The organism is Bacillus sp. FSL H8-0516, assembly GCF_038635285.1.
GTDB classification, from domain to species: Bacteria; Bacillota; Bacilli; order Bacillales; family Bacillaceae; genus Bacillus; species Bacillus safensis.
Genome location: NZ_CP152051.1, coordinates 1,377,982 through 1,435,652 on the forward strand (window position 1 = coordinate 1,377,982; position 57,671 = coordinate 1,435,652).

General features: G+C 41.1%; 60 protein-coding genes (2 of these 60 only partly in view). 41 read left to right on the plus strand and 19 right to left on the minus strand.

The window, feature by feature from the left end:
- Nucleotides 1-487, plus strand: the 3' portion of a protein-coding gene (gene rok / locus MHB67_RS06800) for a transcriptional regulator Rok (protein WP_024426871.1). Its footprint begins 86 nt before the window's first position; only the last 487 of its 573 coding nucleotides appear in the window; the start codon falls outside the window, past its left edge; its stop codon occupies nucleotides 485-487.
- Between the two features lie 48 nt (nucleotides 488-535).
- On the opposite strand, the gene MHB67_RS06805 is transcribed toward rok, so the two are convergent.
- Nucleotides 536-1,453 (minus strand): hypothetical protein, encoded by a 918-nt coding sequence (locus MHB67_RS06805; RefSeq protein WP_034623329.1) that lies wholly within the window; start codon nucleotides 1,451-1,453, stop codon nucleotides 536-538.
- 85 nt (nucleotides 1,454-1,538) lie between these two features.
- On the opposite strand from MHB67_RS06805, the gene MHB67_RS06810 reads away from it, so the two are divergent.
- The 6 genes from MHB67_RS06810 to moaD are packed head-to-tail and all read left to right on the plus strand — an operon-like array spanning nucleotide 1,539 to nucleotide 5,674.
- On the plus strand, nucleotides 1,539-2,120 hold the full coding sequence (locus MHB67_RS06810; RefSeq protein WP_185854370.1) for a molybdenum cofactor guanylyltransferase: 582 nt from the start codon (nucleotides 1,539-1,541) through the stop codon (nucleotides 2,118-2,120).
- A 30-nt stretch (nucleotides 2,121-2,150) separates the two neighbouring features.
- Entirely contained in the window at nucleotides 2,151-3,167 is a 1,017-nt protein-coding gene (locus MHB67_RS06815; RefSeq protein WP_185854371.1) for a thiazole biosynthesis adenylyltransferase ThiF, read from the plus strand.
- Between the two features lie 9 nt (nucleotides 3,168-3,176).
- Complete coding sequence (gene glp, locus MHB67_RS06820; RefSeq protein WP_185854372.1) at nucleotides 3,177-4,454, plus strand: gephyrin-like molybdotransferase Glp; 1,278 nt, start codon at nucleotides 3,177-3,179, stop codon at nucleotides 4,452-4,454.
- Complete coding sequence (gene mobB, locus MHB67_RS06825; protein ID WP_073208298.1) at nucleotides 4,436-4,960, plus strand: molybdopterin-guanine dinucleotide biosynthesis protein B; 525 nt, start codon at nucleotides 4,436-4,438, stop codon at nucleotides 4,958-4,960. The genes glp and mobB overlap by 19 nt, the downstream gene beginning before the upstream one ends.
- Nucleotides 4,957-5,448, plus strand: coding sequence for a molybdenum cofactor biosynthesis protein MoaE (locus tag MHB67_RS06830; protein ID WP_073205015.1), 492 nt, complete (start codon nucleotides 4,957-4,959; stop codon nucleotides 5,446-5,448). Before mobB ends, MHB67_RS06830 begins: the two co-directional genes overlap by 4 nt.
- The gene (gene moaD / locus MHB67_RS06835) at nucleotides 5,441-5,674 is read left to right on the plus strand and encodes a molybdopterin converting factor subunit 1 (RefSeq protein ID WP_024424733.1); all 234 of its coding nucleotides are present in this window, start codon (nucleotides 5,441-5,443) and stop codon (nucleotides 5,672-5,674) included. Before MHB67_RS06830 ends, moaD begins: the two co-directional genes overlap by 8 nt.
- 47 nt (nucleotides 5,675-5,721) lie before the next feature.
- Here the strand turns inward: moaD and MHB67_RS06840 are convergent, their stop codons facing one another.
- Nucleotides 5,722-6,099 (minus strand): hypothetical protein, encoded by a 378-nt coding sequence (locus MHB67_RS06840; protein ID WP_024424734.1) that lies wholly within the window; start codon nucleotides 6,097-6,099, stop codon nucleotides 5,722-5,724.
- A gap of 516 nt (nucleotides 6,100-6,615) precedes the next feature.
- On the opposite strand from MHB67_RS06840, the gene MHB67_RS06845 reads away from it, so the two are divergent.
- From MHB67_RS06845 to lepB, 8 genes are all read left to right on the plus strand, one after another.
- Nucleotides 6,616-7,254 (plus strand): YIP1 family protein, encoded by a 639-nt coding sequence (locus tag MHB67_RS06845; RefSeq protein ID WP_342492868.1) that lies wholly within the window; start codon nucleotides 6,616-6,618, stop codon nucleotides 7,252-7,254.
- Entirely contained in the window at nucleotides 7,251-8,357 is a 1,107-nt protein-coding gene (locus MHB67_RS06850; RefSeq protein WP_073205021.1) for an efflux RND transporter periplasmic adaptor subunit, read from the plus strand. The genes MHB67_RS06845 and MHB67_RS06850 overlap by 4 nt, the downstream gene beginning before the upstream one ends.
- Entirely contained in the window at nucleotides 8,354-9,055 is a 702-nt protein-coding gene (locus MHB67_RS06855) for an ABC transporter ATP-binding protein (RefSeq protein ID WP_024424737.1), read from the plus strand. The genes MHB67_RS06850 and MHB67_RS06855 overlap by 4 nt, the downstream gene beginning before the upstream one ends.
- Nucleotides 9,042-10,235 carry an ABC transporter permease gene (locus MHB67_RS06860; RefSeq protein WP_133743866.1) on the plus strand — a complete coding sequence of 398 codons (1,194 nt, stop codon included), beginning with the start codon at nucleotides 9,042-9,044 and terminating at the stop codon, nucleotides 10,233-10,235. The genes MHB67_RS06855 and MHB67_RS06860 overlap by 14 nt, the downstream gene beginning before the upstream one ends.
- Nucleotides 10,236-10,552: 317 nt before the next feature.
- Entirely contained in the window at nucleotides 10,553-11,308 is a 756-nt protein-coding gene (locus MHB67_RS06865; RefSeq protein WP_024424739.1) for a DeoR/GlpR family DNA-binding transcription regulator, read from the plus strand.
- Entirely contained in the window at nucleotides 11,305-12,216 is a 912-nt protein-coding gene (gene pfkB / locus MHB67_RS06870; RefSeq protein ID WP_025092362.1) for a 1-phosphofructokinase, read from the plus strand. Before MHB67_RS06865 ends, pfkB begins: the two co-directional genes overlap by 4 nt.
- A 13-nt stretch (nucleotides 12,217-12,229) precedes the next feature.
- Nucleotides 12,230-14,122, plus strand: a complete 1,893-nt coding sequence (locus MHB67_RS06875) for a PTS fructose transporter subunit IIABC (RefSeq protein ID WP_024424741.1) — start codon at nucleotides 12,230-12,232, stop codon at nucleotides 14,120-14,122.
- Nucleotides 14,123-14,333: 211 nt separating this feature from the next.
- Complete coding sequence (gene lepB / locus MHB67_RS06880) at nucleotides 14,334-14,906, plus strand: signal peptidase I (RefSeq protein ID WP_029706712.1); 573 nt, start codon at nucleotides 14,334-14,336, stop codon at nucleotides 14,904-14,906.
- Between the two features lie 63 nt (nucleotides 14,907-14,969).
- On the opposite strand, the gene MHB67_RS06885 is transcribed toward lepB, so the two are convergent.
- The gene (locus tag MHB67_RS06885; RefSeq protein ID WP_024424743.1) at nucleotides 14,970-15,245 is read right to left on the minus strand and encodes a hypothetical protein; all 276 of its coding nucleotides are present in this window, start codon (nucleotides 15,243-15,245) and stop codon (nucleotides 14,970-14,972) included.
- 143 nt (nucleotides 15,246-15,388) lie between these two features.
- Between MHB67_RS06885 and MHB67_RS06890 the strand changes: the two genes are divergently transcribed.
- Nucleotides 15,389-17,008 (plus strand): ATP-binding cassette domain-containing protein, encoded by a 1,620-nt coding sequence (locus MHB67_RS06890; protein WP_024426884.1) that lies wholly within the window; start codon nucleotides 15,389-15,391, stop codon nucleotides 17,006-17,008.
- Nucleotides 17,009-17,042: 34 nt separating this feature from the next.
- Here MHB67_RS06890 and MHB67_RS06895 read toward each other — a convergent pair whose 3' ends face one another.
- The 3 genes from MHB67_RS06895 to mreBH all read right to left on the minus strand — a co-directional run bounded on the left by MHB67_RS06895 (nucleotide 17,043) and on the right by mreBH (nucleotide 19,596).
- A complete protein-coding gene (locus MHB67_RS06895; RefSeq protein ID WP_024424744.1) occupies nucleotides 17,043-18,275 on the minus strand; it encodes an aminopeptidase in 1,233 nt (410 codons plus the stop codon).
- Between the two features lie 107 nt (nucleotides 18,276-18,382).
- The gene (locus tag MHB67_RS06900) at nucleotides 18,383-18,514 is read right to left on the minus strand and encodes a protein YkpC (protein WP_003210922.1); all 132 of its coding nucleotides are present in this window, start codon (nucleotides 18,512-18,514) and stop codon (nucleotides 18,383-18,385) included.
- A gap of 74 nt (nucleotides 18,515-18,588) precedes the next feature.
- Nucleotides 18,589-19,596, minus strand: a complete 1,008-nt coding sequence (gene mreBH / locus MHB67_RS06905) for a rod-share determining protein MreBH (RefSeq protein WP_024424745.1) — start codon at nucleotides 19,594-19,596, stop codon at nucleotides 18,589-18,591.
- A 276-nt stretch (nucleotides 19,597-19,872) separates the two neighbouring features.
- On the opposite strand from mreBH, the gene MHB67_RS06910 reads away from it, so the two are divergent.
- From MHB67_RS06910 to ade, 5 genes are all read left to right on the plus strand, one after another.
- A complete protein-coding gene (locus MHB67_RS06910) occupies nucleotides 19,873-20,151 on the plus strand; it encodes an AbrB/MazE/SpoVT family DNA-binding domain-containing protein (protein ID WP_024424746.1) in 279 nt (92 codons plus the stop codon).
- 145 nt (nucleotides 20,152-20,296) lie between these two features.
- Nucleotides 20,297-21,607, plus strand: coding sequence for an ATP-binding protein (locus MHB67_RS06915; RefSeq protein WP_197172816.1), 1,311 nt, complete (start codon nucleotides 20,297-20,299; stop codon nucleotides 21,605-21,607).
- A 4-nt stretch (nucleotides 21,608-21,611) separates the two neighbouring features.
- Nucleotides 21,612-22,448 carry a gamma-glutamylcyclotransferase family protein gene (locus MHB67_RS06920; protein WP_122631281.1) on the plus strand — a complete coding sequence of 279 codons (837 nt, stop codon included), beginning with the start codon at nucleotides 21,612-21,614 and terminating at the stop codon, nucleotides 22,446-22,448.
- Between the two features lie 37 nt (nucleotides 22,449-22,485).
- On the plus strand, nucleotides 22,486-23,154 hold the full coding sequence (locus tag MHB67_RS06925; protein WP_008345123.1) for a TrkA family potassium uptake protein: 669 nt from the start codon (nucleotides 22,486-22,488) through the stop codon (nucleotides 23,152-23,154).
- Between the two features lie 261 nt (nucleotides 23,155-23,415).
- The gene (ade, locus tag MHB67_RS06930) at nucleotides 23,416-25,143 is read left to right on the plus strand and encodes an adenine deaminase (RefSeq protein WP_342492869.1); all 1,728 of its coding nucleotides are present in this window, start codon (nucleotides 23,416-23,418) and stop codon (nucleotides 25,141-25,143) included.
- Nucleotides 25,144-25,241: 98 nt separating this feature from the next.
- Here ade and rnjA read toward each other — a convergent pair whose 3' ends face one another.
- Together rnjA and MHB67_RS06940 are read right to left on the minus strand one after the other, a co-directional pair.
- Complete coding sequence (gene rnjA, locus MHB67_RS06935) at nucleotides 25,242-26,909, minus strand: ribonuclease J1 (RefSeq protein ID WP_012009818.1); 1,668 nt, start codon at nucleotides 26,907-26,909, stop codon at nucleotides 25,242-25,244.
- Nucleotides 26,910-26,914: 5 nt separating this feature from the next.
- Nucleotides 26,915-27,124, minus strand: coding sequence for a DNA-directed RNA polymerase subunit epsilon (locus MHB67_RS06940; RefSeq protein WP_008345114.1), 210 nt, complete (start codon nucleotides 27,122-27,124; stop codon nucleotides 26,915-26,917).
- Between the two features lie 397 nt (nucleotides 27,125-27,521).
- On the opposite strand from MHB67_RS06940, the gene MHB67_RS06945 reads away from it, so the two are divergent.
- Complete coding sequence (locus MHB67_RS06945) at nucleotides 27,522-28,301, plus strand: Cof-type HAD-IIB family hydrolase (RefSeq protein WP_342492870.1); 780 nt, start codon at nucleotides 27,522-27,524, stop codon at nucleotides 28,299-28,301.
- Between the two features lie 39 nt (nucleotides 28,302-28,340).
- On the opposite strand, the gene def is transcribed toward MHB67_RS06945, so the two are convergent.
- Together def and MHB67_RS06955 are read right to left on the minus strand one after the other, a co-directional pair.
- Nucleotides 28,341-28,898, minus strand: coding sequence for a peptide deformylase (gene def / locus MHB67_RS06950; protein ID WP_024424751.1), 558 nt, complete (start codon nucleotides 28,896-28,898; stop codon nucleotides 28,341-28,343).
- A 111-nt stretch (nucleotides 28,899-29,009) separates the two neighbouring features.
- On the minus strand, nucleotides 29,010-29,201 hold the full coding sequence (locus tag MHB67_RS06955) for a YjcZ family sporulation protein (protein WP_029706718.1): 192 nt from the start codon (nucleotides 29,199-29,201) through the stop codon (nucleotides 29,010-29,012).
- A 234-nt stretch (nucleotides 29,202-29,435) separates the two neighbouring features.
- On the opposite strand from MHB67_RS06955, the gene MHB67_RS06960 reads away from it, so the two are divergent.
- The 5 genes from MHB67_RS06960 (at nucleotide 29,436) to lpdA (ending at nucleotide 35,475) form a co-directional block, all read left to right on the plus strand.
- Nucleotides 29,436-30,104 (plus strand): YkyA family protein, encoded by a 669-nt coding sequence (locus MHB67_RS06960; protein ID WP_044334002.1) that lies wholly within the window; start codon nucleotides 29,436-29,438, stop codon nucleotides 30,102-30,104.
- Nucleotides 30,105-30,513: 409 nt separating this feature from the next.
- Entirely contained in the window at nucleotides 30,514-31,629 is a 1,116-nt protein-coding gene (pdhA, locus tag MHB67_RS06965) for a pyruvate dehydrogenase (acetyl-transferring) E1 component subunit alpha (RefSeq protein WP_024424754.1), read from the plus strand.
- A 3-nt stretch (nucleotides 31,630-31,632) separates the two neighbouring features.
- Entirely contained in the window at nucleotides 31,633-32,610 is a 978-nt protein-coding gene (pdhB, locus tag MHB67_RS06970; RefSeq protein ID WP_012009824.1) for a pyruvate dehydrogenase complex E1 component subunit beta, read from the plus strand.
- 107 nt (nucleotides 32,611-32,717) lie between these two features.
- Entirely contained in the window at nucleotides 32,718-34,058 is a 1,341-nt protein-coding gene (locus MHB67_RS06975; RefSeq protein ID WP_024426891.1) for a dihydrolipoamide acetyltransferase family protein, read from the plus strand.
- Nucleotides 34,059-34,062: 4 nt separating this feature from the next.
- On the plus strand, nucleotides 34,063-35,475 hold the full coding sequence (gene lpdA, locus MHB67_RS06980; protein WP_024426892.1) for a dihydrolipoyl dehydrogenase: 1,413 nt from the start codon (nucleotides 34,063-34,065) through the stop codon (nucleotides 35,473-35,475).
- 126 nt (nucleotides 35,476-35,601) lie between these two features.
- Here lpdA and MHB67_RS06985 read toward each other — a convergent pair whose 3' ends face one another.
- Nucleotides 35,602-35,982 (minus strand): hypothetical protein, encoded by a 381-nt coding sequence (locus tag MHB67_RS06985; protein ID WP_223250976.1) that lies wholly within the window; start codon nucleotides 35,980-35,982, stop codon nucleotides 35,602-35,604.
- A 316-nt stretch (nucleotides 35,983-36,298) separates the two neighbouring features.
- On the opposite strand from MHB67_RS06985, the gene MHB67_RS06990 reads away from it, so the two are divergent.
- A complete protein-coding gene (locus MHB67_RS06990; protein WP_003212464.1) occupies nucleotides 36,299-36,418 on the plus strand; it encodes a GapA-binding peptide SR1P in 120 nt (39 codons plus the stop codon).
- 43 nt (nucleotides 36,419-36,461) lie between these two features.
- Here the strand turns inward: MHB67_RS06990 and MHB67_RS06995 are convergent, their stop codons facing one another.
- A complete protein-coding gene (locus tag MHB67_RS06995) occupies nucleotides 36,462-37,934 on the minus strand; it encodes an aminotransferase class I/II-fold pyridoxal phosphate-dependent enzyme (RefSeq protein WP_103132241.1) in 1,473 nt (490 codons plus the stop codon).
- Nucleotides 37,935-38,124: 190 nt separating this feature from the next.
- Here MHB67_RS06995 and MHB67_RS07000 point away from each other — a divergent pair, with 190 nt between their 5' ends.
- Nucleotides 38,125-38,394 (plus strand): UPF0223 family protein, encoded by a 270-nt coding sequence (locus tag MHB67_RS07000; protein ID WP_034281639.1) that lies wholly within the window; start codon nucleotides 38,125-38,127, stop codon nucleotides 38,392-38,394.
- Between the two features lie 227 nt (nucleotides 38,395-38,621).
- Here the strand turns inward: MHB67_RS07000 and MHB67_RS07005 are convergent, their stop codons facing one another.
- Nucleotides 38,622-39,257, minus strand: coding sequence for a DUF1054 domain-containing protein (locus tag MHB67_RS07005; RefSeq protein WP_024426894.1), 636 nt, complete (start codon nucleotides 39,255-39,257; stop codon nucleotides 38,622-38,624).
- 278 nt (nucleotides 39,258-39,535) lie between these two features.
- On the opposite strand from MHB67_RS07005, the gene MHB67_RS07010 reads away from it, so the two are divergent.
- Both MHB67_RS07010 and MHB67_RS07015 read left to right on the plus strand, forming a co-directional pair.
- Nucleotides 39,536-39,724, plus strand: coding sequence for a hypothetical protein (locus MHB67_RS07010; protein ID WP_024424761.1), 189 nt, complete (start codon nucleotides 39,536-39,538; stop codon nucleotides 39,722-39,724).
- A 134-nt stretch (nucleotides 39,725-39,858) separates the two neighbouring features.
- Nucleotides 39,859-40,665 carry an inositol monophosphatase family protein gene (locus MHB67_RS07015; RefSeq protein WP_044334009.1) on the plus strand — a complete coding sequence of 269 codons (807 nt, stop codon included), beginning with the start codon at nucleotides 39,859-39,861 and terminating at the stop codon, nucleotides 40,663-40,665.
- A gap of 134 nt (nucleotides 40,666-40,799) precedes the next feature.
- On the opposite strand, the gene MHB67_RS07020 is transcribed toward MHB67_RS07015, so the two are convergent.
- Both MHB67_RS07020 and MHB67_RS07025 read right to left on the minus strand, forming a co-directional pair.
- A complete protein-coding gene (locus MHB67_RS07020) occupies nucleotides 40,800-41,435 on the minus strand; it encodes a hypothetical protein (RefSeq protein WP_024424766.1) in 636 nt (211 codons plus the stop codon).
- A 275-nt stretch (nucleotides 41,436-41,710) separates the two neighbouring features.
- Nucleotides 41,711-41,890, minus strand: coding sequence for a DUF5325 family protein (locus MHB67_RS07025; protein ID WP_024424767.1), 180 nt, complete (start codon nucleotides 41,888-41,890; stop codon nucleotides 41,711-41,713).
- A 113-nt stretch (nucleotides 41,891-42,003) separates the two neighbouring features.
- On the opposite strand from MHB67_RS07025, the gene typA reads away from it, so the two are divergent.
- Together typA and MHB67_RS07035 are read left to right on the plus strand one after the other, a co-directional pair.
- Nucleotides 42,004-43,842, plus strand: coding sequence for a translational GTPase TypA (typA, locus tag MHB67_RS07030; RefSeq protein WP_024424768.1), 1,839 nt, complete (start codon nucleotides 42,004-42,006; stop codon nucleotides 43,840-43,842).
- 54 nt (nucleotides 43,843-43,896) lie between these two features.
- Entirely contained in the window at nucleotides 43,897-44,220 is a 324-nt protein-coding gene (locus tag MHB67_RS07035; protein WP_003210819.1) for a YlaH-like family protein, read from the plus strand.
- Between the two features lie 30 nt (nucleotides 44,221-44,250).
- Here the strand turns inward: MHB67_RS07035 and MHB67_RS07040 are convergent, their stop codons facing one another.
- A complete protein-coding gene (locus MHB67_RS07040; RefSeq protein ID WP_223250959.1) occupies nucleotides 44,251-44,484 on the minus strand; it encodes a YlaI family protein in 234 nt (77 codons plus the stop codon).
- Nucleotides 44,485-44,583: 99 nt separating this feature from the next.
- Nucleotides 44,584-45,201: a YhcN/YlaJ family sporulation lipoprotein gene (locus tag MHB67_RS07045; RefSeq protein WP_133743858.1), complete on the minus strand. Its 618-nt coding sequence runs from the start codon at nucleotides 45,199-45,201 to the stop codon at nucleotides 44,584-44,586.
- A 140-nt stretch (nucleotides 45,202-45,341) separates the two neighbouring features.
- On the opposite strand from MHB67_RS07045, the gene MHB67_RS07050 reads away from it, so the two are divergent.
- Nucleotides 45,342-46,664, plus strand: a complete 1,323-nt coding sequence (locus MHB67_RS07050) for a PhoH family protein (RefSeq protein WP_048238849.1) — start codon at nucleotides 45,342-45,344, stop codon at nucleotides 46,662-46,664.
- 15 nt (nucleotides 46,665-46,679) lie between these two features.
- On the opposite strand, the gene MHB67_RS07055 is transcribed toward MHB67_RS07050, so the two are convergent.
- Entirely contained in the window at nucleotides 46,680-47,162 is a 483-nt protein-coding gene (locus tag MHB67_RS07055) for a hypothetical protein (protein ID WP_048238850.1), read from the minus strand.
- A gap of 120 nt (nucleotides 47,163-47,282) precedes the next feature.
- On the opposite strand from MHB67_RS07055, the gene glsA reads away from it, so the two are divergent.
- The 5 genes from glsA to MHB67_RS07080 all read left to right on the plus strand — a co-directional run bounded on the left by glsA (nucleotide 47,283) and on the right by MHB67_RS07080 (nucleotide 55,101).
- A complete protein-coding gene (gene glsA, locus MHB67_RS07060; protein WP_034281651.1) occupies nucleotides 47,283-48,212 on the plus strand; it encodes a glutaminase A in 930 nt (309 codons plus the stop codon).
- A gap of 122 nt (nucleotides 48,213-48,334) precedes the next feature.
- Nucleotides 48,335-48,616, plus strand: a complete 282-nt coding sequence (locus tag MHB67_RS07065; RefSeq protein ID WP_003212509.1) for a YlaN family protein — start codon at nucleotides 48,335-48,337, stop codon at nucleotides 48,614-48,616.
- A 210-nt stretch (nucleotides 48,617-48,826) separates the two neighbouring features.
- Nucleotides 48,827-50,038: a putative lipid II flippase FtsW gene (gene ftsW, locus MHB67_RS07070; protein WP_034621092.1), complete on the plus strand. Its 1,212-nt coding sequence runs from the start codon at nucleotides 48,827-48,829 to the stop codon at nucleotides 50,036-50,038.
- 79 nt (nucleotides 50,039-50,117) lie between these two features.
- Nucleotides 50,118-53,564: a pyruvate carboxylase gene (gene pyc / locus MHB67_RS07075; RefSeq protein WP_332284450.1), complete on the plus strand. Its 3,447-nt coding sequence runs from the start codon at nucleotides 50,118-50,120 to the stop codon at nucleotides 53,562-53,564.
- Between the two features lie 100 nt (nucleotides 53,565-53,664).
- Nucleotides 53,665-55,101, plus strand: coding sequence for a deoxyribodipyrimidine photo-lyase (locus MHB67_RS07080; protein WP_261803220.1), 1,437 nt, complete (start codon nucleotides 53,665-53,667; stop codon nucleotides 55,099-55,101).
- Between the two features lie 37 nt (nucleotides 55,102-55,138).
- On the opposite strand, the gene MHB67_RS07085 is transcribed toward MHB67_RS07080, so the two are convergent.
- A complete protein-coding gene (locus MHB67_RS07085) occupies nucleotides 55,139-56,062 on the minus strand; it encodes a heme A synthase (RefSeq protein ID WP_103132170.1) in 924 nt (307 codons plus the stop codon).
- Between the two features lie 393 nt (nucleotides 56,063-56,455).
- On the opposite strand from MHB67_RS07085, the gene cyoE reads away from it, so the two are divergent.
- Nucleotides 56,456-57,373 carry a heme o synthase gene (gene cyoE / locus MHB67_RS07090; protein ID WP_024424777.1) on the plus strand — a complete coding sequence of 306 codons (918 nt, stop codon included), beginning with the start codon at nucleotides 56,456-56,458 and terminating at the stop codon, nucleotides 57,371-57,373.
- Nucleotides 57,374-57,652: 279 nt separating this feature from the next.
- On the plus strand, nucleotides 57,653-57,671 hold the 5' end (the start) of the coding sequence (gene coxB, locus MHB67_RS07095; RefSeq protein ID WP_024426909.1) for a cytochrome c oxidase subunit II. Its footprint extends 1,049 nt past the window's final position; 19 of the gene's 1,068 nt are visible here — the first part of the coding sequence; the start codon lies at nucleotides 57,653-57,655; its stop codon lies off the right edge, out of view.

Consider the following 57,671-nt stretch of genomic DNA (forward strand, 5'->3'; position numbering starts at 1 on the left):
GCGAGATGCGATTTATGCAAAATTAAGAGAATTAGACCGTCAAGGAACAGGTCTAGTGTCAGATACAAAAAAAGAAGTACGTACAGAGAGAAAGACGGATTCACTGCCTGTATTAGCTGAGCTTGCTGCGCAAGAAATGAGAAGCTACCAGCAGCCGGCACAACCACAATCATCATCTTTAGGAACAGGACAGCTAAACGGTGCACCTGTAGGTATTCCTGAAGGATCGACAAGACGCAGAAGAGGCACAGCTCGTCCTGGCTCTAAGGCAGCGAAGCTTCGTGAAGCTGCGATTAAAACGTTAAAACGTCATAATGCAGCGATTAAAAGCTCAGAACTTCAAAAAGAGATCGAAAAAGAGAGCGGTCTTGAAATCCCAAATATGACAACGTTTATGCAAAGCTTAATTAAAATGTACCCTGAAGTGAAGAAGCCTTATCGTGGACAGTATATTTTAGAAGGCGACATTCAAACAGAAGACGAATAAAATAAAAAACTGCTGGGCGTAAAAGCCAGCAGTTTTTTATTTCGAGAATTACTTCTTTTGATCAACTGTATAGACAATTTTGCGTTCCTTGGGCAGGTGATCACGCTGTTTTTTGAAGCTGTCGATTTTGACTGTCATGACCTCTCCATTACGCTGCACTGCATCAACGTGTTCCTGAAGTGTTTGAACTTGTTCGTTGAGTTTCTTCAAGATCGGTTCGATTTCTTCTGTCGTTTGCAGGATGCGGTCTCGTGAGAATGGCTGTGCATTTGTTTTTGCTGACTGGTCAATATCAGCAAAATGTGAGGCGATCCATTCTTCGCTTTCTGCTAACTGTTTTTGATAGCTTGTGAGCGTTTCGTAAAAAATCGCTTCTTTTGCTTTTTCTATTTGCAGCAATTTCTCTTGTGTTTCATAAAAACGCTCTTGAAGGTGTCTGACTCCTTCCTGTAATACATGAAACTCTGCATTTTTATCGCTCAATGTTTGCTGCAGCTTCTCAATCACTGCGGATAAAGTATTTCCTTTTTTCTCCTCTTTTGCAAGCTGTTTATCTTGATCCTCTATCCGCTCATTTAATTGTTGAGAGATTTCCTTATATTTGACAACTTTCAAATGCAGCCTGTGTTTTTCTTCGGTTTCTTTTCTTCTATGATAGGTTTCCTTTTGCAGCATCTCATGGAGAAGAACAATTTTATGTAATAATTCTGATTTGCTGTAGGAGAGTTCCTGTATTTTTGAGGCAGCATCGTGTTGATCATTGGTCATTTCATCCAATTGTTGTTTTAATTGCGTGAAATCCTTTTTCATCTCATGATATTCTTGAGTTAACTTCTTATTTTTAGAATACGTATATGAGGACTGTAAATCAGAGATCATTTGTTGATATTTGGCAGTTTCAGCTTTTAAGTATAAATTCTCTTGAGATAAATCATGGAATAGGGGAGAAGCATGGCGCCTGTTCATCGATAGACCCTCCTTATTCATGTTACCAATAAAGTATGCGAAAGGAGTGCGATTAGAACAACCATATCAAAGGAGGACTTAGAGGATGCACGTAGTGAATGTCATTTTAGCTGGAGGCGCTTCCAGACGCTTTGGAGAGCCAAAGGCAAGTCATATGTATCAAGGGAAACCATTATATGAGCATGTGAAAGAGCAGCTTTTAGAAGGGCAGACGGTTATCATCAGCCATCCGTCGCTTCTTCCTTTTTTCAAAGCAAGAGGTGAACAAAGTGTGTGGTTAGATGATGAAGAGGTGCGCGGATGCGGACCGCTTGCCGGCATATATACGGCGATGCAAAAGCAAGAGGCAGAATGGTATTTAGTAACGGCATGTGACATGCCTTTCATACGAAAGGAAACGGCGAAAGTATTATCGTCCTATTGCAGTGAGCACACAGATGCCATTATCCCGCTTGTTCAGGGCAGATTACAGCCTTTGTTTGCGCTTTATCACCGCCGCTCTCTGCCTTTTATTCGTGCGTGTTTAAAAGAGAATCAATTTGCCGTCAAGGACTTGCTTCAAAAGCTTCAAGTGCGCATCGTTTCAGAGGAAGAACTGAACGTGACATCAAACGAATTTCGTAATATCAATAAAAGAAGCGATTTACCTGAAAACGGTATGATATGATACATAAAAAACGGTGAGGAGAGAACAGCATTGAATGATCGATATTCAAGACAAATCTTGTTCCCTCCGGTTGGGGAAAAAGGACAGCATGCGCTGGCTGAAAGTCATGTTCTGATCGTTGGAGCCGGTGCTCTTGGTACCGCCTCTGCGGAAGGGCTTGTTCGGTCTGGCATCGGTACGCTTACGATTGTCGATCGTGATTATGTGGAATTTTCAAATTTACAGCGGCAGCAGCTGTACACGGAACATGATGCAAACGCACATGTGCCAAAAGCAGCAGCAGCAAAAAAACGTCTCGAGCAGATCAATCATGAAGTGACGATACACGCCCTGATTGAAGATGCAGGGGCGGAGCTGTTAAGGCCGTTATTCCAGAGAGCAGATATCGTCATTGATGCAACAGATAATTTTGAGACAAGAATGGTGATGAATGATTTATCACTAGAAACGAAGACGCCGTGGATATATGGCGCTTGTGTGAGCAGTCAGGGGATGTATATGACCATATTGCCGGATAAAACGCCATGTTTATCATGTGTGTTCACGGCAATGCCTGTTGGCGGCTTGACGTGCGATACAGCGGGGGTTATTTCACCTGCCGTTCAAATGGTTTCTGCTTATCAGCAAACAGAGGCACTCAAATATTTAACTGGTCATGAAGAGCAAATCGAGCGGAAATTTGTCACGTTTGATCTTTGGCAGTCTACATCATTTAAAATGGATTTATCTCGCACTAAAGAGAAGACCTGTCCAACTTGCGGCACGGCAAGGACCTATCCTTATTTACATGATCAGCGTAAAAAATCGACGGTCCTTTGCGGACGTGACACCGTTCAAATTGTATCAAAGGATTTAGCAAAACTATCATTTCAGCATATAAAAGAGCGGCTCTCATCTATATGTGAGGTGGAAGTAAACGACTTCTTAATCCATGTACGCTACGAAAACTACCGAATGGTCTGTTTCAAAGGGGGACGTGCATTAATCCATGGGACAAATGATGAAAAAGAAGCCAATTCATTACTAGCAAGACTGCTAGGGATATAGGAGTGAAGTGTGATGGAAAGACGGCAGCCAATACCAGTAGAAGAGGCCATAAAGAAAGTTCACCAATACGAAAAACATGGAGAAATAGAATGGGTCCCTTTAAAGGACAGCCTTGGACGGTTTATTGCAGAAGATATTTTGGCAGACCATGATGTTCCGGCATTTGATCGTTCTCCTTATGATGGCTTTGCACTTCGGGCAGAAGATACAAAAGAAGCGTCAAGTGCGCATCCAGTTGAATTCGAGGTCATTGATCATATTGGTGCAGGAATGGTCTCAGCAAAAACCATCGGTCCCTTTCAGGCCATTCGTATTATGACAGGAGCAAAAATTCCAAATGGCGCAAATGTCGTCATCATGATTGAACTGACGAAGACTTTTGAAAAAGGCGGCAAATCATTCATGTCACTGAAAAGACCGCTGAAAAAGGGAGACAATATTTCTCGTCAAGGAGAAGAAGTACTCAAAGGAAACGTGATGGTCAAAAAAGGAACAGATGTCACTCCTGGCGTCACGGCTCTATTGGCGACATTCGGATATGCGGTAGTGCCAGTTGTCAAAAAACCGGTGATTGGCATTATCTCAACAGGCACAGAGCTTCTTCAAGTAAGTGATGCCATGGTGGACGGCAAGATTAGAAATAGTAATCTTAGTATGGTCTATGCGCAAGTACTTGAGGCCGGAGCTGAGCCGCTTGATTTAGGGGGAGTCTCCGATGATTTTGACAAAAGTTATCATGCAGTAAAAGCAGCCATGAGCAAGGTAGACATTCTGATCACAACAGGCGGTGTGTCAGTGGGCGATTTTGACTTTCTGCCTGCCATTTATGAAAAGCTGGGAGCCAAGGTCCTGTTTAATAAAGTAGCCATGAGACCTGGAAGTGTGACGACTGTGGCTGCAATGCCGAATGGTCAATTGCTGTTTGGGCTGTCCGGAAACCCTGCTGCCTGTTTTGTGGGCTTTGAATTATTTGTGAAACCGATCATTTATAAATGGTATAGGAAAGAAAATCCGTTTCCCGGCTTCGCTGAGGCGAAACTCACACATGATTTTCCAAAAGCCAATCCGTTCACTCGTTTTGTCAGGGCGGCCCTTCAATTCACTGGCAGTCAGATCAGTGTGACTCCAACAGGTCTTGATAAATCAAGTGCAGTGACCTCTATTGCAGAGGCTGACTGTTTCATCGTGCTGCCTGGGGGAACAAGAGGTTTTCAAGCAGGTGATCAAGTTGATGTTCTGCTGTTTCAGCACAAAGGCGGTGGGTCTCCATGCTGGATGACAAATTAAGCATATTACAGGTGGTCGGTTATCAAAATAGCGGCAAGACCACGTTGATCGAAAAGCTCTGTCAGCTGGCTGAATGTGAAGGGCTGAAGCTAGGCTGCTTTAAACACCATGGACATGGCGGGACACCAGATCTTCTTTTCAAAGAAAAAGATACTGATCGATATATTCAGGCAGGTGCATATGCCGCAGGTGTGGAAGGAGAGGGTGAATTTCACTTTTCGATGCAGCACATCACGTTAGAGCAGCTGCTCAACATGTGTCAGCATCTTCCGTTAGACGCTGTTCTCATAGAGGGGTACAAACAGGCGCCTTATCGCAAAATCGTTTGTGTCAAGAATGAAGAGGAGCTTATTGACCTTTCAACTCTTTCTAATATACAAGCAGCTATTTATTTTTCTCAAGAGGATCCATTAACCGAAAATTACCCGTTTCCTGTGTTTTCAGCTTTTGATAAGCGCGGGATGACATTTGCTTTTCACTTATTGAAGGGAGGCGGCACGTTTTGAGCGAACTTTTTAAAATAACAAAAACGCCGATTGAGGTAAACGAATTGATTCAGCATGTGACAAGACGAAAGGCAGGAGCCATTACAACGTTTATCGGGACGGTCAGAGAATGGACAAACGGCAAGAAAACATTGCGTTTAACCTACGAAGCATACATACCAATGGCGGAAAACATGCTAAGGCAGATTGGACAAGAAATGAAGAATCGGTGGCCTGACACTGAAGCAGCGATTGTGCACCGGATTGGAACACTTGAGATAACCGATATTGCTGTTGCGATCGCCGTTTCGTCTCCTCATAGGAAGGCTGCCTACGAAGCCAATGAATATGCTATTGAACGAATCAAGGAAATCGTTCCTATTTGGAAAAAAGAATATTGGGAAGATGGAGAGGCCTGGATAGGTGATCAGCTTGAAACGGTTTCATATCCAGAAGGTAAACCTAGGCATCTTCAACTTGCAGAGAAAGAAGGTGATCAGCATGATTAATGTGTTATTGTTCGCCGGCCTTGCTGAGAAGGCCGGTAAACAACAAATCATCATTCAAAAAGATCAAACAACGGTTGATGAGATTAAAATAGAATTACAGGAGGTATATGGTGTTGATGCTGCACAAAATGTAATGGTTGCAGTCAACGAAATATATACGAGGGGAAATGCTGAAGTGCGTAGCGGGGACACTGTTGCACTCATTCCTCCTGTAAGTGGTGGATAATAGATATTAGAGGATTTGGTTATGGCCACCCGGCTGTAACCAATTTTTTATGTGTGAAAAGTTTGTAGAGGTGCTTGGGTGTGATCTTCGTAAATAAAACATCCCCTTCTTGCTTTAGAAATGTGAGGATCGAGCTGCTGAATGAGATCATACAATTCGCTGATTCGTCTCACATTGAAATCTGTTTGAGCTTGAAGCTGTTCCTTTAATTCTTTTGTGCTCACAATGCTTCCCTTTTTCTCTTTAATAATATCTACACATCTTGCAGCGTAGTATATTTTGTCGTTAGAAGGTCTGCTTTCTTTCATATCAAGTAATTTGAGCTCATGATAAATCGATTCTCTTTCCTTTCGAAAGTATTGCCATGCTTCTTGTTCCTTTTCATACAGTAAAATCAATTGCATTTTCAATTTTTCTCTTAACATTCACTTGACTCCATTTCCACTATCATTTAACCTACCTCTATTTTACATTATATGAAAAAATAACTTTTGATCAAGTAAAATCCCTTTATTTTTAATTTTTTAATATGAAAGTATTGATACTAAAGACTTATTTGTTCTGTAAAAGAAACCATTCATAGTCCTATAAAGCCGGGATTTGCCGAAATTACTAGGATTATTTTAACAAAAAATTGTTGTGTCTATGTAAGACCATGCGAATCCAAAAGAAAAGGATATTTATTCCGAAAGACATATTGTTTACTTAATAAAATGTTTTTAAGTCAGTAAAAGCACGATTCTTGATATGAATATGGTCGGATCATGAGGTCATTTGAAGGATTTCATTCGTGAAAATAGAATAATAGATAAAATTTTTTCTCAACGAAAATAAGAAAATTAAATGATTGATCACTTATTGGCAATCTTTTGATAAAATAGAAAGAAAAAGAGCGTCTTGTGCGTTTGCATACTTGCTTGACATAGAGAGGATGAGATTTGATGAAAGAAAACATGCAAAAACCTACGATCATTGGAGTGAGCACAAGACCATCAGAGCACCTGAAAAGAGTATGGGAACATCCAGTTGTTTGGTGGCCTTTATCTTGTGTGCTTATTTTAACAGTCGTTGTGACTTATTTGTCTGAGCACGTAAATAAGGGAATGTGGGCAGATTTAAGTTTGCCGGTACCTGTTGTTTATGTGGTGACGCTCATTGGCCTGGTATTTGGCATTGTCATCAATGCAGCTATATATAAGTTCATCGTATTTTTAGCGAAAGGTGATGCATCATTTCGGCAGCTGTTTTCAGCGGTCCTGTTCATTACGCCCGTTACGATCATTGGAACGATTATTTCTCATTTGGCAGTCATCCTTTTTCATGTTCCAAAAGACATCACGGTTACCTCGTTAAACGCGCTCATTCGAATTTCTGGTCCATGGCAGGCGGTGTTAGCCAATATCGATCTTTTTGTGATCTGGAATCTTGTTTTAACAGGCTTTTTATTCATTCGAGTTGGGCGTATATCACCGAGAATTTCTTGGGTGATTATAGGCGTTTTTTATATCTTATCGTTAATTTTTCAATATATAGGAACAACAATTAACATATCAGTAACTGGGGGTAGAAGGTTTTTATGAGAAAGAAAATCATCATCGGATCTATTTTAATTATTGTGATTGGACTATTTATTGGATTTAATATTGCGAAAAACCAAGCAAAGCCTGCTTCTACAGCAGCGATTAAAACAGTCAAACTCACGCCGAAAGAAATCACATCTACGGTGATGACACCCGGGACACTTTCGTTCTCTGAAGAGCAGTTCATCTATGAAGAAGAGGAAAAGGGGAAATTGAAGGGAATTGCTGTGAAAGAAGGGGAAAAGGTAAAGGCTGGTACGCCGCTTCTTACATATGAAAACAAGGAACTGGAGCTTGAGGAGCAGCAGCAAGCACTAGCGGCTGAGTCAAGTACATTAAAACTGGAACAATTGCAAAAAAGGCTGAGTGAATTAGATGAGAAAAAAGCAGGCGGATCTGACGCTAATGCTAAAAGCGAGCGAGATCAGCTTCAATTAGAACTGAAAGCGGCTGAATTAGAACAAAAGCAAGCAGAGATCAGCCAAGAAAAAGTAAAGGCGCAAATAGAAGATTTAACCGTACATAGTAAAATTGATGGAACGGTCATTTCCATTGAGCAAGAGGCCGGGGCAGGGGGACCGGAAGAAAGACAGCCGATCATCCATATTGGTCATGAGAAAAAAATGATTGTGCGGGGTTTGATCTCAGAGTATGATGCCATCAAAATCAAAAAGAAACAAAAAGTGAAGGTAACATCTGATGTTATTCGCGGGAAGAGCTGGCAAGGAGTCGTGAAAAAAGTGGGCGCTGTTCCTGTCCAGACTACAGCCGAAACAACTTCGAGCGATCAAACGGTTCAATATCCTGTTGAAGTTGAAATAAAGGGAAAGAAACCTGAGGCGAAGCCTGGTTTTAAAATGATCATGGAAATTGAAACAGATAAGCGCCAAGCGCAAACGATTCCTGAAACAGCGGTAAAAAAAGAGACTGATGGACAATACGTTTATGTTGTTCGAAAAAATGTACTGAAAAAAGTAAAAGTGGTCATAGGGGAAACGTCAGGTCATGATCTTGAAGTGACAAAAGGTGTCAAGGCAGAGGATCAAATCATTGCTCATATAGCAGATGATATGTATGACGGAATGGAAGTGGATGCTGAATGATTCAGCTTTCCAACGTAACAAAAAGCTATGAGGTCGCACACGAAACATTTGATGTATTAAGTGACATGAATCTTGTCATTGAAAAAGGCGAGTATATGTCCATTATGGGCCCGTCCGGCTCTGGAAAGTCAACATTAATGAATATTATTGGCTGTTTAGACCGCCCGACGACAGGACAATATCATTTTCAAGGTACAGAGCTGTCAGCAGCAAAGGATCAAGAGCTTGCGGTCATTCGAAATCAATCCATTGGATTTGTTTTTCAGCAATTTCACCTCCTACCAAGGTTAAATGCGAGGCGCAATGTTGAACTGCCAATGATTTATGCTGGGATCAGTCAAAAGGAAAGAAAAGAACGTGCGGAATTGGCGCTTGAAAAGGTTGGTTTGGCAGATCGAATGAAACATATGCCAAGTGAGTTGTCAGGAGGACAAAAGCAAAGGGTGGCCATTGCACGAGCGATTGTCAATATGCCTCAGCTTATTTTAGCAGATGAACCGACTGGTGCGCTCGACTCAAAAACAAGCATGTCAATTATGGAACAGTTTACACAGCTGAATGAGGAAGGGACAACGATTGTGCTTGTCACCCATGAAGAAGAAATAGCTGCGTATACAAACCGTACGGTCGTTGTGAGAGATGGACGGCTTGTTGAAGATAGATGGATACAAGGGGACGCTATGAATGAAACTCTTTGAAAATATCAAAATAGCGCTGAATTCGGTTTTAGCTCATAAATTACGTTCCATTTTAACGATGCTTGGGATTATTATTGGTGTTGGATCAGTCATTGCAGTCGTGGCGATCGGTCAAGGCGGTGAGCAAATTTTAAAAGGATCGATTTCAGGTCCAAACAATACCATTGATATGACATATACGCCTTCTGACGAAGAGTTAAATGCAAATCCAAATGCCTTATTCGAAGCCTCATTTACTGAGGAAGACATAAAAAGCATTAGGACAATCCATGGGGTGAAGCAGGTCGCCTCCTCGACTGCACAAGGAATGCAGCTGAGATTTCAAGATACGACAGTTGATGCGACAGTTAACGGCATAAATGAGGGGTATACGGATGTACATTCATTACAAATCGCAGAAGGACAGAGTTTAAGAGATATTGACTTTAGAAGCGGCAGAAGAGCTGCCCTCATCTCGGATGGCTTACAAAAAGAACTATTCAATGGACAAAAGGCATTAGGTGAACTGATTTGGATGAACGGACAGCCAGTTGAAGTCATCGGTGTGTTAGCAAAACAGAAAGGGATGTTTTCATTTGATATGAATGAAATATATGTCCCATTTGCGATGCTCACCTCCACATTTGGTATGAATGAATATGATAAGTTGTCTATTCAAGCCGCACATGCGGATCAAATGAAGGAAGTAGGAAAGAGCGCGGCTGCCATACTAAATGAAAATCATCATACAGAAGATGCTTACGAAATGATCAATATGGAAGAAATCGCAGAGGGGATCGGTCAAATAACGTCCGTTATGACAACGATCATTGGCTCAATAGCCGGAATCTCTTTACTTGTCGGCGGCATCGGTGTGATGAATATTATGCTCGTTTCTGTGACAGAGAGGACAAGAGAAATCGGTATTCGAAAGGCGATGGGCGCAACAAGGGCGCAAATTCTCGTTCAGTTTTTAATTGAGTCTGTCGTTTTAACACTCATCGGCGGGCTGATGGGAATTGCACTTGGTTTAGGCGGCGCTTCGCTAGTATCACTATTTGCCGGCTGGCCGTCTCTCGTATCTTGGCAAGTGGTTTGTGGAGGCGTACTGTTTAGTATGCTCATTGGTATTGTTTTTGGGTTAATTCCTGCGAATAAAGCAGCGAGACTAGACCCTATTGAATCGCTCAGGTATGAATAATTCGGAGAAGAAAAAAGCATACAAATGGTATACATTCGCCTTCATTACACATCAAAAGCTTTTATGCAAATCGCATAAAAGCTTTTTTAGTTCCATTGAATGAAATAAAAAATGATAGAAATGCTAATATCATGACTTTCATCTTAATGTCACATATTTTTCAGTTTACAAATGGTACATATAAAGGTAAGATGACCATGGTGAATGATTTTGATAGTTATTGAATGTATTTGATTGTTTTGTATTGATAATGTTGAAAAAAGCGATTACAATAAAGGTGCGCGCAAAATGAATACGTTTTCAAAAGGGGTGTTCTCATGTTAACACCGGAAAGACATCAACTCATTATCGACAGCTTAGAAGAAAATGATGTCATTAAAATACAGGACTTAACGATGATGACGGATGCGTCTGAATCTACAATTAGAAGAGATTTATCAGCCCTTGAAGAAAAAGGATTTCTTAAAAGGGTTCATGGAGGAGCAGCCAAGATTTCGAGTATTCGTCTTGAACCAGATGTATTTGAGAAATCTGCCAAAAACCTTCAAGAAAAGTCATTGGTAGCAGAGGCAGCGGCATCTCTTTTAAAACAGGGCGACTGTATTTATTTAGATGCAGGTACAACCACACAGCAAATGATTGAATATATCGATCCAGATCAAGATATTGTTGTGGTGACAAACGGTGTGATGCACATTGAAGCACTTATGAGAAAAGGCATTACTTTTTACTTGATAGGAGGATCAGTGAAACATCGAACAGGAGCCATGGTGGGAGCCGCAGCTTTGACAGCGATGGAAAATTATCGTTTTGACAAAAGCTTTGTTGGGACAAACGGCATTCATCCCGAGGCGGGTTTTACAACCCCTGATCCAGAGGAAGCACTCATGAAAAAAAGAGCCATGAAACAGGCGAAAAAAACCTATATCTTATCAGATGCCTCGAAGTTTGGCGAAATATCGTTTTCAGCCTTTGCTAGTTTACAGGAAGCCACCATTATCACAAACGATGCAAAAGAGGATTCATTCGATAATTACCATGAAAAAACGGTTATAAAGGTAGTGAAAACATGATTTATACAGTTACTTTAAACCCATCAGTTGATTACATCGTACACGTGGAGGATTTTGCAGTCGGCGGTTTAAATCGTTCAACCTATGATCAAAAATATCCAGGTGGTAAAGGAATCAATGTCTCAAGGCTATTAAAACGTCACGGTGTTGAATCAAAAGCACTTGGATTCATTGGTGGATTTACAGGCAAATATATTCAAGATTTTTTACAGAACGAACAATTACAAACAGCCTTTCACGAGGTGTCAGAAGATACAAGAATTAATGTGAAACTAAAAACAGGTGAAGAGACAGAAATCAACGGACTCGGCCCATCTATTACTGAAGCGCAATTTGAGTCGTTTCTATCTCAATTTTCTTCATTGACTGAAGGAGATGTCGTGGTTTTAGCTGGCAGCATTCCTTCTTCATTACCTCATAACACATATGAGCGCATTGCTGAAGTTTGCAGAGAGCAAGGTGTAAGAGTTGTTCTTGATATTTCTGGCGAAGCGTTAAAAAAAGCAGCAGACATGAAACCGTTCTTAATGAAGCCAAATCATCATGAACTGGGTGAAATGTTTGAGACGAGTATTTCATCAGCAGAAGAAGCAATTCCTTATGGGAAAAAGCTGTTAGAACAAGGTGCTGAACATGTCATCGTCTCTATGGCTGGAGATGGCGCCCTTTTATTCAGTAAAGAAGGAATCTATCAGTCCAATGTTCCAAAGGGAACGCTCGTTAATTCAGTTGGAGCAGGAGATTCAGTCGTTGCAGGGTTTTTAGCCGGCGTTTCAAAAGGCCTTTCAATTGAAGATTCATTTAAGCTTGGTGTTACTTCAGGAAGCGCTACAGCCTTTTCTGAGGAGCTTGGCACAAAAGAGCTTGTTGACACACTATTACCACAAGTAAAAGTCACACGCATTTAAAGGAGGAGTCATCATGAAAATTACAGAACTACTCACGAAGCATACCATTAAGCTTCAATTAGACAGCCAGCAGAAAGAAGCAGTCATTGAAGAGCTGGTCACTGTTTTAGATACAGCAGGCAAGTTAAATGATAAAGAGGGCTACAAAGAAGCTGTGATCAATCGTGAAAAACAGAGCTCTACTGGTATTGGCGAAGGAATTGCCATCCCGCACGCTAAAACAGCAAGTGTAAAAGAGCCTGCCATTGCATTTGGCCGCTCAACTGCTGGTGTTGATTATGAATCACTGGACGCGCAGCCGAGTCATCTTGTCTTTATGATTGCCGCAACTGAAGGCGCAAACAACACGCACTTAGAGGCACTTTCTCGTTTATCCACACTTCTTATGCGTGAAGAAATTCGAAAGCAGCTCCTTGAAGCGGCGACTGAAGATGAAATCATTGAGATCATCAATACACATGATCAAGATGATGAAGAAGAAGAGGAAGTTCAAGAGGAGCCGGCTGCAGAAGGAAAACCTGCTAAAATTTTAGCGGTAACAGCCTGCCCGACAGGCATTGCCCATACATTTATGGCAGCAGATGCTTTGAAAGAAAAAGCAAAAGAAATGGGCGTTGACATTAAAGTTGAAACAAACGGATCTGGCGGTATTAAACATGCCCTTACAGCAAAAGAAATTGAAGAAGCACCAGCCATCATTGTGGCAGCGGACAAGCAAGTAGAGATGGAACGCTTTAAAGGCAAGCATGTCATTGAAGTCCCTGTAACAGCTGGTATTCGCCGTCCACAGGAATTAATTGAAAAAGCAATCAATCAAGATGCGCCGATTTATAAAGGTTCAGGCGGCAGTTCTTCTAAAGAGGAAAATGAATCATCTGGCAAAGGAAGAAGCGGATTTTACAAGCACTTAATGAGTGGTGTAAGTAACATGCTTCCATTTGTTGTCGGAGGCGGTATCCTTGTTGCGATTTCATTCTTCTGGGGCATTAACTCAGCAGATCCTAAGGACCCTTCATTTAATTCATTTGCAGCTGTCTTAAAAGGAATTGGCGGCGATAATGCGCTTGCCTTAATCGTTGCGGTATTAGCTGGATTTATTGCCATGAGTATTGCAGATCGTCCAGGTTTTGCGCCAGGTATGGTCGGTGGTTTTATGGCGTCAGCAGCAGGTGCAGGGTTCTTAGGCGGATTGATTGCTGGTTTCCTAGCAGGTTACATTGTTGTGCTGCTCAAAAAAGTATTCACATTCGTACCACAGACACTCGATGGGATTAAACCGGTTCTGCTGTATCCATTGTTCGGTATTTTCTTCACAGGCATTATCATGCATTATATTGTCAACACACCAGTGAAAATGGTGATGGACGGATTAACACATTGGCTTGAATCATTAGGTACGGGAAACCTTGTCTTAATGGGTATTATTTTAGCTGGTATGATGGCAATTGATATGGGAGGCCCAATTAACAAAGCGGCTTACACATTTGGTCTTGCGATGATTGCTGCTGGCAACTATGCACCGCATGCTGCGATTATGGCAGGCGGAATGGTTCCACCACTAGGTATTGCACTTGCAACAACGATCTTTAGAAATAAGTTTTCAAAACGTGACCGTGAAGCAGGGATTACATGTTACTTCATGGGAGCTGCCTTCATCACGGAAGGAGCGATCCCGTTTGCGGCGGCAGATCCTCTTCGTGTGATTCCTTCAGCTGTTATTGGTGCAGCAGTTGCTGGCGGATTAACGGAATTCTTCAGAGTGACGCTTCCTGCACCGCATGGCGGACTATTTGTTTTCTGGGTAACAAATCATCCAGTTCTTTATATCATCAGCATCTTAATCGGTGCCGTTGTGACAGCGATTTTACTGGGTATTTTGAAAAAACCAGTCAGACAAGAAGCGTAATGCAGAAGAGAAGCATCGTGTAAAACGGTGCTTCTTTTTGTTTAATTATCAGTGAATTAGGAAAAAATATCTAATTAGATGGTTGTCTTGTGAATTTTTAATTGACATATGATAAAGTAAAGTTATTCAATTCACGTTTCAAGTCTTTTAGCAGAAAGTCTTAGGAGGAAGCAGTATTTTGAACGAAGAAAACAAACAAAACGAAAATGACATTCAATCTGATGCGAAGCAAGCCAAAACAGAGAAGAAAAGTTCACTGTTTGAATGGATCAAAGCCATTTTAATCGCACTTGCGCTCGTCTTGCTCATCCGTACGTTTATATTTGAACCGTATGTGGTGGAAGGAGAGTCAATGGAACCGACACTTCATGACGGGGAAAAGCTGTTTGTCAACAAAACCATTAACTATCTCGGTGGTGTGAAACGCGGTGACATCGTGATTATTAATGGAAAAGATGGTCAGAAGATTCATTATGTCAAACGATTAATCGGCCTTCCAGGTGATACGATTGAAATGAAGGATGATACGCTTTACATTAATGGAAAAAAAGTAGATGAGCCTTATTTAAAAGAGAACAAGGCGCATGCGAAAGAGTATGAAGTGCATTTAACTGGAGATTTTGGTCCAGTAAAAGTACCGAAAAACGATTACTTTGTGATGGGGGACAACAGATTAAATTCCATGGACAGCCGAAATGGACTTGGCCTCATTGAAAAGGATCGGGTTGTCGGGACATCAGAATTTGTTTTCTTCCCATTTGGCGATATTCGACAGACAAAATAAAAGCACCTTCTCATGGGCAAGAGAAAGGTACTTGAACGAGCGACCCTTACAGAAGGGTCGTTTTTAATTTGGTGTGAGCACCGTCACAATGATCACAATCGCAAGAACAGAAGCGAACACAGATCCGGTAATGGCTAAAACGGATCGAAACAATCCGATCTTTTGGTTTTCTTTTCCCCGCTTTTGTAAAAAGCGTTTGGAAAAGATGTGAACCAGTGTGTAAATGAGGACAAGCCCAATATAAAGGCCAAAGTCCCTCGCATTAAAGCCTGTTGCAGATAAATAAATGCCCATAAAGAAAATCAATAAACAGTATTCCATCAGTGTGAGTAATCTCAAATCGCCCGAACTCCTTCAATCAATCATTCCCGTTTATTATATCATAATAGACAAAAAGCCTTCGTTCTTAGCGAGAGACGTTTCTATCAAACGTTATTCATGTTATACTTCATAATGATGAATGAGTGATGGAGGATTAATAAATGATTGCAGTAAATAATGTTAGTTTGCGCTTTGCTGATCGTAAACTATTTGAAGAAGTAAATATTAAATTCACTCCTGGCAACTGTTACGGATTAATTGGTGCCAATGGAGCTGGTAAATCAACGTTCCTAAAAATTCTTTCTGGCGAAATTGAGCCTCAAACGGGCGATGTTCATATGAGTCCTGGTGAGCGTTTAGCGATTTTAAAACAGAACCACTTTGAATACGAAGAGTTTGAAGTGCTAAAAGTCGTCATCATGGGTCACAAACGTCTATATGATGTGATGCAGGAGAAAGATGCGATCTATATGAAACCTGATTTCTCAGATGAAGATGGGATTCGTGCAGCAGAACTTGAAGGTGAATTTGCTGAATTAAACGGTTGGGAAGCTGAAAGTGAAGCAGCGATCCTATTAAAGGGTCTTGGCATTCCAGAAAGCCTTCAATCGAAGAAAATGTCTGAGCTTGGCGGTTCTGAAAAGGTAAAAGTACTTTTAGCTCAAGCTTTATTTGGCAAGCCTGACGTTCTGCTTCTCGATGAGCCGACGAACCACTTGGACTTACAAGCAATCCAGTGGCTCGAAGAGTTCCTCATTAACTTTGAAAATACCGTCATCGTCGTTTCGCATGATCGTCATTTCTTAAATAAAGTATGTACACATATTGCGGATCTTGATTTCGGAAAAATCCAAGTATACGTCGGTAACTATGATTTTTGGTATGAGTCCAGCCAGTTAGCGCTGAAACTAAGCCAAGAAGCAAATAAGAAAAAAGAAGAACAAATTAAGCAGCTTCAAGAATTCGTTGCCCGGTTTAGTGCGAACGCTTCTAAATCCAAGCAAGCGACATCAAGAAAGAAATTGCTTGATAAAATCTCTTTAGATGACATTAAGCCTTCTTCACGTAAATATCCGTATGTTCATTTTGCACCAGAGCGCGAAATCGGAAATGATGTCCTTCAAGTAGAAGGTCTATCAAAAACAATTGACGGTGTAAAAGTACTGGATAATGTCAGCTTTATTATGAACCGCGAAGATAAAATTGCGTTCTTAAGCCGTAATGAGCTTGCTGTGTCCACATTATTTAAAATCCTTGCTGGTGAAATGGAGCCAGACAGCGGATCATTTAAATGGGGCGTCACAACGTCACAAGCCTTTTTCCCGAAAGATAATAGTGAATACTTTGAAGGGAATGACGTTGATCTCGTTGATTGGCTTCGTCAATATTCTCCGAATGATCAAAGCGAAAGCTTCCTGCGTGGTTTCTTAGGACGTATGCTTTTCTCTGGGGAAGAAGTGAAGAAAAAAGCAAGTGTTTTATCAGGAGGAGAAAAGGTTCGTTGTATGTTATCAAAAATGATGCTGTCAGGAGCGAATATTTTGCTGCTGGATGAGCCAACGAACCACTTAGACCTAGAATCCATTACAGCGTTGAATAACGGTCTCATGAGCTTTAAAGGAGCCATGCTCTTCTCATCTCATGACCATCAGTTTGTTGAAACAGTTGCAAACCGGATTATCGAAGTGACGCCAAATGGCATCGTCGATAAACAAACAACATATGATGAGTTTTTATCAGATCAAGACATCCAAAAAAGACTTGAAGAGCTTTACGCATAAATAAAAAAGACATCCATTGGATGTCTTTTTTTGATTAAATCGCCCAGTTTCCATTTCGGAAGATCGGTTCGCGTTTCCCGTCTTTTGTGATTCCGTCAATATTCATTTCCTTTGAACCAATCATAAAATCAACGTGTGTAATACTGCTGTTCACACCCGCAGCATCCAATTCCTCTCGTTTCATTTCTTTTCCGCCTTCGATATTAAACGCATATCCGCTGCCGATGGCAAGGTGATTTGATGCATTTTCATCGTAAAGTGTATTGTAATAAAGAATATTTGAGTTAGAAATTGGTGAATCATCTGGTACGAGGGCAACCTCACCTAGATAATGAGAGCCTTCATCTGTTTCAACGAGAGATTTTAAAATATCTTCGCCTTCTTTTGCTTTCACATCCACAATCCGGCCATTTTCAAAGGTTAATGAAAACTCATCAATGATGTTTCCAGCATAGCTGAGCGGCTTTGTGCTTGAGACTGTCCCGTTTACACCGTCTTTTTTCGGTACGGTAAAGACTTCTTCTGTCGGCATGTTGGCCATGAACGAAACGCCGCGTTCACTTACGCTGCCAGCACCTACCCAAATATGCTGCTCTGGAAGCTCGATCGTTAAGTCTGTGCCCGGTGCTTCATAATGAAGCTTGTGGTAGTGGCGTTCATTGAGTATTTTGACCTTTTCGTTTAATGACGCATCGTGCTTTTTCCAAGCCTCTACTGGATCTGCTTGATCAGCGCGTGCGACTTTAAAGATTTGATCCCACAATAACGTGACAGCTTCTTCATCTGTATGATCAGGGAAAATCTTTTTCGCCCATTCTTTTGATGCAGCACCTACGACTGTCCAAGCGACTTTGTCAGATTGAACGTATTGACGATATGTATGTAGTGCTGAACCAGCAGCTTTTTGCTGTGCAGCGATTTTTTTCGAATCAATGCCTCGCAAAAGGTCAGGGCTTTCTGACAGGATGGTAATAAAAGCGCCTCCGCGTTTTGCGATGGTTTCCATCATCTGTGCTTCCCATTCAGGGAATTGCTCAAATACATCTTGCGGTGCATGTTCATACTTTAAACGGGTGAGAACACCATCACTCCAGCGGATATGTACGTTTTTCGCCCCGCGCTCATACGCGTGTTTTGCTACAAGACGAACAAGATGTGCAGATTCAGTAAATGCGGATACAACGACTTCCTGCCCCTTTTGTACGTTCACACCGACTTCAACGATGGTCTTCGCATATTGATCTAGTTGTTTTTCAAATGAACTCATAAAAACCCCTCCTTTAGTCATGTTCATCATATCAGATTTATGACCGAAAAGGAAAATGGGGAGCCCGTTTAAAGCCAAAATAAAAAAGCCGCTTTCGTGCGGCTTTTTTAGCGGTTCAGTTGTTTCACAGGCTGTGCATTAGAAGGCGGCATATGTGAAAACGACAGGCTCATTCCTCCTAAAATAATACCCGTTAAAATGACTGTGACAACGACCCGTTTACCTAAATCAAGCAACATGTTCTTCCTCCTTCACGTTTATCCATTTCTCACGATATGATCGAAATGACAAAAAAAGAAGTAGAACAAGAAGATTATTTTAAAGTTTTTTGCAATTTGTCGATCACTTCTAATGAACGACCTGTTCCAATTGCAACAGATTCAAGGGGATTGGCTGCAATATGGACTGGAACAACAATCTCTTGAGAAAGCCATTCTTGTATTCCATTTAAAAGAGCGCCTCCGCCAGTTAAAATGACGCCGCGGTCTACAATATCTCCGCTTAGCTCTGGAGGGCTGTCCTCTAATGTGGCACGGATCGCTTCTAAAATATGAAGAAGTGATTCACGCATGGCGCCTTGAATTTCATGAGAGACAAGTGTGATCGTTTTTGGCAGACCTGTCACAAGATCGCGCCCGCGCACTTCTAATGATTCAGGCTCATGCTCAATGAGACCATACCCAATTTCCATTTTCACCTGCTCGGCAGTCCGTTCACCGATTAATAGGTTATATTTCTTTCTGACAAACGTAATGATATCTTCATCCAGCTGATCGCCGCCAATTCGGATCGAATGACAAGAGACAACGCCGCCAAATGAAATGATTGCAACTTCTGTTGTTCCGCCGCCAATATCGACTACAACGTTCGCAACAGGCTCGTCTACCGGAAGATCAGCACCGATTGCAGCTGCAACAGGTTCTTCAATTAAATGCACATGTTTTGCTCCGCAGTTTTTCACAGCATCGCTGATCGCGCGGCGCTCAACAGCTGTTGAACCAGATGGTGTACATACAACGACAGTTGGCTTTCTGAAAGTAAACCCGATATTTTTTCCTGCTTTTTTCATGATTTGTTTAAGTAAATCTGTTGTCATATCATAATCAGCGATGACACCGTCTTTCATCGGACGGATCGCAACAATTTTCCCAGGTGTTTTCCCGATCATTTCTTTCGCTTCTGATCCGACGGCAAGTACAGTCTTTGTTTCTGTATCAACTGCTACGACGGACGGTTCATTTAAAATAATTCCCTTATTTTTACTATAAACCAATATGTTAGCTGTTCCTAAATCAATTCCAATTTCGGCATTTTGAAACATGTTTTCACCCAATCTCTATTTTTGCTGTTTTAAACAATTTTACATTTAAAAGTTCAGAGGGTTGATGTCATTTGTGGGGGTTTGTGATCACCTTGAAATGAATCTGTAAAATTCAAGTATCATTTTGACAATCACAATAAATTTTCCCTTTGTTTTTTCTTTTATGAAAAAAATTTTTATAGAGGAGAAACCTTTTAAGAATCTCTTACGTCTACGATATATCAATTGGTGAAAAACAGATTGATCTTGAGCTAATGAAAGAAAGAGGGAACGAAATTGAAATCTATCGGAGTCGTAAGAAAAGTAGACGAACTAGGGCGTATTGTGATGCCAATCGAATTGAGAAGAGCACTTGATATCGCTATTAAAGACAGTATGGAATTTTTTATAGATGGAGATAAAATCGTCTTGAAAAAATATCAGCCAGAGGGCGTTTGTCTCATGACTGGTGAGATTACATCAGAGAACCATGAATATGGAAATGGTCAAATTACATTAAGCGCTGAAGGCGCAGAACTGCTGTTAAAAGAGCTGCAAGAAGCTCTTCAGAAGTAATCAAAATAGCCTGCTCTCTTCCTTTGTGCTGAGAACAGGCTATTTTTTCTTTAAAAAAGTTCCTTAAAAATGCCCCATCTCCCTCAAAAAATAAGTGGAAAATGGTACAATTGACAAAGAATCTCAGGGCGGCAGGTGGAATCATTTGAACAAAACATATCAAGTGCGGATCGTGTTATCTGTTCTTGCATTTATCTTAATCATAAGCTGGGATTTCTTTTATTATCTAGGCGGCTATCAAATTAATTGGCCGCTCGATCTAGCTTTTACTGTCGTTGTGTTAGCAGGGATCTGGGTTGTCTCAGGATATGTAGACCGCTTGAATTTACTTGTGTCAGATCTAAATAAGAGAGAAAAAGAAGCACACGAACTGACAGAGCGGCTGAATCGAATTACAGATAACTTGCAAGAAATTGTCTTTGAAACAGATGAAAAAGGGCACATCATCTTCTTAAATCAAGCATGGAAACAAATGACCGGCTATGACATAGATGAATGTCTAGGTACGATGTACAATCAGTACTTTGATCAAGAAGAAAGAGTTATTCAGCATTTGTCATCTGTCATCAAAGAGCATAAAGATTCAGGACGGATCGAGCTGCAGCTTCTTCATAAAGAGGGGAAGAAAGTATGGGGAGACGTTCATTATAAGCTCTACTTTGATGAGCAGCACCAGTTTACTGGAGGTATTGGAACAGTTGCAGATATTACAAAACAAAAGCTGGCAAAGCTTGAACTTGAAAGATCAAATCAACAAGTGCAAATGCAGGCGCAAAAGTTAGCCGTTGCAGGACAAATAGCCGCTGGAATCGCCCATGAAGTCAGAAATCCGCTGACCTCAGTAAACGGCTTTTTGCAGCTAATGAAAACACAATATCCTGAAAGAACCGATTATTTTGACATTATCTTTTCCGAAATTAAACGGATTGATTTTGTTTTAAGTGAGCTGCTTGTGCTGGCAAAACCGCAGTCTGTCCATTTTCAAGAAGTTCAGCTTCATGGACTGTTAGAGCAGGTCATTACATTGCTAAAAACCAATGCAGTCCTTTCGAATATTGATCTCAAACAGCCATTTAAAAAGCAGGATGCCGGCGCTATATTAGCAGACGCTAATCAAATGAAGCAGCTGTTCATTAATTTAATCAAAAATGCCATTGAGGCAATGCCCGAAGGCGGCAGCATATACATATCAACAGAAAAAGTGATGAACGAATGGAAAATTACCATTCAAGATGAAGGAAAAGGGATGTCTGAAGAGGATATTCAGAAAATATATGATCCTTTCTTCTCTACGAAAACAGAAGGGACGGGGCTTGGCCTCACCATCTGTGCAGCGATTTTAAAAGATCATCACGGTAGGATGGATGTGGTCAGTGAGCTGGGAAAAGGTACAGCTTTTCATATCTATTTACCTGTGTGGCAAAAATGCAGACAACAGCAAGGCGAGAGGACGTGATTTCATGAAGGTGAAAGCTTTATTTGTATATGGGACGCTTTTGCAGCATGAAGAGCACCACGAGTCGTATATGAAAGAAAGCAGGCCATTAGCTAAATCAGCTTGGATCAGCGGCAGAATCTATGATACAGGTCAAGGATACCCTGCGTGCGTTCTAGAAGAGAAAAGCACAGTATATGGAGAATTGTACGAGGTAACCGTAAGCACGCTGAATAAGATAGATTTTCTTGAGGAAGGGTATGACAAGCAGGTGGTCGATGTCATGACAGACCAAGGGCTGGTGGCGGCTGTTACATACACTTTACCAAAGCAGAAGGCATCAGCGCTGAAGGAGATCGAGAGCGGCTGCTGGAAGGAATATAGACTGTGGCAGCAGAAGCCGGCATCCTTCTATTATTTTGCCTATGGCTCCTGTATGGATGATGCAAGATTTAAACTGGCGGAAGTTGATCATTATTTTAAACAAATCATCGGCGGCGGTGCACTGAACGGCTTTACAACTAGATTTACGTTGGTAAGGCCTGATGGATCAAGAGCCGATATGGTAGAAGACGGCGGAGAAACAGAGGGCGTTTTATATGAGGTTCCTTTTGATGCCATTCGATATTTGTACAAACGAGAAGGCGTCTATGAGGGCACATATCGTCCAGCTTTTGTCGATGTCAAAATAGGTGATCAAATATATGCAGACTGTTTAACCTTTTTAGTTCTTCAAAAGAGCGAAGAAATGGCTCCGCCAGGTCATTACCGCAGTGAAATTGAAAAAGGAGCAGATCTTTACTTAAGTGAAGCGTTCCGCAAAAAAATTCGCTCGCATATGGATTCGTTAATCAAACCGTAGTAAAATGCATGGTAAGTGAGATAAAAGGAGTCTGAACATGAAAAAGGAATATGCAGTCATTGGTCTTGGACGCTTTGGCGGAAGTATTTGCAAGGCGCTGAGCGAAGAAGGACTTGAAGTCATGGCCATGGATATGAATGAAGATCGAGTGAACGAATACGCGAAAATTGCGTCACATGCGGTCATTGGTGATTCGACGGACGAATCTGTTTTAAAAAATCTCGGCATTCGCAATTTTGATCATGTCATCGTTGCGATTGGTGAAAACATTCAGGCCAGTATTTTAACGACGATCATGCTGAAAGAGCTTGGCGTCAAAATGGTCACAGTAAAGGCGCAAAACGACTATCACGAAAAGGTACTAAATAAAATTGGGGCTGACCGCATCGTTCATCCAGAGCGGGACATGGGCAGACGAATTGCACATAAAATCATCTCCAATAACGTATTAGATTATCTTGAGCTGTCAGATGAGTACAGCCTCATTGAAATCGTTGCTAACAGCAGGCTTGCAGGACATTCTCTTTTAGATCTCGATATTAGAGCGAGATATGGCATTAATATTGTGGCGATTAAGCGTGGAAAAGAAGTGATTGTTTCACCGCTCGCAGATGAAATGATTCAAAAAGAAGATATTCTGATTGTCATTGGGGCAGTTGCCGATATCGGACGCTTTGAAAAACGAGAAATGCAGAACGATTATTAAACACCCTGGGCAGGGTGTTTTTTTATATGATTGTGTACACATGAGGTGGACAGTGAAGAGGGAAGAAGACATTTAAAAGGGCTGTTTTGTTCTGCATAAACAGCTAAAGTCAATCATCATATTTTTCATGCAATTATCACTATTCAGAAATAAAAATCAGTCTTTTTATCTGGATGATTTTCTCTAAATGTCATTGACTGGGCAAACAGATTCGTTTACGATAAGAAACATTATATTGTTTACTTGGAGGAGGCAGTGTCGTTGGATAAGGAGCTTTTCAGACATCAAATTGAGGTAGCTGCAAAGAGAAAAAAAGCAGCCCTAGTGATTAAACATGCGAAGGTTATGGACGTGTTTAACCAGGAATGGCTAGACGCTGATGTCGCTGTTGAAAATGGACAAATAGTAGGGATTGGAGAGTACGAGGGAGAACAGGAGCTGGATGCAGCAGGTCAAATGCTTGTACCCGGTTTTATTGATGGCCACGTTCATATCGAGTCCTCCATGGTTACCCCTGCTGAATTCTCCAAAACTGTCGTCCCGCGCGGTGTGACAACTGTCGTAACAGACCCGCATGAAATTGCCAATGTGTCAGGGATCACAGGCATCCGTTTTATGCTGGAAGAAGCGAGAAAAGCTGCCTTAAATATTTATTTCATGCTGCCATCCTGCGTACCGGCAGTTAGTTTTGAGCGATCAGGTGCTGTTTTAAAAGCGAAAGATTTAAAGCCTTTGTATCAAGAGAAAGAGGTTCTTGGTCTTGCCGAGGTGATGGATTACGTCAGTGTGGAGCAGGCGGAAGAAGATATGCTTCAAAAACTGCTTGATGCTCAAAATGAGAATAAATTGATTGATGGTCATCTAGCAGGCTTAACGGACCGATTAATAAACGTTTACCGCACAGCTAGTGTCCAAACAGATCACGAGGTAACAACAGCCGGCGAAGCCCTTGAACGTGTAAAACGAGGCATGTATGTCATGCTGAGAGAAGGCTCTGTTGCCAAAAACGTGAAAAACGTTTTACCAGCTGTGAATGAAAAGAATGCGAGACGTTTTTTCTTTTGTACCGATGATAAACATTTAGATGATTTAATGGCTGAAGGAAGTATTGATGAACAAGTACGTATGTCTATAAAAGAAGGGTTAGACCCATTTTTAGCGTATCAAATGGGAAGTTTAAACGCAGCGGAGTGCTTTGGCCTCAAAACAAAGGGAGCCATTGCGCCAGGCTTTGATGCTGATTTTATGCTTGTCTCTGATCTTCATCAAGTAGACATCACCAGCGTATTTATTGCAGGAGAATTGGTGGCGCAGCATGGAGAGTACAAGCCAAGTGTCGAAAAAATTGCACCAAGTCCAGCCTTATTACAATCTGTTCATGCTAAAGACGTTCGAGAGCAGGATCTGGCTCTGCCTATCACAGCTCATCAAAAAATGAATGTCATCCGCATTATTCCGAATCAGCTAGAAACAAAATTAGAACAAATCTCTCCTTCAGAAACGAACGGACAATTCACTAGTGATACAGAAAGAGATGTATTAAAAATGGTGCTTGTCGAACGCCATCAAGGCTTATCTGAAATGGGGATAGGGGTTGTCAGCGGCTTTGGATTAGAAAAGGGCGCAATTGCAACAACGGTTGCGCATGATTCTCACAATTTAATTGCGGTTGGCACAAATGATGCTGATATCGTGAAAGCCATTGACGCATTAAAAGAAGCAGGGGGCGGTTTGACGGTTGTCAAAGAGGGCCAGTCTCTTCATACGCTGCCATTACCGATCTCTGGTTTACTTTCAGATCAGCCAGCACATCTTGTAAATGAAAGCCTTCATGCACTCCATGAAGCGTTGAAAGAAACAGGCTTTACTTTAGATTTTAATCCATTTTTGACGCTGTCCTTCTTGGCACTCCCAGTCATTCCTGATGTGAAAATGACGACAAAGGGTTTGTTTGATGTCAGAAGCTTTCAGCATCTCCCAATTCAATAAAAATGAGAAACCGCATGTGTACCTTGTATATATGCGCTTTTTTCAATGAATAGTGAAAAAAAGAGACACAGCCAAGCGGCTTGTGTCTCTTTTTATGGTTACACTTCCATAATAATCGGTAGGATCATTGGACGGCGTCTTGTTTTTTCATAAAGGAAAGGTGCAAGGGTGTCAGTAATTTCGTTCTTAATTTCAGACCACTGAGTTGTCTTACGTTCCATTACTTTTTCAAGATGCTTCGAAATTAAATCCTGTGCATCGTTAATCAGATCTCCAGATTCTCTCATGTAGACAAAACCTCTTGAGATCAAATCAGGACCAGCAGAGATTTTGAATTCTTTCATGTCCATGCTCACGACGACAATGACAAGACCTTCTTCAGAAAGAATGCGGCGGTCTCTTAAAACGATGTTTCCGATATCGCCAATACCGCTTCCGTCGATATACACGTTGCCTGATGGAATTTTGCCAGCGACACTTGCTTCGTCACCTTTCAGTGCAAGAACTTCACCGTTATCCATGATAAAGCAGTTTTCCTCAGGGATGCCGCAATCATTCGCAAGCTTGATATGCGTTTTTTGCATGCGGTATTCACCGTGAATCGGCATAAAGAATTTTGGTTTAATTAAACGGAGCATGAGTTTTTGTTCTTCTTGTCCGCCGTGACCAGATGTATGAATATTATTAAGCGAGCCATGAATGACCTCAGCACCTGCACGATAAAGCTGGTTAATGGTGCGGCTTACACTAATATTGTTACCTGGGATCGGTGAAGATGAGAAGACAACAGTGTCTCCAGGGTTAATAGAAATCTGGCGGTGAGTACCGTTCGCAATACGAGAAAGAGCTGCCATCGGTTCACCCTGGCTTCCAGTACAAAGAATGGTCACTTTGTTTGCCGGAAGGCGGTTGATTTCATTATGTTCAATAAACGTGTTTTTTGGACATTTAATATAGCCAAGATCTTGACCAATATCAATAGCAGACTCCATACTGCGTCCAAATACAGCGACTTTTCTGCCGTTGGCAACAGCAGACTCAATCACTTGCTGAAGTCTGTGAATGTTGGAAGCAAACGTGGCAAAGATGATGCGTCCATCGACTTTTCTGAAGATGTCATCAATGCTTTCACCTACGCGTCTTTCAGACATCGTAAATTCTGGGATTTCACTGTTTGTACTATCAGATAAAAGACAAAGAACGCCTTCTTTTCCGATCTCAGCCATTTTGGTTAAATTGGCAGGCTCGCCAACAGGAGTAAAGTCAAACTTGAAATCACCTGTATGTACGATGTTACCAGGAGGTGTCTTGACGACAATTCCATAAGAATCTGGAATACTGTGTGTCGTTCTAAAGAAAGACACAGCTGTTTTTCTAAATTTAATGGTATCTTCTTCTTCAAAAATATGAAGTTTTGTTTGTCTCAAGAGACCGTGCTCTTCCAATTTATTACGAAGTAGGCCGATTGCGAGTTTGCCGCCGTAAACTGGAATATTCACTTGCTTGAGAAGGTAAGGGATACCGCCGATGTGGTCTTCATGTCCGTGAGTGATGAAAAGACCTTTGATTTTATCTTCGTTTTTAACTAAGTACGTATAGTCAGGGATGACGTAGTCAATTCCAAGAAGCTCGTCTTCAGGAAACTTAATACCTGCATCAATTAAAATGATTTCATCTTGAAATTGAACGCCATACGTGTTTTTACCGATCTCGCCTAAACCGCCGAGCGCAAAAACTGCCGCCTGATCGTTTTTAACAAATTTCATTCCTCTCATAGCTCCAATACTTTAAAATTTTCACTTTCTCGTTCATAGTCTAAAAAAGCACCGTCTACAGGCTGAATGAATTCAATGTTGTAGTTATGTTTTTTCAACTTATCGCGTACGTCTCTTTCGGAAACCGCTTCAACGTATAGTGAATCTGTGTGTTCTCTTACAGGTACCTCAGTAGTACTTGCCTGAAAAAATACCTTATATATCATCCAAATCTCTCCTTAAATACCGTATGTTACACTCGCTTATTCTATTATATTAAAAAAACGCGCATAAGAAAAGTCTCTGAGAAAAAAGGACCTTCGGCAAATGTGCGGAAGATCCCTTTAAGCAATCGATTTTTTACGAAGCATGTCCTTCCATTGTCTTCGAATTTTCTTACGCAGACGACGAAGCATCACATGCCGCCTCCTTTCGGGTTGAAGTAAGCTTAACCAGCGTGTTCCGGTCTCTCTATATACTTGTATTATATGATGTTTCTATTGAATGTTACATGGTTATATGTGGGAAATGGGCGCTTTCAAAAGGAATTGGTTTCGAAAGCGGAAATCTTTCTGTATGATGAAAGGGAGTGTGTATACATAACGAAGAGCAGGAGGGCGAGATATGAATAAAAAAGTCATCTTCTTTGATATCGACGGTACTTTATATGACCATGATAAAAATATACCTGAGTCAACGAAGCGAGCGGTTCATTTATTAAAAGAAAAAGGTCATCATCTCTTTATTGCATCTGGGCGTTCTCCTTTTCTGATTCGGCCCATTTTAGAAGAATTAGGGCTTGACTCATTCATTGCTTATAACGGTCAGTATGTCATGTATGAGAGAGACGTTATTTACGGCAATCCGCTGAAGCAGGAGCTGATGGAGCGGATTTATGAAACAGCGGATCGTCATGATCATCCGCTTGTTTTTATGGGAGAAGAAACGATGAAGGCGTCTGTGCCGAATCATCCGTTTATCCATGAAGGAATCGGTACTTTAAAAACAGAGCATCCTGAGCACGATGTATCTTTCTTTAAAGAAAACGACATTTTTCAAATGCTGTTATTTTGTAAGGCAGAAGAGGAAGTGGAGTATAAGGCATTCCGCGAAGAAATTGACCTTGTCAGATGGCATGAGCTGTCAACAGACGTTCTGCCAAAAGGGGGATCAAAAGCTGAAGGAATCAAACGAGTCATCGAAAGACTTCCTTATGATCAAAAGGATACCATTGCCTTTGGAGACGGACTGAACGATAGAGAAATGATTTCGTTTGCTGGAACAGGCGTGGCGATGGGAAATGCTGTGAGTGAACTGAAAGCATTGGCTGATTTTGTGACAAAGCCAGTAGATGAGGACGGCATATTCCATGCATTGACCCATCTTGGCCTCATTGGAGAATAAAAAAGAAGACCCTTAGATCGCCGGGTCTTCTTTTTTATGTTATGATCTGCCGATCGCAACAGAGTTTTCTGGCTCAGCGAATGGCTGATCCTTTTGAATATGATCATAAAACATAATGCCATTTAAATGGTCAATTTCGTGCTGAAAGACAATGGCAGGGAACCCTTTTAGACGGATATCAATGTCCTCTCCTTCAAGCGTAGTGGCCTTGACCCTGATTTTTTGATATCGAGGAACAAATCCAGGGATGGCTTCATCAACTGATAAGCAGCCTTCACCAGTCGCTAAATAAGCTCTTTTGACTGAATGACTGACAATACGCGGGTTGAACAGAGCATAGCTGTATTCTTCTCCGTCTTCATCCTCACAGTGAACAGCGATCATTCGTTTACTAATATTGATTTGCGGAGCTGCCAATCCAACGCCGGGTCTTAGTCCGTATTTTTCAGCAATGTCAGCATCCTGACTGTTTTTGACGAATTCGATCATGTCAGCTAATTGCTGTTTTTCCTCTTCTGTCGGCGGGAGCTCGACCGCTTCAGCTGTTTGTCTTAAGACGGGATGTCCGTCCCTTACGATATCATCCATGGTAATCACAAAACTTCACTCCTATTTCCTTTGTATGTAAAGTATATAAAATGATACACAACATATGCAATGAAATAAAGAAGACCGGTCCTATGAGACCGGTCAGAGGCTTAAACAGCCTTAGCAGCAGCCACCGCCGCCTAAGAATGCTGCGCCAACGATAATTAATAGGATGAAAAGCACAACGATTAAAGCGAATGTACGTCCGCCGCCGTATCCGCATCCGTATCCACCGCCATAACTTGGGTAACAACAGCCGCCGCCATATCCACCACCGAATCCATACCCGTAACCGCCGTATCCACCATACATACTTCCATGACTATAATTAGACATACTTTTGACCTCCTTTGGAAATACACTTGGCCTCTCATAAGTGAAGGCGAAGCGTGTAATATAAACTATGTATGAATGCACTATTTGTATAGTCATGCGCCTATTGCTTGAAAAAAATCTTCTCCGCCTCATCTGATTGACCTCTTCCCTTGTCACAAACGTCTATAAAAATTATAGTGGTATGTGGAGATGTAAAGGGGGGACCTTGTCATGAGACAGATGAAAAGAAGCATGAAAGCAGGTGCTGCTTTAGCGGGGATATGTACCCTTTTGCTGACAGGGTGCGGAGGTCAAAGTCCGTTTAATGATATGCAGGACGCAATGACGAAAATGAGTGAAAAAGAAGCATCCTTCGAAAAAGAGCAAGGTACACTGCAAAGCTATGAAGAAAAAGAGCAGAAGCTGTATAAAAAAATGATTCAAACAACAAAGGACCATACAAAAACAGTGGCAAGCCTTTCTGATCAGGCGTTAGCATCGGCAGCGAAACGAGAAGAACATTTAAAAACAGAAAAAGACAGTATGGATGAATCGAAAAAAGAATTGAAAACGGTAAAGGAATCTGCTGCACGATTGCAAGATGCGGAGTTAAAAGAGAAAGCAGATCAAACGGTCAAATCGATTGAGAAACGATATGCGTCATATGATCAGCTTTACAAGGAGTATCAAAAGGCGCTGAAACAAGACCAGCATTTGTATCAATCTTTGAAGAAAAAGGATCTCGGATATGAAGAACTGAAGTCAAAGCTGAAGACCGTGAATCGTTTATATAGCAAAGTTAGAAAAGAAAGTAAGAAGTTCAATCGATATACAGATCAATTGAATGATCATAAAAAGGCTTTGTATAAAGCAGCAGATCAAGAGTCGAAAAAGAGCTGAAAAACAGCTCTTTTTTTATTTTTCGACAAAAACAAACATTTTCTATTGTAGTACAGTAGTACACTCTATACTAGTACAGATTAGGTTGTTTGTTAAACAGATTGATACAGTTCACCATAAAAAGTAAAGCGAATACATTTATTTAAATAAAGCCGTTAAATCAATTGACGGACTATTTTTCTTGTTGTAAACTATTCCTTGTTAACAGAAGTTGTATTAGTTTTTTGTGAACTATCGTTAATACAGTTAGAAGGGCTCAAAAACGAGTGGTCAACCAATGTTTCGACAACGATCTTAGTGGCTATTATATACAGGAGTCATATGAGTATTTTGGGTTATCCTATATCTGTATGTATAAATGGATTCACGACAAATGGACTGTTAAAAGAAAGGAAGAGGTGACTTTAGAATGGCTGCAAAAACAAAAAAAGCAATTGTTGATAGCAAAAAGCAATTTGATGCCATCAAAAAGCAGTTTGAAACGTTTCAAATTTTAAACGAAAAAGGCGAAGTCGTAAACGAAGCGGCAATGCCGGATCTTTCAGATGACCAATTAAAAGAATTAATGCGCCGTATGGTGTTTACACGAGTATTAGATCAACGTTCAATTTCATTGAACCGTCAAGGCCGTCTTGGCTTCTACGCGCCAACAGCTGGACAAGAGGCTTCTCAGCTTGCAACTCACTTTGCACTTGAGAAAGAAGATTTCATTCTTCCAGGATATCGTGACGTACCACAATTAATCTGGCATGGTCTTCCGCTAACAAAAGCATTCTTGTTCTCTCGCGGACACTTTGTTGGTAACCAAATGCCTGAAGATGTGAATGCACTTTCACCACAAATCATTATCGGTGCTCAAATCATTCAAGCTGCTGGTGTAGCTCTTGGTTTGAAAAAGCGCGGTAAAAAAGCTGTTGCAATCACTTACACTGGTGACGGTGGAGCTTCACAAGGTGATTTCTACGAAGGTATTAACTTTGCAGGGGCTTACAAAGCGCCAGCGATTTTTGTTGTCCAAAACAACAGATATGCGATCTCTACACCTGTTGAAAAGCAGTCTGCTGCACAAACAATTGCACAAAAAGCAGCTGCAGCTGGTATCGTAGGCGTACAAGTTGACGGTATGGATGCATTAGCTGTTTATGCAGCAACTGCTGAAGCTCGTGAGCGCGCTGTAAATGGTGAAGGTCCAACATTAATCGAAACTCTTACATTCCGTTACGGCCCACATACAATGGCTGGTGACGATCCAACAAGATATCGTACAAAAGAAGATGAAAACGAGTGGGAGCAAAAAGATCCATTGGTACGCTACCGCAAATTCTTGGAAAACAAAGGCCTATGGTCTGAAGAAGAAGAGAATAAAGTGATTGAAGATGCAAAAGAACAAATCAAACAAGCGATCAAAGAAGCTGACGAACAGCCTAAGCAAAAAGTCACTGACTTGATTGAAAACATGTACGATGTAAAACCATTCAACTTAGTTGAACAGCTTGAAATTTACAAACAGAAGGAGTCGAAGTAAGCCATGGCGCAAATGACAATGATTCAAGCGATCACTGATGCGTTACGCACAGAACTGAAAAATGACGAAAACGTTCTCGTTTTCGGAGAAGACGTTGGTAAAAACGGCGGCGTATTCCGTGCGACTGAAGGATTGCAAAAAGAGTTTGGTGAGGATCGTGTATTCGATACTCCACTTGCTGAATCTGGTATTGGCGGTCTTGCTATTGGCCTTGGACTACAAGAATTCCGCCCGGTAATGGAAATTCAATTCTTCGGATTCGTATACGAAGTATTAGATTCTGTTTCTGGACAAATGGCTCGTATGCGTTACCGTTCTGGCGGACGCTGGCATTCTCCAGTGACAATCCGTTCTCCATTCGGCGGGGGAGTTCACACACCTGAGCTTCACGCTGACAGCTTAGAAGGTCTTATCGCACAACAGCCTGGTATCAAGGTTGTTATTCCTTCAACACCTTACGATGCAAAAGGACTTTTAATTTCTGCAATTCGTGACAACGATCCTGTAGTATTCCTTGAGCATATGAAACTTTATCGTTCTTTCCGTCAGGAAGTTCCTGAAGAAGAGTACACAATTGAAATCGGTAAAGCTGACGTGAAACGTGAAGGTTCTGACCTTTCAATCATCACTTACGGTGCAATGGTTCACGAATCACTAAAAGCTGCTGAAGAGCTAGAAAAAGAAGGCGTTTCTGCTGAAGTGATCGACCTTCGCACAGTAAGCCCGCTTGATATTGAAACAATCATCGCTTCTGTTGAAAAAACAGGCCGTGCGATCGTTGTTCAAGAAGCACAAAAACAAGCTGGTATTGCTGCAAACGTAGTAGCTGAAATCAATGACAGAGCGATCCTTAGCTTGGAAGCACCAGTACTTCGTGTAGCTGCACCTGATACTGTATTTGCTTTCTCTCAAGCTGAGAGCGTATGGCTTCCAAACCATAAAGATGTACTTGAAACAGCGAAGAAAGTTCTTGAATTTTAATTAAATGACAGAGGGGAAAAGAATTTATTTCTCTTCCCCTTTATCAATTACATGACCGTGTAAATATACACAACAAGGGTTCAACAAAATCTAGGAGGCGAAAAACAGTGGCATTTGAATTTAAACTTCCGGACATCGGAGAAGGTATCCACGAAGGTGAGATCGTTAAGTGGTTTGTTAAACCAAACGACGAAATCAATGAAGATGACGTTTTAGCAGAGGTACAAAATGATAAAGCAGTTGTAGAAATTCCTTCACCTGTTAAAGGAAAAGTATTAGAATTAAAAGTTGAAGAGGGAACAGTTGCAACTGTAGGACAAACAATCATTACGTTTGATGCACCTGGTTACGAAAATCTTCAATTTAAAGGCAGCGAAGAAGAAGGCGAAGCAAAAACTGAAGCTCAAGTACAAGGTACTGCTGAAGCTGGTAACGAGCCAGAGAAGAAAGAAGTAGCACAAGAAGAAGCGGCAGCAGCAACTGGTGCAGGCGCACAAGAGCAAGTAGACGCTGATCCAAACAAACGCGTGATCGCTATGCCATCTGTACGTAAATATGCTCGCGAAAAAGGCGTTGAAATTTACAAAGTTGCAGGTTCTGGTAAAAACGGCCGTGTGTTAAAAGAAGATATCGACAGCTTCGTTAATGGTGGTTCTGCAGCTCAAGAAGCAGCACCTCAAGCAGCTGAAAGTGCGAAAGAAGAAGCAGCTCCTAAAGCGGCAGCAGCTCCAGTTCTTGAAGGAGAATTCCCAGAAACTCGCGAGAAAATGAGCGGAATCCGCAAAGCAATCGCAAAAGCAATGGTGAACTCTAAGCATACAGCTCCTCACGTAACATTAATGGATGAAGTTGATGTAACAAACCTTGTTGCACATCGTAAACAATTCAAACAAGTTGCAGCTGATCAAGGAATCAAGTTAACTTACTTGCCTTACGTTGTAAAAGCTCTAACTTCTGCTTTGAAAAAGTACCCAGTACTTAACACTTCTATCGATGATAAAACAGATGAAGTTGTTCAAAAGCATTACTACAACATCGGAATTGCAGCTGACACTGAAAAAGGCTTGCTAGTTCCAGTTGTAAAAAATGCAGATCGCAAAGCGATTTTCGAAGTTTCTAACGAAATCAATGAGCTTGCAACAAAAGCACGTGATGGTAAATTGGCTCCAGCTGAAATGAAAGGTGCATCTTGCACAATCACAAACATCGGTTCTGCTGGTGGACAATGGTTTACTCCAGTCATCAACCACCCAGAAGTAGCGATCCTTGGTATTGGCCGTATCGCTGAAAAAGCGGTTGTTCGTGATGGCGAAATCGTTGCAGCTCCTGTCTTAGCTCTTTCCCTAAGCTTTGACCACCGTATGATTGACGGAGCTACTGCGCAAAATGCCCTTAACCACATCAAGCGTTTATTGAATGATCCACAATTAATTTTAATGGAGGCGTAATGTCATGGTAGTAGGAGATTTCCCAATCGAAACAGATACTCTTGTCATCGGTGCAGGTCCTGGTGGATATGTAGCTGCTATTCGTGCTGCACAGCTTGGACAAAAAGTAACAATCGTTGAAAAAGGAACACTTGGCGGTGTATGTCTAAACGTTGGCTGTATCCCTTCAAAAGCACTAATCAATGCTGGCCATCGTTTTGAAAATGCTAAGCATTCTGAAGACATGGGTATCAAAGCTGAAAACGTAACAGTTGATTTCACAAAAGTTCAAGAGTGGAAAGCTTCTGTTGTTAATAAGTTAACAGGTGGAGTTCAAGGTCTTCTTAAAGGAAATAAAGTAGACATCGTCAAAGGTGAAGCTTATTTCGTAGACAGCAACTCTGTACGTGTAATGGATGATAATTCAGCACAGACTTACACTTTCAAAAATGCAATTCTTGCAACTGGATCTCGTCCAATTGAATTGCCTACTTTTAAATACACAGACCGCGTGATCAACTCAACTGGTGCTTTAGCGCTTAAAGAAGTACCTAAAAAGTTAGTTGTCATCGGTGGTGGATACATCGGTACTGAGCTTGGTACTGCTTATGCAAACTTTGGAACTGAAGTTGTGATCCTTGAAGGTGGAGACGAAATCCTTCCAGGTTTCGAAAAGCAAATGAGCTCATTGGTTAAACGTAACCTGAAGAAAAAAGGAAACGTTGAAATCCATACAAACGCTCTTGCAAAAGGCGTTGAAGAAAAATCTGATGGTGTCACTGTTACGTTCGAAGTAAAAGGCGAAGAAAAAACAGTTGATGCTGATTACGTACTTGTGACTGTTGGTCGTCGTCCAAACACGGATGAGCTTGGTCTTGAGCAAGTTGGTGTTGAATTGACTGACCGCGGAGTTGTCAAAACAGACAAACAATGCCGTACAAGCGTATCTAACATCTATGCAATTGGTGACATCGTTGATGGACCACCACTTGCTCACAAAGCTTCTTACGAAGGTAAAATTGCAGCTGAAGCAATCGCTGGAGAGCCAGCTGAAATTGATTACCTTGGTATTCCTGCTGTTGTATTCTCTGAGCCAGAACTTGCAACTGTTGGATACACTGAAGCAGAAGCAAAAGCAGAAGGAATCGAAATCGTTGCAGCGAAATTCCCATTCGCAGCGAACGGACGTGCACTTTCTCTTGATGCAACTGATGGCTTCATGAAAATGATCACTCGTAAAGAGGATGGTCTAGTGATCGGTGCTCAAATCGCAGGTGTTGGCGCTTCTGATATGATTTCAGAGCTTAGCCTTGCAATCGAAGCTGGAGTGACTGCTGAAGATATCGCTATGACAATTCACGCTCACCCAACATTAGGTGAAATTACAATGGAAACGGCTGAAGTAGCAATCGGAAGCCCAATCCACATCGTAAAATAATGAAACCTATGAAACCCTCTCCATCAAGGAGAGGGTTTTTTTGGCGCCCTGAACACCATATGAAAAACCCCTCATGAGGTGAGGGGTTTTTTCATATGGATATATATAAGTGCAAGGTACATATCATTAGTTTGTATTGACGCGGTCTAAAGCATGACATAAAGGCGATAAGATCTCCTGTTTACTGCGGACATTTCCTTCCACTTTCACGATCACTTTTTCATCATTGACAAGTAAAATAGCCGGCAGTTCATCAACTTCATTTTTCCACCCTTTACGATCTTCTTTCACAATCATTTTTGACATTTCCTTAGGGTATTCATTTTTTAAATCGAGGACTGCATCATAATATGGGCTTTCTTTATCAAGGTTTTCTGCATCAGTAAAAAAGAGAATTCTCGGTTTTTGAATATGACGGACTTGGTCGGTCTGATTCGGTATGATATACGCAAATGAGCATGAACTAAGTACAAAGAGCATGGGGAATATAATGAGAAGTGTCCTCATAAAATTCAATCTATTCACCTCAAAATCATTTGGGGTTGTCCCAACATTTTTAGGAGCTTGTTCCCTGTTAGTCACTCTAGTGTATCATGTCCCTTTTGACAATTTTCGATTGTTACTCAATTGTTACAGAATTGATATGAAGCAAAATACAATTGAAACGTTCCCACAATATGATAAGAAAAAAGCACATATTTATAAAAAATGATTAAATGTGTCATACAATTAACCGTTGACAACTTAAATGTGACATCATATTATAGAAATAAGAAATAGATCAAACGCTTTCAAACTATGAATGAAGAAAAGGGGAATGTACGTGGGTACAATTATTTGTCAAGATTGCAATGAAACCATTGATCAATTTGAAAATGAAAAAGTGACAACGCTATATGGAACGTGTGGTCACTGTCATTGCTGTGATGAAGCCTCTGAATAAATAAAAAAGCATGCAGCTCCATTTGGGGCTGCATGTTTCTTTTTTATAAAATTGGTTTTTGTTCCTTAATCACACGGATCATTTCAAGCGTTGAATCTTCAGGTCCTTGGACAGGAAGACCAATTTCAATATTTTTAAAGATATACGATATATTTTCTTCTGTGATAATTTCACCTGGTATAAAAATCGGAATACCTGGCGGATACACCATCACAAACTCTGCGATAATGCGGCCGACTGCTTCCTTAAATGGAACGACTTCCGTTGTAGCGTAAAAGGCGTCACGCGGCGTCATAGCAAGCGATGGGATCTCAGGCAGCAGCACTTCCGTTACTGCTTGTTTGCCGCTCTCACGAGTAGAGGCTGCGGCAATCTCCTGCATCGCCGTCACGAGCGTATCAATTGTCTCATCTGAATCGCCAGGGGTAACGATACATAAAATGTTGTAAAGGTCAGAGAGCTCTACTTCAATTCGATAGCTTTCTCTCAGCCATTTTTCGACATCATGTCCGTTTAACCCAAGGTCTTTAATGGAGATAATTAATTTCGTTGGGTCATAATCGTAAGTGGAAGCTGAACCGAGTACTTCCTTGCCAATGCAGGTAATGCCTTCAATTTGATTCAAGCGGTCTCTCGCTGATTCAGCCAAACGAATGGATTCTTCAGCTAGTGCCTTTCCTTCAGTGGCTAATCGTTTTCGAGCGACATCAAGTGACGCTAAGAGCAAATAAGAAGTGGACGTTGTCGTCAGCATACTCAAAATCGATTGCACTCGGTCTTTTGAAACAAGCCCTTCCTTCATATTTAAAATAGAGCTCTGCGTAAGAGAGCCGCCGAGTTTATGGACACTTGTTGCTGCCATGTCGGCACCTGCCTGCATCGCAGAGAGGGGAAGCTCATCGTGAAAATGTATATGCACACCGTGTGCTTCATCGACAAGGACAGGCACATCAAATGAATGGGCAATGTCTACGATTGATTTTAAGTCTGCTGAAATACCAAAATACGTTGGATTAATGACAAGCAAACCTTTCGCATCTGGATGCTCAGTGAGCGCCTTTTTGGCTGATTCAGGTGTAATACCGTGAGAGATGCCAAGTTCTTTGTCTATTTCTGGGTGAATAAAAACAGGAACTGCGCCAGAAAATACAATCGCGGACATAATTGATTTATGGACATTACGCGGAACGATGATTTTATCCCCGGGCCCGCATACCGTCATCACCATTGTCATGATAGCGCCGCTTGTGCCTTGAATGGAGAAAAACGTATGATCAGCACCGAAGGCTTCAGCAGCAAGCTCCTGTGCTTCTTTTATCATCCCTCGAGGTGAATGTAAATCATCGAGAGGTTCTATATTAATGAGGTCAATGCTTAATGCATTGTCGCCAATGAATGCTCTAAATTCAGGATCCATTCCGGCTCCTTTTTTATGGCCTGGAATGTGAAATTGGACTGGATTGGTTGCTGCGTGTTTTTTTAGTCCAGTATATAAGGGTGTATCATGTTGTGACAATTGCTTTCCCACCTTCATCGAAATACCTGCTATTATTGTGCCAATTACAGCAGATTTCATTGCATAAAACAAAAGAATTATATTATGAACTGATCGGAATGTAAAGCATAAAATCAATCGGTTTCTGATCAAACAGATGCTATAATAAAAGTTCAAATGAGAAATGAGTGTTAAAGTGAGGGACAAGTAAATGGAATATCAATATCCAATGGATGTCGACTGGACGACAGAGGAAAAAATTGCAGTCATTTCATTTTTTCAGGCTGTTGAAAAAGCATATGAAAAAGGAATTGCGAAGCAGGAGTTATTAGATGCTTATAAACGATTTAAAGAGGTTGTGCCATCAAAAGCAGAGGAAAAAACGCATTGTGCGGCGTTTGAAAAGGGAAGCGGGTATTCCCCTTATCGTGCAGTGAAAACCGCAAGAGAGGCAGAAGAGACAGCCGTTATACGCATGTAAAAAACGAGCCTATAAAGGCTCGTTTCAGCGTGCAGACAAACCCTCGCATTCGGTGTCAGGCCTGCGTGCCGGTGCTCACGAATGTCAAATTCGCTCCGCGCCGGTACTCGTCCTTCCTAGACTTCAAAGGTTTTCTATCACGCTGAAAAAGAAGACAAAGGGCTAAAATCAAAATCATTTTAGCCCTTTGTCAACAATTTGAATCGAGCCTATAAGGGCTCGTTTTTTTATACAGATTCTTTCTGTGTGAAGCGGTATAGATACGTCAGCGTGCGGAAGGCATTTTCGATTTTCGATAGAAATTCTTCATTATTCATTTGAACGACTTCCTCTCTAGGCAGCTGAATGCCACAAAGAAGCTCGGCTTTCTTGACTGTTTGAACACGTTCAAACAGCGTTTTCAACTGTTCGGAATCTAGTTCGCTGTGACGCATGACGTCTGGTTTCATATGATCTTTAGACCATACAAAATCTTGCGGTATTTTCTGCTGGATGGTGTCTAGCTCTTTTTCAAATAGCTGGCCGTACTCACCTTTCACTGGAGATTCATAAATGAGCGCAAACCAGACAAAGACATGTGTTTTCCAAAGCCCAATTTGAAAATGAGGGAGCTTTTTATATCCGCGCTTACTGTTTGCAAAAGCAACCCATGTATCATTTGGCGGGTTGACAGATCTTCTAGCATGCTTTGCGACGTGTACAAACATTTCGTCTCCTGTAATAGAAGAAAGAAGTGGTGCAAAATGTTCGCCAAGTGCCTCAAGCTTTGGACGGACTCTTTCTTTTAATACAGTCATTCGTTCATCTAAACCATCAACTGTGAATGTTTCAAAATCTTCATCTCTAAAACGCATTTCACTCATGTTATGCCTCCTGTATCTTTTCGCTGATCATATTTTATCATAGCTTGGGTCAAGCTCAAAAAAAGATGCACCGGCAGATAAAAGGGGCGTGGTGCAGCGTTTAAAACCTTTCATTTTGTGGTACATCATTAATAGGTAAAGACACAATTTTCAGAATGTCGTTGCGGTTATGCGATCGCTTCATACGATATAAGCAAGAACCATTTCTCTTATCGATTGAATTTTTATCAATGAAAACTGACAAGGAATGAATCATTCTCTGGAAGGGGCGTTGACCAATGAAGCAAATCGTGAAGCAGGGCTATAGACAGGAGAAGAAAAATCGCATCGCTGTGTGGAGATTAGAGGTTGATTATGAGCTTTCTACGCTTCATGAAGCCATCGAACAAAAAGATGACATCCAAATCGAACGCAGCAAACGAAAGCTTGAGCGCCTAAGAAAAGAATGGGAGCAGCTTCAAGGGTAAAAACAGCGTGAGGTAAAAACGAACCAATTCATCGGTTCGTTTTTGTATGAAGCTGCTTTTTTCTTGCTTTTACGTACATAATATCAGTATGCTATTACAAATAGGTCCTACATAGAAAAGAGGTTTACAATCTGATGACAAACTGGGTGGAAATTGACCGTCTTGCAAAGCTCTGGGTAAAAGAAGCAGGGAGCCGTATTAAAGAGTCCATGCAGGAAGGTCTATCAATTGAAACAAAATCAAATCCAAATGATCTAGTCACGAATATCGATAAAGAAACAGAACGTTTTTTTATTGAAAAAATACAGTCGACATTTTCAGATCATCACATTTTAGGAGAAGAGGGACAAGGGGAAGAGGTGACCTCACTCGATGGAATTGTGTGGATCATTGATCCGATCGATGGCACAATGAACTTTGTCCATCAAAAACGCAACTTTGCCATTTCAATCGGGATATTTGAAAATGGTGTGGGGAAAATCGGTCTTATTTATGACGTCATTCATGACGAGCTCTACCATGCCATTAAAGGAGAAGGAGCCTATATGAACGATATCCTGCTCCCTCCATTAAAAGATGTGGAGATTGAAAAAGCCATTGTGGGTATTAATCCGACATGGGCGATTGAAAGCCCTTATTTTGACGCCAAACCATTTGCCCGTCTTGTGCGTGACGTGAGAGGGACACGAACGATTGGATCAGCTGCCCTTGAGCTTGCTTATATTGCAAGCGGCAGAAGTGACGCATATGTCACCTTAAGGCTTGCGCCGTGGGATTATGCAGCGGGCTGCGTACTGCTTGATGAAGTAGGGGCCGTTTACTCAAATATTCACGGAGAACGTCTTACATTCCTAGACAAAAACAGTATAGTGGCTGGAAATCGATCCATTTGTGAAAAAATCTTGCATGATTACATAAAAGGTAGCGGAAATAAAAAATAAACGACATCACTTCATAAGAATGAAGTGATTTTTTGTTTTTCCTGAAACTTTTTGGTAAGGCAGATGTCTATACGCTTTATTGGCTGAAATAAAAAACCCCCATCTGGATAAACCAGGTGGGGGTTTTTTCTAGCTTAGCTTAATTTTTCTTTCGCAATTTGAACTGCATCATAGAACGTTTTCAATTGCTCTTGAGGAATTTTCTTAAGCATTTGGTTGAAAACAAGTAATTCAGTAGAGCTGAATCCAAGACCTTTTGCGATTTTTGAATCAATCACAACGTTTCCTTTTTTGTCTAGAACAAGGGCATCACCAGCAAGATCAGCAATTCTGATCACTGATTTGAAAAGTTTTTCGAATTTAGCCGCTTCTTCTTTTGTAAGACCAAGTTCAACAGCTTTTGCTGCATCAAAAACCAATTTCCCTTTTTCGTTTTTAGTGATGCTTTCACTGAAAACGATTGTAAGAACAGCTGCGCGATCTAAGAATTTCTCAGCAGTCGCCGCTTCTTCTTCAGTTAGTCCGAGCTCAACAGCTTTTTTCACATCAAATGTGTAGTTGTTGTCTTCCTCAACAAATGAATTGATGAGAATGTTGATGACACGCTCGTTTTTCTCCAATAATTCTTTAATGATTTGCTGCTGTTCAAAAGGAATGCCTTTGAAAGTTGCAGCGCTTGCTTGCCCAGGAGCTACTGTTGTGAAAGTAAGAATGATAGCTAAAGCGAAAAATACAACAGAGCTGAGCGATTTGCTCAAAAACTTCTTCATGCTTCTTTTCTCTCCCTTTTCTGTTAAATTTTGTTGCAAGAAAAGCATACCATGAGAAACTTTGTGGAAGAATAGGAAAATTGTAACTTTATGTTTGATTTTGGAGAACTATAAAAGTTCTTGTCGAAAAATGGAGGGGTTCAGATTGCTTACTTTTGTCAATTCTTCAAGATACGTTCCGTCTGCAAAATGAAGCTTTCATAGGTGATTTGTCTTGTTTTTACTCAAAATAAAAAGCCTTCTACATATAGAATGTAAAAGGCTTTTCACTAATTTTATGATTGCACGTTTAATTTTCTTTTTAATGTAAATCCTGTACCCATGAAAATCATGGCGAACACGATACTTAAACATATGCCCAGTATGTTTTTTTCTGCAAGAGATACCCCAATAAACGCCATACTGACAACTGCAAGTAATGCACATAATAATAGAAGCCATTTGATTTGTTTCATATGTCCCCATCCCTTTTTTTAGAGTTAATATAAGTTTACAGAAAAACGATCGGCATTTAAAGAGGATTGTGATATAATATGAAAGTTATCTAATTATTTTAGGAGATGAAAATGTGAAACTTCGAAAAGACCTTCGCAACATCGCAATTATTGCCCACGTTGACCATGGTAAAACGACGCTTGTTGACCAATTGCTCCATCAAGCTGGTACTTTCCGTGCGAATGAAAATATCGCTGAGAGAGCCATGGATTCAAATGATTTAGAGCGAGAGCGCGGTATTACGATTTTAGCTAAAAATACTGCGATAAATTATAAAGATACACGCATTAATATTTTAGATACACCAGGACACGCCGATTTCGGTGGTGAAGTTGAGCGTATCATGAAAATGGTAGATGGTGTACTCCTTGTTGTGGATGCTTATGAAGGCTGTATGCCTCAAACACGCTTTGTGCTGAAAAAAGCACTTGAGCAAAACTTAACACCAATCGTTGTCGTCAATAAAATTGACCGCGACTTTGCTCGTCCGGCTGAAGTAGTCGATGAAGTGATTGACTTGTTCATTGAATTGGATGCAACAGAAGAACAGCTTGAGTTCCCAGTTGTCTATGCATCAGCAATCAATGGTACAGCAAGTAACGATGCGAGCAAGCAAGATGAAAACATGGAATCTTTGTTTGAAGCCATTGTGAACCATATTCCTTGCCCAGTTGATAACCATGAAGAGCCGCTTCAATTCCAAGTGGCACTACTTGATTACAATGATTATGTCGGCAGAATTGGAATTGGCCGTGTATTCAGAGGAACAATGCAAGTAGGACAGCAGGTAGCCTTGATGAAAGTCGACGGCACTGTGAAACAATTCCGTGTGACAAAGATCTTTGGTTTCCAAGGGTTAAAACGAGTGGAAATCAACGAAGCGAAAGCGGGAGATCTTGTCGCTGTATCTGGAATGGAAGACATCAACGTAGGTGAAACGGTTTGTCCGGTAGAACACCAAGAAGCACTTCCAATCCTTCGTATTGATGAGCCGACACTTCAAATGACGTTTGTTGTAAACAACAGCCCATTTGCAGGCCGTGAAGGAAAATACGTGACATCACGTAAAATCGAAGAGCGTTTAGAGCAGCAGCTTCAAACAGACGTCAGTCTTCGTGTAGATCCAACTGATTCACCTGATGCTTGGGTTGTTTCTGGACGCGGAGAGCTTCACTTATCCATTCTCATTGAGAATATGAGACGTGAAGGTTTTGAATTACAAGTATCGAAGCCAGAAGTTATTGTAAAAGAAGTTGATGGTGTTCGATGTGAGCCTGTAGAGCGCGTTCAAATTGATGTACCAGAAGAGCATACTGGCTCTGTTATGGAATCAATGGGTGCAAGAAAAGGTGAAATGATTGACATGATCAATAATGGTAACGGTCAAGTTCGCCTGATCTTTACAGTGCCATCACGTGGTTTAATTGGATATACAACTGAATTTCTTTCATTAACTCGTGGTTTTGGTATTTTGAACCATACGTTTGACAGCTACCAGCCAATGCAGTCTGGTCAAGTCGGCGGACGCCGTCAAGGTGTACTTGTTTCAATGGAAACAGGTAAAGCGACTGCTTACGGAATCCAAGGTGTTGAAGAGCGCGGTGTGATCTTCGTTGAGCCAGGTACTGAAGTATACCAAGGGATGATCGTTGGGGAGCATAACCGTGAGAACGACCTTGTTGTAAACGTAAGCCGTATGAAACAACAAACAAACGTACGTTCAGCGACGAAAGATCAAACAGTTAGCATGAAAAAACCTCGCATTATGTCACTTGAGGAATCTCTTGAGTACTTGAATGAAGACGAATACTGTGAGGTTACACCTGAATCCATTCGTCTTAGAAAGAAAATTTTAGACAAAAACGAACGTGAGAAAGCAGCGAAGAAGAAAAAGCTAGCAGGATTATCTTAATTCCATGAAGAATTAAAAAGATAGAACCCTGAAAGATAAGGGGAGGGAATCTTTTTGAATGATCAGGAAGTAAGTGAAAATCTATCCTTTTTCGCGATGCTGTTTCGTGTCGATGAAAATCCGCAAACAGGGATGTGGCTCCTATATGGCACCATCCTTGTTTTAGCGATTATTGTTTTTAAGCTCGGCTTTGCAAGACGTTTACCGATTTTAAAAGCGCTCGTGATTTATTTGTTTTTGATTTTTGGCTGCACGTTTCTCACATTTCTAGGTATCTTCCTGCCAGTAGCGGAAGGACTGGTTGTGGCAGCTGCCATTTTGATTATTTATAAAATACGGCTGCATCGTGCGAAAAAAGAAGGAACAGTCAATACGTAAAAAAAGACCTGAACATGTGTCAGGTCTTTTTTATGTCTTTTGTTCTTTCTTTCCTTTTTTCTTCTTTTTCTCTTTCGTCGCAGGATCCTGATAAAGAGAGAATCTGCCAGTTTTGATGCGAGCTTCAGTCTTTATTTTAATGCGTTCTTGGCAGTCATCGCACATATATGTATGAATAGGCCGGTTTCTTAACCGTTTAGCAACAAGTGTATCATCATCAATGGTTTCAAGCTTTTCACATAATGAGCACTTCACTCTCATCATTTTCACCTCACTTTATTGCATTTATTATAGCATGTTTTCCAGCTACTTAAAATCAGCGTAGAAAAAGGCTTATATCACAGGAGATATAAGCCGTTCTCATTAGTTCTTCTGATTCATATGATGGTTTGATTGGTCGTTTTGATTTTTTTCTAACTGCTTTTGATCCTGTTCTTTGAGCTGATTATTCGGATCATTTGTCGGATCCTTTTCGTTACGGTCGATCTCATTTCTCGGCATCTCTGGCATCACGCGGCCGACAATGGCAGCCAGTTCATCCATAATACCGCTTACCGGACGGCCTGCTTGGATTTCTTTGCCCATTTCTTTTAATCGGCTGACTGTATCCGGATCAGCAACCACAACAGCATTTGCGCCTTCCGGGTCATTTCTCAGCGCTTTTGCAACTGAATATTTAATGGTTTCTACTTTGCTTCTATCTAAATCATCTTTTACATCAATACCAACAACAGCATAACGGCCGATGACGATTGCCGTTGCATCATTGACATCTGCTACGTGCTCTGTCACATTGACAAGATGCTGCGCAACATCTGTGGATGGGCGGGCTTGATTGGTCTCTTTCTTGGATGAGTCAGACACCCTTACTAAGTGCTGGCGTCCATCTTGCTTGTCCAGCGCTTCTGGCTTTTCCTGCTGCTGGCAAGCGCCTAACAGAATGATCGATTGAATCATGAATAATGTTAAAAATAGTCGCATCTAAATTCCCTCCTTCACAAACTGCATGATTTATTTTATTGTTGAATTAACCTTCTAACTTTATTCATGAAAACATATATTTTAACAATCGTTTTGGGAAAGACAAGGATGAATGAAACCCCGATCAGGAGGCGAAGGACCTGAGTAAAATTTATGTATTAGACACAAATGTGTTATTACAGGATCCGAATTCAATCTTTTCATTTGAAGACAACGAGGTCGTCATTCCGGCCGTTGTGTTAGAAGAAGTAGACTCGAAAAAGAGATACATGGACGAGGTTGGGCAAAACGCCCGGCGTGTCTCACGTTTAATCGACGGTTTGAGATCGAAAGGGAAACTGCATGAAAAAATTACGCTAGAGTCAAAAGGGACGCTGCGAATTGAGCTGAATCACCGCTCTTTCCATGAGCTTCAAGAAATTTTTATTGAAAAAACAAATGATAATCGAATTTTGGCTGTCGCGAAAAATTTGAGCTTAGAGGAAGAAACAAAGCCTCACGGACGGCCTGTTATTTTGGTCAGCAAGGATGTCTTAGTCAGGGTAAAGGCAGATGCTATAGGTCTCCAAGCAGAGGACTTCTTAAGTGACCGTGTGCTGCAAAACGAAGACATTGATAACGGCTATCATGAGCTCTATATTCCGACGGAGCAATTGAATACATTTTATAAGCAAAGTCAATTGCTGGTAAAAGAAGTCACAAGTGCACCATTAAACCCTCATCAATTTGTCATTATGAAGGGGAATGAAGGCGGCTCTGCTTTAGGAATGCTTGATCAAAAAGCAGAGAATGTGAAACGGCTCATTTATGATCAAGAGCATGTTTGGGGAATTCGTCCGAAAAATGTTCAGCAGACGATGGCACTAGAACTGCTATTGCGCCGTGATATTCCGCTCGTGACATTGATCGGAAAAGCGGGAACTGGTAAAACACTCCTTGCACTGGCTGCCGGATTAATGCAGACAGAGGATCTCGGCATGTTTAAAAAACTGATCGTCGCCCGTTCCATTGTTCCTGTCGGCAAGGACTTAGGCTACTTGCCAGGTGAAAAGGAAGAGAAACTCAGACCATGGATGCAGCCGATTTATGACAACCTGGAATTTTTATTTAATACAAAAAAACCTGGTGAACTTGATGCGATTTTGGCGGGAATTGGTTCTATTCAAGTGGAAGCTTTAACGTATATCCGTGGAAGAAGTATTCCTGATCAATTTATTATCATTGATGAGGCGCAGAATTTAACGAAACACGAGGTAAAAACATTATTAACGCGAGTCGGAGAGGGAAGTAAAATTGTGCTGATGGGAGACCCAGAGCAAATCGATCATCCTTATTTAGACAGCTTAAATAATGGGCTTACGTATGTCATTGAGCGGTTCAAAGGACAGCAAATATCTGGACATGTCAAGCTTGTCAAAGGAGAAAGGTCTGGACTTGCACAGCTTGCAGCTGATTTGCTGTAGTCCAGACCCTCTGTCTTATGTAATGATGAGCTCTTTGACACCTTTTATCGGCTGAGTGAGGTTGGACTGATCCGCGAAATAAACGTGGATTGGTCCTTCTTCAGTCATAGGCTTCCCGTTTTGGCTGAAGTGTGCAATGCTTTCCATTGCCTGAGAAAGCGGAACAGCAATTGTCCCTGTTTCTGTGACAAATTCGCATGTATCTGCATGTTCAAGCGGTTCTGCATTTTTCAGCATATCACCTAGCTTCATTCCGAAGCTGCCTGTGACGAGTCTTTCCTTTTCGTACTTCTTCTCTGTTTTTAAAGTGGGTGGAAGTGTTTGTCCTTCTCTGATCACCCGCTCTTGGTCAAGCTCCTGATCCAGCTGATTTTCTTCATTTGCTGCGCTTTTTTCAAAAAATGAATCCATTAAAAATTTGCGGTCATCAAAAATCCATACACTTGGATCAATGGTGATCTTGTACTTTACGTTCCCCTTAATTTGAATGATGCTCATGTTCAAGACAACCCCTTTCCACCATAAATTATAGAAGTTTTCGCCTGCTTTGTCACTTTCATAAACATGCATCTCCTTGTACACACTATTCTTACATGAAAGATAGGGAGGATATTGGGCATGGCATGTCGCGACAATGAAGAGCTTCAGCGATTTGTAGAAGAAGCAAAAAAAGTGGCCAAAGATGGCAAAGTAGCATCCTATATTCCCGCTCTCGCCAAAGCGGATCAGACGGATTTATCTGTAGCTGTGTATCATGTGAGTAATACTTGCCACTCGGCAGGAGATGTAGATAAACGCTTTACTCTGCAAAGTATTTCAAAAGTATTAGCCCTTGCGCTCGTACTCTCAGAAGAAGGGCCAAAAAAAGTTTTTCAATTTGTTGGACAAGAGCCTACAGGTGACCCGTTTAATTCAATGATTAAGCTGGAAACAGCAAGTCCGAATAAACCGCTGAATCCAATGATTAATGCAGGAGCGCTTGCAGTTACAAGCTTAATAAGAGGCGCGACGCCGCAAGATCAGCTAAACCGCCTGCTTGGCTTTATTAGAGAGCTTGCAAATGACAAAAGCATTACATACTGCAAGGAAACAGCCGCATCCGAATTCGAGACATCTATGATTAACCGGGCAATGTGCTATTATATGAAGCAATATCATATTATTAGAGGGAACGTAGAAGAGGTCATGGACGTGTATACGAAACAATGTGCCATCATGATGAACAGCTTAGATTTGGCGAAAATTGCTTGTGTTTTTTCATTAGATGGCAGACATCCAGAGACGGGGCAGCAAATTCTTTCAAAAGATGTCGCTAGAATTTGTAAAACCTTTATGGTGACGTGCGGCATGTACAATGCAAGCGGTGAATTCGCCATTAATATCGGCATACCCGCTAAAAGCGGTGTTTCAGGCGGGATTATGGGAGCGGCACCATATGATTTTGGGATCGGAATTTTCGGTCCTGCCCTGGATGAAAAAGGGAATAGTATTGCTGGGATTAAGCTGCTTGAGCTTATGAGTGAAAAATATGAGATGAGTATCTTTTAATGAGAAATGTCTTCTTTTTATTTTCACAAAGCGAACTGTACAAATCTGCTTGCAATTTTGGGCGTTTCGCTTTATGATAAATAGAAGAATTAGGTACTCGCCTGGGGAACGGAGGGATACTTTTGGCGTCAGAAATTTTAGTCGATCATCGGCAAAAAGCACTGGCTTTATTAAAATTGGATGCAGATAAAATTTTAAAATTGATCCAAGTGCAAATGGACAACTTAACGATGCCGCAATGTCCTCTTTATGAAGAGGTTTTAGATACTCAAATGTTCGGATTATCGAGAGAGATTGATTTTGCTGTCCGACTTGGATTAGTTGATCAACATGAAGGCAAGAAACTACTCGATAAACTTGAGAGAGAGCTTTCCGCACTTCATGATGCGTTCACAAAAAAATAACGATTGAAAACTCAAACTTCCACAACATAAGTTTGAGTTTTTTTGTCCCCTATTTTCTTTTGATGGATTGACGGCAAACGGACTTGATTCTTTCATGAATGACGAACAATATAAAAGAGGTAAAACGGGATCAAACGGAGAAAATGTAGTAGAATAAGAACAGCTAAGAAGATATCAAGCAGTAGAAACAGACGTTAGGAAGAGGATTATATGTTAAAGAGAATGCTAAAATCGTATGACTACTCATTATTGTTCGCCATTATCTTAATCAGCGCATTTGGTTTGGTTATGGTGTATAGCTCAAGTATGATTACATCTGTTATCAGATACGATGCCGCGCCAGATAACTTTTTTAAGAAACAGCTCTTATTTATGATTGTTGGAGCAGTCATCTTGATCTTTACAGCATTAGTTCCATATCAGCTGTTTTCAAATAAGAAATTCCAGATTGGTATGCTGCTGATTTCAGTTTTTTCCCTCATCTATGTGTACTTTGGCGGTCATATTGCAGGGAACGCAAGAAGCTGGATCAAATTAGGCCCTTTTAGTCTTCAGCCAGCTGAATTTGTAAAGATTGTCGTCATCATCTATCTTGCTGCGGTGTATGCAAAAAAGCAGCATTATATTGATCATATTTTAAGAGGTGTTACGCCTCCAATCGTGATTGTCTCTATCCTGTGCGGATTTATCATTTTGCAGCCAGACTATGGGACAGCCTTTATCATTGGCATGATTGCCCTTGCGATGATTTTATGCTCAGGCTTTAGCGGCAAAACGCTAGCGAAGCTGCTGGCGCTATTTAGTGCAGTAATGGTCGTCGTGACCCCGTTTATTATTCTTTTTTGGGATAAAATTTTCACGCAAAATCGTCTCGGACGTTTTGAGAGTTTCCAAGATCCATTTAAAGATGCAGGGGCTACTGGGCATCAATTGATTAATTCATATTATGCGATTGGATCAGGTGGCTTTTTTGGACTCGGTCTAGGAGAAAGCGTTCAAAAGTACGGGTATCTTCCAGAACCGCACACAGATTTTATCATGGCAATTATCTCAGAAGAGCTTGGTTTTTTCGGCGTGTTTTTTGTTCTCGCTCTTCTTGGTTTCATCGTCGTGAAAGGTTTTTACATTGCGAGAAAGTGTGAAGATCCGTTTGGAAGTTTGCTTGCAATAGGAATTTCCTCCATGATTGCGATCCAAACTTGTATCAATTTAGGCGGTGTTTCAGGTCTTATTCCAATTACTGGGGTGACACTTCCGTTTATCAGCTACGGGGGATCGTCTATCATTTTACTTAGCATCTGTATGGGAATGCTGCTGAATATCAGCATGTTTACTGAATATAAAGAGCGTTACAAAAAGAAAAAATCAATGAGCAAACCATCAGTTGAAAAAAATGGATTGCAGAAAACTTTGAATCTTTAGAAAACAAAAGTGTACAGTTTTCATTTCTTCCTTTATTATAGAGTACATATAAAATTTTAAGGGATATGGAGGAGTGAGAATGTCACAGAGAACAATTCAAAAGGTTCTAGTTGCAAACAGAGGGGAAATCGCTATCAGAGTCTTCAGGGCCTGTACGGAGCTCAATTTACGTACAGTAGCCATTTATTCCAAAGAAGACTCGGGCTCTTATCATCGCTATAAAGCTGATGAAGCATATCTAGTTGGAGAAGGGAAGAAACCGATTGATGCCTACCTCGATATCGAGGGGATCATCGAAATTGCAAAACGAAATGACGTGGATGCGATTCATCCAGGCTACGGATTTTTATCCGAAAACATTCATTTTGCAAGACGATGCGAAGAGGAAGGCATTCAATTTATCGGTCCAACTTCTCAGCATTTAGATATGTTTGGAGATAAAGTAAAGGCGAGAGATGAAGCGAAAAAAGCTGGTATTCCAGTCATTCCAGGAAGTGACGGACCAGTTGATTCGGTCGAAGAAGTCGAAAAATTCGGTGAAGAATACGGTTACCCGTTTATTATTAAAGCTTCACTAGGCGGCGGCGGCCGGGGTATGCGGATTGTTAGATCAAAAGAAGAGCTGAAGGAAGCCTATGACCGTGCGAAGTCAGAGGCAAAAGCTGCTTTTGGAAATGACGAAGTATACGTTGAAAAGCTGATTGAAAATCCAAAACATATTGAAGTGCAGGTGATTGGAGACAATCACGGCAATATCATTCATTTATATGAGCGTGACTGCTCTGTCCAAAGGCGGCATCAAAAGGTCATTGAAGTGGCACCAAGTGTGTCTCTAACAGATCAATTGCGTGAAGATATTTGCGAAGCGGCTGTCCAGCTGGCCCAGAATGTATCGTACATTAATGCAGGGACTGTAGAATTCCTAGTTGCAAATGGAGAGTTTTACTTTATTGAAGTCAATCCAAGGGTGCAGGTAGAACACACGATCACAGAAATGATCACAGGTGTCGATATCGTTCAAACCCAAATTCTTGTTGCAAAGGGGCATAACCTTCACAGCAAAGAAGTTGGTATTCCAAAGCAAGAAGATATCTTTACACACGGCTTTGCCATTCAATCAAGGGTCACAACAGAAGATCCTTTAAATGACTTTATGCCAGACACAGGAAAAATTATGGCCTACCGCTCAGGTGGGGGATTTGGTGTACGTCTTGATACAGGGAACAGCTTCCAAGGTGCAGTCATTACACCTTATTACGACTCACTATTGGTCAAGCTGTCTACATGGGCGCTCACGTTTGATCAAGCGGCTGCTAAAATGGTCCGAAATTTACAAGAATTCAGGATTCGCGGAATTAAAACGAACATCCCATTTCTTGAAAATGTGGCTAAGCATGAGAAGTTCCTAAAAGGGGAATACGATACATCGTTTATCGACTCAACGCCAGAGCTATTTAATTTCCCTAAGCAAAAAGACCGCGGAACGAAGATGTTGACTTATATTGGTAACGTTACCATTAATGGGTTCCCGGGTATTGCGGAGAAAAAGAAGCCTCATTTTGTCAAGCCAGACGTACCGAAGCTTCCACTCAATCAAGAGATTCCGTCTGGGACAAAACAATTGTTAGATACGCATGGACCTGAGGGGCTTGCCAACTGGGTGAAAGAACAAAATAACGTCCTTTTAACTGACACAACCTTTAGAGATGCGCATCAATCTCTGCTTGCGACACGCTTTAGAACACATGATTTAAAGAAAGTTGCCCAGCCAACAGCAGGTTTATGGCCAGAGCTGTTTAGTATGGAAATGTGGGGCGGCGCTACATTTGATGTTGCGTACCGTTTCTTAAAAGAAGATCCTTGGGAACGATTGAAAGAGCTTCGTCAAGAAGTGCCAAACACGCTGTTCCAAATGCTATTAAGATCATCAAATGCTGTCGGATATACAAACTATCCAGATAATGTGATCAAAGCATTTGTAAAAGAATCAGCCGAGGCAGGCATTGATGTGTTCCGTATTTTCGACAGCTTAAACTGGGTCAAAGGCATGACGCTTGCCATTGATTCTGTTCGGGAATCAGGCAAAGTGGCAGAGGCGGCGATTTGTTATACGGGGGATATTCTTGATCCATCTCGTCCAAAATATGATCTTGGGTACTATGTATCTCTTGCAAAAGAGCTTGAATCTGCCGGCGCACATATTTTAGGTATTAAAGATATGGCGGGGCTATTAAAACCGCAGGCAGCCTACGAGCTAGTCTCTGCTTTAAAAGATGAGCTTACGATCCCTATCCATCTTCATACGCATGACACGAGTGGAAATGGACTGTTCACCTATGCAAGAGCGATTGATGCAGGTGTTGATATTGTGGATGTTGCCGTCAGCTCTATGGCAGGACTCACATCGCAGCCAAGTGCAAGCTCACTTTATTATGCTTTAGATGGACATGAAAGAAAGCCAGACATGAATGTCCAATCTGTCGAACGCCTTTCTCAATACTGGGATTCCGTCAGAAAATACTATCATGAATTTGAAAGCGGCATGAATTCGCCTCATACAGAAATTTATGAGCATGAAATGCCCGGCGGTCAATATAGTAACTTGCAGCAGCAGGCGAAAGGTGTCGGTCTTGGCGAGCGCTGGAATGAAGTAAAGGAAATGTACAGACGTGTGAATGACATGTTTGGTGATATTGTAAAGGTAACACCATCCTCTAAAGTAGTTGGAGATATGGCACTTTATATGGTGCAAAATGATCTAACAGAAGAAGATGTTTATGAAAAAGGCGCAACACTAGACTTCCCGGATTCTGTTGTGGAATTATTTAAAGGCTATTTAGGCCAGCCGCATGGCGGATTCCCAGAAAAGCTGCAAAAGCTGATTTTAAAAGGGGAAGAGCCTCTTACTGTCAGACCTGGTGAGAAGCTGAAGCCAGTGGACTTTGAAGACATTAAGAAGCAGTTCAAAGAATCTCATGACCTGACGTTAACAGAGCAAGACGCAATTGCGTATGCCTTATATCCGAAAGTCTTTTCTGAATTTGTCCAAACAGCAGAAAGCTATGGTGACATCTCTGTTCTTGATACACCAACGTTCTTCTACGGGATGAGGCTTGGAGAAGAGATTGAGGTAGAAATCGAAAAAGGAAAAACTCTGATTGTCAAACTCGTATCAATTGGTGAACCGAATCCAGATGCCACAAGAGTTCTTTACTTTGAGTTAAATGGCCAGCCGCGTGAAGTAGTGATTAAGGATGAAAGCATCAAATCCTCTGTTCAAGAAAAAATGAAGGCGGACCGCTCGAATCCAAATCACATCGCCGCATCAATGCCAGGCACTGTCATTAAAGTACTCGTGGAAAAAGGGCAGAAAATTTCTCAAGGTGAGCATTTGATGATCAATGAAGCCATGAAAATGGAAACGACTGTACAAGCTCCATTTTCTGCGGTCGTAGATGAAATACATGTGACAAATGGAGAACCGATTCAAACCGGTGATCTATTAATTGTATTAAAGCCAGAATAAGAAGTGAGACACATCCACCGTGATGTGTCTTTTTTTTGAGCGCATTAAAATGTGCAGCAGCAAGTGAGAGTGATTACACTATAGAGTGAGGTGAAGAAGGTTGGACAACATTGTTGTGATTTGGTTTCGCCGGGATATGCGATTAGATGATCATATCGCCTTATCAAAAGCGATCACATATGCAAAAAAACACGAGTGCAAATTATTTGCTCTTTATCATCTAGATCCATTTTTTACTGAAATGGACCTCGATTTAAACAACGAACATTTTTTTCAAAACTTGGCGCATTTCGTCAAGGAAGCAAGAGAATCTCAAATGTATATTCACCTTCTCTATGGAGATGTCTTGCGTGCCTTTCAGCAAGTTATCGATGTGTATGACATCAAAGCTGTCTTTTTTAATGAAGATCAAGTGGGAATCGGTCAAAAGCGTGACCATCAAGTAACCGCTTTTTTAGAAAAGAAGGGCATTCATGTATCAAAATGGCAGGATACACACCTTCACGGGGCGCAAGATATTTTAAAAAGGGATGGCACTCATTATCAAGTGTTTACTCCATACTATCAATCATGGCGAAAGCAAGAGAAGCAGCCTGTGATAAAAGTTGACAAATCATTTCTCAATAGCGCTCATACGATTTGTGATGAGTCACTTTCATATAAAGGGAATGACAAACTGCGCAGTATAATCATGAGATGCTCAAGAAAATTTGATCAAATCGGCTCACGCAAAGCGATGAACACGCTGCATGACTTTATCCAAAAAAGACTAACACGTTACCATGAAAAACGAGATATGCCATCTGTTTTTGGAACGAGCAAGCTGTCACGTTTCTTAAAAACAGGGACCATCTCAATTCGAACGATCTTTCATGCGGTAGATGAGGAAGCACTGTTTGAAGACGAGGGCAGAGAAACCTTTATTAAAGAGCTGGCGTGGCGAGATTTTTACCATATGATTTATGCTCATTATCCAGAGATGAAAGAAAAAGAAATCAATTCAGTGTTTCAAGGGATGAAATGGAATGAAGATGAGACGCTGTTTGAAGCATGGTGTAAAGGTGAAACAGGCTTTCCTCTCGTTGATGCAGGGATGAGACAATTAAATGAGGAAGGCTGGATGCATAATCGTTTAAGAATGGTCACCGCCTCATTTTTAACAAAGGATTATTTGATTGATTGGAGAAAGGGAGAAGCGTATTTTGCAAAAAAGCTTGTGGATTATGATGAGGCTTCGAATATCGGAGGATTTCAGTGGGCAGCTTCTGTTGGGACAGATGCCGTGCCGTACTTCCGTATTTTTAACCCAACGACCCAGTCGAAGCGGTTTGATCCAAGCGGGGAATATATTAGAAAATATGTACCAGAGCTAGAGCATGTCGATGAAAAATGGATTCATGAACCAAGTAAAATGCCGACCGATGAACAACTGGAATCGAGCTGTGTGCTAGGTGATACATACCCGCTGCCAACAGTTGATCACCAGGAAAGACGCAAAAAGGCTATCTCGCTATTCGAAGAAGCAAAACAACAATAAAAAATCCCCCTCTCCACATGAAAGGGGGATACAATTCTTATCTAAATGGCTCTTTGTTTTCATATTTAAACCGGGCAATGAGTAAGCAGAAGTAGCATAGTACCCCAAACAAACAAGAAATAAAGAATGAATGAGCCAGCGCGTAACCAAGTGCAAGATGAGAATAAACAGACATCACACCTGAAATGGCTTGAAGTGTAATCAGAATGGCTGAAATGATCCATCCATAATACAGCTGCTTCTGTTCTTTATAATGTTTCATGGCATGGAACATAGCGACAAATATCCAGACGAATAAAAGAAGTGCTGCTGCTCGGTGAGACATTTGAACCCATTGATTAAAATACGTTGGAAGCGCACCGTCTTTTGAACAAAACGGGAAGACAGAACAAGCAAGGCTTGACTTTGTATGTCTCACATAAGCGCCCGTATATACCACGATATACGTATACGTGATCAACCCATAAATATGGAACTGCATTTTTTTGCCGATATGAAGCGGCTTCACAAGCTTTGTTTCAGATCTGGTTGCTTCAAAGACAAGAAGTGCAAGCAGTAATACTGAAGCAAATGAAATGAGTGAAATACCGAAGTGCAGTGCCATTACAAGTGCGTTAGAACCAAATACGACGGCAAGAGCTCCTAACAGCGCTTGAAGCATTAAGAATATAATGGACATGATGACCAAAAATTTGGTTTCACGGAATACTGGACTAATTTTTTTCCAGCATAAGACCGCCAGTGCCAGAACAAGAATGGTGGAAACCCCTGTTGACATGCGGTGACTCCATTCGATGATGGAAGCGGGGTTCATTTCAGGAAAGAAACGACCGTGGCAAAGGGGCCACTGTCTACCGCAGCCAAGACCCGAACCGGTTTTCGTCACAAGCGCACCGCCAATCAGTACGATCAGCATCACAAACGTTGTGATCACGCTCAATAGCCTTAAAGCAAATTTCATCAAATTATTTCACCTTCTCTAAAAAACTTCTGATGTAAATGAAAACCTCACATGCTCTCAAGTTTAAGCCAAATGCGTGTTCTGTTGCAATTCATAATGACCAAAGTTCACAAAAAAATGATATGTTAGTTCACAAAGTTTACAGATTTAGAGTGCTTGATCTTTCTTTGACAGTCTGATAGAAATAGAGGAGAGAATATTTCATTTTGCACCGCCTTCTGAAACACACATATATCCTAATAAATTCACGAAAAGTTCACAAATAACTTCAAGTTTGTCGTTTATTATTTAATAGGATGTTTTTTTACAGCTGTTTATCTTGTATGATAGAGTTGTAATGATTTTACGTGTCATTCGTTCGTTTGAAGGTTTGGGCAAGGGAGGTTATACACATTGGCAAATTCCAAAACAGCCGCGGAAGCAGCTATTCATGGACAAATAGAAGAAACAACAGCGTGGAAAGATTTTCTTGCTCTGATTAAAATGGGCATCGTCAATTCCAATTTCATTACGACATTTACTGGAATGTGGCTTGCTTTTTATTTTACAGATATGAGTTTTCTTGGAAATCTTGATATTGTGCTGTTAACAATGATTGGTTCTTCTCTTATTATTGCCGGTTCATGCGCAATTAATAATGCGTTTGACCGTGATATTGATATATTAATGGAAAGAACAAAAACAAGACCGACGGTTACAGGTAAAATTCAGCCGGGGCAAGCGTATGCATTTGGCATTCTGCTTGTTGTATTAGGACTCATTATGCTTCTGATGACAACCATTACATCAGCAGTGATTGGATTTATTGGAGTCTTTACTTATGCGGTTCTTTACACCATGTGGTCTAAACGCCACTACACCATCAATACAGTTATCGGAAGTGTATCTGGCGCGGTTCCGCCATTAATCGGCTGGACAGCTGTCACAGGTACAATCGACACAACAGCTTGGGTTTTGTTTATGATTATGTTCATTTGGCAAATCCCGCACTTCCTGTCACTTGCGATTAAGAAAACGGAAGATTACCGTAAGGCGGGCATTCCAATGCTGCCAGTTGTTTACGGCTTTGAAGTCACAAAACGCCAGATCATCATTTGGACAGCATGTCTTCTTCCGCTTCCATTTTTCTTAGGTGGATTAGGATGGCCGATTGTCGCACTTGGTACATTGCTTAATATTGGATGGCTTGTTATTGGCCTTATGGGCTTTAAAATGAAAGACATCATGAAGTGGTCAACGCTCATGTTCGTTTATTCATTAAACTACTTAACCATCTTTTTCGTAGCGATGATTATTATTACACTATTCTAGAGTGAAATACACTTTGATCACATCAAAACAATGGCTATATCTTATAACACAACATTTTCTAACAACTATGAAAGCCGCCTGATATTCAGTTCTATTTAGGCGGCTTTCTGTTTATACATAGATGGTATTTTGAGTAAAAACATCATTTTTTTATGAAAAGAGGAAATGTAAGTGCTTTTATAAGAGGCGGGGGTTATGCATGGGTGAGAAGTGATTTTATAAATAAGAGGTAAAAAGCGAAAGGCAAAGGAGATCAAGCAAAAGGGGTTGGGACAAATTATGATAAGAAAATGGCGTG

Coding starts and splice junctions, on each gene's coding strand:
- MHB67_RS07045 (WP_133743858.1), bottom strand. CDS start 45,201: ATGCGACTATTTTTAACATTATTCATGATTCAATCGATCATTCTGTTA.
- MHB67_RS06810 (WP_185854370.1), top strand. CDS start 1,539: ATGCACGTAGTGAATGTCATTTTAGCTGGAGGCGCTTCCAGACGCTTT.
- mobB (WP_073208298.1), top strand. CDS start 4,436: ATGCTGGATGACAAATTAAGCATATTACAGGTGGTCGGTTATCAAAAT.
- MHB67_RS06960 (WP_044334002.1), top strand. CDS start 29,436: ATGAGACAGATGAAAAGAAGCATGAAAGCAGGTGCTGCTTTAGCGGGG.
- MHB67_RS06840 (WP_024424734.1), bottom strand. CDS start 6,099: ATGTTAAGAGAAAAATTGAAAATGCAATTGATTTTACTGTATGAAAAG.
- MHB67_RS06850 (WP_073205021.1), top strand. CDS start 7,251: ATGAGAAAGAAAATCATCATCGGATCTATTTTAATTATTGTGATTGGA.
- MHB67_RS06860 (WP_133743866.1), top strand. CDS start 9,042: ATGAAACTCTTTGAAAATATCAAAATAGCGCTGAATTCGGTTTTAGCT.
- MHB67_RS07040 (WP_223250959.1), bottom strand. CDS start 44,484: ATGATGAGAGTGAAGTGCTCATTATGTGAAAAGCTTGAAACCATTGAT.
- moaD (WP_024424733.1), top strand. CDS start 5,441: ATGATTAATGTGTTATTGTTCGCCGGCCTTGCTGAGAAGGCCGGTAAA.
- MHB67_RS06920 (WP_122631281.1), top strand. CDS start 21,612: ATGAAGGTGAAAGCTTTATTTGTATATGGGACGCTTTTGCAGCATGAA.
- MHB67_RS07005 (WP_024426894.1), bottom strand. CDS start 39,257: ATGAGTGAAATGCGTTTTAGAGATGAAGATTTTGAAACATTCACAGTT.
- MHB67_RS06845 (WP_342492868.1), top strand. CDS start 6,616: ATGAAAGAAAACATGCAAAAACCTACGATCATTGGAGTGAGCACAAGA.
- MHB67_RS06945 (WP_342492870.1), top strand. CDS start 27,522: ATGAATAAAAAAGTCATCTTCTTTGATATCGACGGTACTTTATATGAC.
- MHB67_RS06900 (WP_003210922.1), bottom strand. CDS start 18,514: ATGTTGCTTGATTTAGGTAAACGGGTCGTTGTCACAGTCATTTTAACG.
- lpdA (WP_024426892.1), top strand. CDS start 34,063: ATGGTAGTAGGAGATTTCCCAATCGAAACAGATACTCTTGTCATCGGT.
- MHB67_RS07000 (WP_034281639.1), top strand. CDS start 38,125: ATGGAATATCAATATCCAATGGATGTCGACTGGACGACAGAGGAAAAA.
- ftsW (WP_034621092.1), top strand. CDS start 48,827: ATGTTAAAGAGAATGCTAAAATCGTATGACTACTCATTATTGTTCGCC.
- rnjA (WP_012009818.1), bottom strand. CDS start 26,909: ATGAAATTTGTTAAAAACGATCAGGCGGCAGTTTTTGCGCTCGGCGGT.
- MHB67_RS07010 (WP_024424761.1), top strand. CDS start 39,536: ATGAAGCAAATCGTGAAGCAGGGCTATAGACAGGAGAAGAAAAATCGC.
- MHB67_RS07015 (WP_044334009.1), top strand. CDS start 39,859: ATGACAAACTGGGTGGAAATTGACCGTCTTGCAAAGCTCTGGGTAAAA.
- MHB67_RS06895 (WP_024424744.1), bottom strand. CDS start 18,275: ATGAGTTCATTTGAAAAACAACTAGATCAATATGCGAAGACCATCGTT.
- MHB67_RS06985 (WP_223250976.1), bottom strand. CDS start 35,982: ATGAGGACACTTCTCATTATATTCCCCATGCTCTTTGTACTTAGTTCA.
- pfkB (WP_025092362.1), top strand. CDS start 11,305: ATGATTTATACAGTTACTTTAAACCCATCAGTTGATTACATCGTACAC.
- pdhB (WP_012009824.1), top strand. CDS start 31,633: ATGGCGCAAATGACAATGATTCAAGCGATCACTGATGCGTTACGCACA.
- pyc (WP_332284450.1), top strand. CDS start 50,118: ATGTCACAGAGAACAATTCAAAAGGTTCTAGTTGCAAACAGAGGGGAA.
- MHB67_RS06875 (WP_024424741.1), top strand. CDS start 12,230: ATGAAAATTACAGAACTACTCACGAAGCATACCATTAAGCTTCAATTA.
- MHB67_RS06805 (WP_034623329.1), bottom strand. CDS start 1,453: ATGAACAGGCGCCATGCTTCTCCCCTATTCCATGATTTATCTCAAGAG.
- MHB67_RS06940 (WP_008345114.1), bottom strand. CDS start 27,124: ATGATATATAAGGTATTTTTTCAGGCAAGTACTACTGAGGTACCTGTA.
- MHB67_RS06955 (WP_029706718.1), bottom strand. CDS start 29,201: ATGTATGGTGGATACGGCGGTTACGGGTATGGATTCGGTGGTGGATAT.
- MHB67_RS07020 (WP_024424766.1), bottom strand. CDS start 41,435: ATGAAGAAGTTTTTGAGCAAATCGCTCAGCTCTGTTGTATTTTTCGCT.
- glsA (WP_034281651.1), top strand. CDS start 47,283: ATGGCATGTCGCGACAATGAAGAGCTTCAGCGATTTGTAGAAGAAGCA.
- mreBH (WP_024424745.1), bottom strand. CDS start 19,596: ATGTTTCAAAATGCCGAAATTGGAATTGATTTAGGAACAGCTAACATA.
- MHB67_RS07025 (WP_024424767.1), bottom strand. CDS start 41,890: ATGAAACAAATCAAATGGCTTCTATTATTATGTGCATTACTTGCAGTT.
- MHB67_RS06865 (WP_024424739.1), top strand. CDS start 10,553: ATGTTAACACCGGAAAGACATCAACTCATTATCGACAGCTTAGAAGAA.
- MHB67_RS06890 (WP_024426884.1), top strand. CDS start 15,389: ATGATTGCAGTAAATAATGTTAGTTTGCGCTTTGCTGATCGTAAACTA.
- MHB67_RS07085 (WP_103132170.1), bottom strand. CDS start 56,062: ATGAAATTTGCTTTAAGGCTATTGAGCGTGATCACAACGTTTGTGATG.
- MHB67_RS06925 (WP_008345123.1), top strand. CDS start 22,486: ATGAAAAAGGAATATGCAGTCATTGGTCTTGGACGCTTTGGCGGAAGT.
- MHB67_RS06855 (WP_024424737.1), top strand. CDS start 8,354: ATGATTCAGCTTTCCAACGTAACAAAAAGCTATGAGGTCGCACACGAA.
- pdhA (WP_024424754.1), top strand. CDS start 30,514: ATGGCTGCAAAAACAAAAAAAGCAATTGTTGATAGCAAAAAGCAATTT.
- MHB67_RS07055 (WP_048238850.1), bottom strand. CDS start 47,162: ATGAGCATCATTCAAATTAAGGGGAACGTAAAGTACAAGATCACCATT.